Source organism: Diaphorobacter sp. B2A2W2, from assembly GCF_056730635.1.
The window spans coordinates 500242-556024 of sequence record NZ_JBWZOR010000002.1 but is presented as its reverse complement, the minus strand read 5'-3'; the positions used below and the strand labels follow the sequence as shown (position 1 = coordinate 556024).

At 68.5% G+C, this 55783-nt stretch carries 54 protein-coding genes (2 of these 54 running past the window's edge); 31 read left to right on the top strand and 23 right to left on the bottom strand.

Translation table 11 applies throughout. The annotated features are described in order from the left end of the window. From nirB to cobA, 5 genes are all read left to right on the top strand, one after another. Window positions 1-1995, top strand: partial view of a nitrite reductase large subunit NirB gene (gene nirB, locus AC1PPL_RS05895; protein WP_479972885.1) — the 3' portion only. The gene continues 471 nt to the left of window position 1, outside the view; only the last 1995 of its 2466 coding nucleotides appear in the window; its start codon lies beyond the left edge, outside the window; its stop codon occupies window positions 1993-1995. Between the two features lie 76 nt (window positions 1996-2071). Then, a complete protein-coding gene (gene nirD, locus AC1PPL_RS05890; RefSeq protein ID WP_135148577.1) occupies window positions 2072-2458 on the top strand; it encodes a nitrite reductase small subunit NirD in 387 nt (128 codons plus the stop codon). A 346-nt stretch (window positions 2459-2804) separates the two neighbouring features. Further along, entirely contained in the window at window positions 2805-5663 is a 2859-nt protein-coding gene (locus tag AC1PPL_RS05885; protein ID WP_479972884.1) for a nitrate reductase, read from the top strand. Window positions 5664-5756: 93 nt separating this feature from the next. Then, window positions 5757-6686, top strand: coding sequence for a DNA-binding protein YbiB (gene ybiB / locus AC1PPL_RS05880; RefSeq protein WP_123676047.1), 930 nt, complete (start codon window positions 5757-5759; stop codon window positions 6684-6686). Then, window positions 6683-7495 carry a uroporphyrinogen-III C-methyltransferase gene (gene cobA, locus AC1PPL_RS05875; RefSeq protein WP_287952640.1) on the top strand — a complete coding sequence of 271 codons (813 nt, stop codon included), beginning with the start codon at window positions 6683-6685 and terminating at the stop codon, window positions 7493-7495. Before ybiB ends, cobA begins: the two co-directional genes overlap by 4 nt. Window positions 7496-7499: 4 nt before the next feature. Here cobA and AC1PPL_RS05870 read toward each other — a convergent pair whose 3' ends face one another. Beyond that, window positions 7500-8000 (bottom strand): acyl-CoA thioesterase, encoded by a 501-nt coding sequence (locus tag AC1PPL_RS05870; RefSeq protein WP_011806000.1) that lies wholly within the window; start codon window positions 7998-8000, stop codon window positions 7500-7502. 194 nt (window positions 8001-8194) lie between these two features. Here AC1PPL_RS05870 and AC1PPL_RS05865 point away from each other — a divergent pair, with 194 nt between their 5' ends. The 4 genes from AC1PPL_RS05865 (at window position 8195) to AC1PPL_RS05850 (ending at window position 12346) form a co-directional block, all read left to right on the top strand. Next, window positions 8195-9361 (top strand): ABC transporter substrate-binding protein, encoded by a 1167-nt coding sequence (locus tag AC1PPL_RS05865; protein WP_123676045.1) that lies wholly within the window; start codon window positions 8195-8197, stop codon window positions 9359-9361. A 70-nt stretch (window positions 9362-9431) separates the two neighbouring features. Next, a complete protein-coding gene (locus AC1PPL_RS05860; RefSeq protein WP_479972883.1) occupies window positions 9432-10673 on the top strand; it encodes a BaiN/RdsA family NAD(P)/FAD-dependent oxidoreductase in 1242 nt (413 codons plus the stop codon). Window positions 10674-10775: 102 nt separating this feature from the next. Further along, a complete protein-coding gene (locus AC1PPL_RS05855) occupies window positions 10776-11981 on the top strand; it encodes an NnrS family protein (protein ID WP_479972882.1) in 1206 nt (401 codons plus the stop codon). A gap of 65 nt (window positions 11982-12046) precedes the next feature. Further along, window positions 12047-12346: a DUF2249 domain-containing protein gene (locus AC1PPL_RS05850; protein ID WP_011806004.1), complete on the top strand. Its 300-nt coding sequence runs from the start codon at window positions 12047-12049 to the stop codon at window positions 12344-12346. A gap of 67 nt (window positions 12347-12413) precedes the next feature. On the opposite strand, the gene sufT is transcribed toward AC1PPL_RS05850, so the two are convergent. The 7 genes from sufT to AC1PPL_RS05815 all read right to left on the bottom strand — a co-directional run bounded on the left by sufT (window position 12414) and on the right by AC1PPL_RS05815 (window position 19168). Beyond that, entirely contained in the window at window positions 12414-12971 is a 558-nt protein-coding gene (sufT, locus tag AC1PPL_RS05845) for a putative Fe-S cluster assembly protein SufT (RefSeq protein WP_088886400.1), read from the bottom strand. After that, entirely contained in the window at window positions 12968-13447 is a 480-nt protein-coding gene (sufU, locus tag AC1PPL_RS05840) for a Fe-S cluster assembly sulfur transfer protein SufU (RefSeq protein ID WP_312131018.1), read from the bottom strand. Before sufU ends, sufT begins: the two co-directional genes overlap by 4 nt. Further along, complete coding sequence (locus AC1PPL_RS05835; RefSeq protein ID WP_479972881.1) at window positions 13444-14709, bottom strand: aminotransferase class V-fold PLP-dependent enzyme; 1266 nt, start codon at window positions 14707-14709, stop codon at window positions 13444-13446. Before AC1PPL_RS05835 ends, sufU begins: the two co-directional genes overlap by 4 nt. After that, the gene (locus tag AC1PPL_RS05830; RefSeq protein WP_479972880.1) at window positions 14702-15949 is read right to left on the bottom strand and encodes a SufD family Fe-S cluster assembly protein; all 1248 of its coding nucleotides are present in this window, start codon (window positions 15947-15949) and stop codon (window positions 14702-14704) included. The genes AC1PPL_RS05835 and AC1PPL_RS05830 overlap by 8 nt, the downstream gene beginning before the upstream one ends. A gap of 4 nt (window positions 15950-15953) precedes the next feature. Next, complete coding sequence (gene sufC / locus AC1PPL_RS05825; protein WP_312792121.1) at window positions 15954-16724, bottom strand: Fe-S cluster assembly ATPase SufC; 771 nt, start codon at window positions 16722-16724, stop codon at window positions 15954-15956. Between the two features lie 80 nt (window positions 16725-16804). Further along, on the bottom strand, window positions 16805-18298 hold the full coding sequence (sufB, locus tag AC1PPL_RS05820) for a Fe-S cluster assembly protein SufB (RefSeq protein WP_123676040.1): 1494 nt from the start codon (window positions 18296-18298) through the stop codon (window positions 16805-16807). A gap of 150 nt (window positions 18299-18448) precedes the next feature. Next, the gene (locus AC1PPL_RS05815) at window positions 18449-19168 is read right to left on the bottom strand and encodes an ArsR/SmtB family transcription factor (protein WP_374606628.1); all 720 of its coding nucleotides are present in this window, start codon (window positions 19166-19168) and stop codon (window positions 18449-18451) included. 108 nt (window positions 19169-19276) lie between these two features. Between AC1PPL_RS05815 and AC1PPL_RS05810 the strand changes: the two genes are divergently transcribed. The 10 genes from AC1PPL_RS05810 to murI all read left to right on the top strand — a co-directional run bounded on the left by AC1PPL_RS05810 (window position 19277) and on the right by murI (window position 25908). Further along, window positions 19277-19630, top strand: a complete 354-nt coding sequence (locus AC1PPL_RS05810; RefSeq protein WP_479972879.1) for an NIPSNAP family protein — start codon at window positions 19277-19279, stop codon at window positions 19628-19630. Further along, a complete protein-coding gene (locus tag AC1PPL_RS05805; protein WP_312131694.1) occupies window positions 19627-20031 on the top strand; it encodes an antibiotic biosynthesis monooxygenase family protein in 405 nt (134 codons plus the stop codon). Before AC1PPL_RS05810 ends, AC1PPL_RS05805 begins: the two co-directional genes overlap by 4 nt. 129 nt (window positions 20032-20160) lie before the next feature. Beyond that, window positions 20161-20373 carry a 30S ribosomal protein S21 gene (rpsU, locus tag AC1PPL_RS05800; protein WP_007833691.1) on the top strand — a complete coding sequence of 71 codons (213 nt, stop codon included), beginning with the start codon at window positions 20161-20163 and terminating at the stop codon, window positions 20371-20373. Between the two features lie 97 nt (window positions 20374-20470). Beyond that, window positions 20471-20932: a GatB/YqeY domain-containing protein gene (locus tag AC1PPL_RS05795; RefSeq protein WP_479972878.1), complete on the top strand. Its 462-nt coding sequence runs from the start codon at window positions 20471-20473 to the stop codon at window positions 20930-20932. Window positions 20933-21267: 335 nt separating this feature from the next. Next, window positions 21268-22362, top strand: coding sequence for a tartrate dehydrogenase (locus AC1PPL_RS05790; protein WP_479972877.1), 1095 nt, complete (start codon window positions 21268-21270; stop codon window positions 22360-22362). Between the two features lie 202 nt (window positions 22363-22564). Beyond that, window positions 22565-22837 (top strand): metal/formaldehyde-sensitive transcriptional repressor, encoded by a 273-nt coding sequence (locus tag AC1PPL_RS05785; RefSeq protein ID WP_015913751.1) that lies wholly within the window; start codon window positions 22565-22567, stop codon window positions 22835-22837. After that, window positions 22834-23817: a CDF family Co(II)/Ni(II) efflux transporter DmeF gene (gene dmeF, locus AC1PPL_RS05780; RefSeq protein ID WP_479972876.1), complete on the top strand. Its 984-nt coding sequence runs from the start codon at window positions 22834-22836 to the stop codon at window positions 23815-23817. The genes AC1PPL_RS05785 and dmeF overlap by 4 nt, the downstream gene beginning before the upstream one ends. Window positions 23818-23828: 11 nt before the next feature. Next, window positions 23829-24473, top strand: a complete 645-nt coding sequence (locus tag AC1PPL_RS05775) for a DUF938 domain-containing protein (protein WP_479972875.1) — start codon at window positions 23829-23831, stop codon at window positions 24471-24473. A 25-nt stretch (window positions 24474-24498) separates the two neighbouring features. Further along, window positions 24499-24930 (top strand): GFA family protein, encoded by a 432-nt coding sequence (locus AC1PPL_RS05770; protein ID WP_479972874.1) that lies wholly within the window; start codon window positions 24499-24501, stop codon window positions 24928-24930. Window positions 24931-25032: 102 nt separating this feature from the next. After that, window positions 25033-25908, top strand: a complete 876-nt coding sequence (gene murI, locus AC1PPL_RS05765) for a glutamate racemase (RefSeq protein WP_011806020.1) — start codon at window positions 25033-25035, stop codon at window positions 25906-25908. A gap of 67 nt (window positions 25909-25975) precedes the next feature. Here murI and AC1PPL_RS05760 read toward each other — a convergent pair whose 3' ends face one another. The 5 genes from AC1PPL_RS05760 to AC1PPL_RS05740 form a co-directional block, all read right to left on the bottom strand. Continuing rightward, window positions 25976-26491 (bottom strand): M48 metallopeptidase family protein, encoded by a 516-nt coding sequence (locus tag AC1PPL_RS05760; RefSeq protein ID WP_479972873.1) that lies wholly within the window; start codon window positions 26489-26491, stop codon window positions 25976-25978. Between the two features lie 64 nt (window positions 26492-26555). Next, entirely contained in the window at window positions 26556-27542 is a 987-nt protein-coding gene (locus AC1PPL_RS05755; RefSeq protein WP_041836343.1) for a Bug family tripartite tricarboxylate transporter substrate binding protein, read from the bottom strand. A gap of 50 nt (window positions 27543-27592) precedes the next feature. Continuing rightward, on the bottom strand, window positions 27593-28594 hold the full coding sequence (locus AC1PPL_RS05750; protein WP_479972872.1) for a Bug family tripartite tricarboxylate transporter substrate binding protein: 1002 nt from the start codon (window positions 28592-28594) through the stop codon (window positions 27593-27595). Between the two features lie 37 nt (window positions 28595-28631). Beyond that, window positions 28632-29606 carry a hydroxymethylglutaryl-CoA lyase gene (locus AC1PPL_RS05745; protein WP_479972871.1) on the bottom strand — a complete coding sequence of 325 codons (975 nt, stop codon included), beginning with the start codon at window positions 29604-29606 and terminating at the stop codon, window positions 28632-28634. Continuing rightward, on the bottom strand, window positions 29603-30823 hold the full coding sequence (locus AC1PPL_RS05740) for a CaiB/BaiF CoA transferase family protein (protein WP_479972870.1): 1221 nt from the start codon (window positions 30821-30823) through the stop codon (window positions 29603-29605). Before AC1PPL_RS05740 ends, AC1PPL_RS05745 begins: the two co-directional genes overlap by 4 nt. 120 nt (window positions 30824-30943) lie before the next feature. Between AC1PPL_RS05740 and AC1PPL_RS05735 the strand changes: the two genes are divergently transcribed. The 3 genes from AC1PPL_RS05735 (at window position 30944) to efp (ending at window position 33673) form a co-directional block, all read left to right on the top strand. Then, window positions 30944-31843, top strand: coding sequence for a LysR family transcriptional regulator (locus AC1PPL_RS05735; protein WP_479972869.1), 900 nt, complete (start codon window positions 30944-30946; stop codon window positions 31841-31843). Next, entirely contained in the window at window positions 31840-32952 is a 1113-nt protein-coding gene (earP, locus tag AC1PPL_RS05730) for an elongation factor P maturation arginine rhamnosyltransferase EarP (protein ID WP_479972868.1), read from the top strand. The genes AC1PPL_RS05735 and earP overlap by 4 nt, the downstream gene beginning before the upstream one ends. Window positions 32953-33118: 166 nt before the next feature. Beyond that, on the top strand, window positions 33119-33673 hold the full coding sequence (efp, locus tag AC1PPL_RS05725) for an elongation factor P (RefSeq protein ID WP_011806028.1): 555 nt from the start codon (window positions 33119-33121) through the stop codon (window positions 33671-33673). A 115-nt stretch (window positions 33674-33788) separates the two neighbouring features. Here the strand turns inward: efp and AC1PPL_RS05720 are convergent, their stop codons facing one another. The 4 genes from AC1PPL_RS05720 to ppsA form a co-directional block, all read right to left on the bottom strand. Next, on the bottom strand, window positions 33789-34256 hold the full coding sequence (locus AC1PPL_RS05720; RefSeq protein WP_047350521.1) for a hypothetical protein: 468 nt from the start codon (window positions 34254-34256) through the stop codon (window positions 33789-33791). A gap of 138 nt (window positions 34257-34394) precedes the next feature. Further along, window positions 34395-36482, bottom strand: a complete 2088-nt coding sequence (locus AC1PPL_RS05715) for a VC_2705 family sodium/solute symporter (RefSeq protein ID WP_479972867.1) — start codon at window positions 36480-36482, stop codon at window positions 34395-34397. After that, complete coding sequence (locus AC1PPL_RS05710; protein WP_479972866.1) at window positions 36475-36792, bottom strand: DUF4212 domain-containing protein; 318 nt, start codon at window positions 36790-36792, stop codon at window positions 36475-36477. Before AC1PPL_RS05710 ends, AC1PPL_RS05715 begins: the two co-directional genes overlap by 8 nt. Window positions 36793-36812: 20 nt before the next feature. Further along, the gene (ppsA, locus tag AC1PPL_RS05705) at window positions 36813-39203 is read right to left on the bottom strand and encodes a phosphoenolpyruvate synthase (RefSeq protein ID WP_479972865.1); all 2391 of its coding nucleotides are present in this window, start codon (window positions 39201-39203) and stop codon (window positions 36813-36815) included. Between the two features lie 223 nt (window positions 39204-39426). Between ppsA and ppsR the strand changes: the two genes are divergently transcribed. Continuing rightward, the gene (gene ppsR / locus AC1PPL_RS05700) at window positions 39427-40257 is read left to right on the top strand and encodes a posphoenolpyruvate synthetase regulatory kinase/phosphorylase PpsR (RefSeq protein ID WP_011806033.1); all 831 of its coding nucleotides are present in this window, start codon (window positions 39427-39429) and stop codon (window positions 40255-40257) included. 100 nt (window positions 40258-40357) lie between these two features. Here ppsR and ahpF read toward each other — a convergent pair whose 3' ends face one another. Both ahpF and ahpC read right to left on the bottom strand, forming a co-directional pair. Beyond that, window positions 40358-41914 carry an alkyl hydroperoxide reductase subunit F gene (gene ahpF, locus AC1PPL_RS05695; RefSeq protein WP_252102365.1) on the bottom strand — a complete coding sequence of 519 codons (1557 nt, stop codon included), beginning with the start codon at window positions 41912-41914 and terminating at the stop codon, window positions 40358-40360. Window positions 41915-42019: 105 nt separating this feature from the next. Then, window positions 42020-42583 (bottom strand): alkyl hydroperoxide reductase subunit C, encoded by a 564-nt coding sequence (gene ahpC, locus AC1PPL_RS05690; protein WP_015913767.1) that lies wholly within the window; start codon window positions 42581-42583, stop codon window positions 42020-42022. A gap of 237 nt (window positions 42584-42820) precedes the next feature. On the opposite strand from ahpC, the gene bfr reads away from it, so the two are divergent. The 3 genes from bfr (at window position 42821) to flhC (ending at window position 44511) form a co-directional block, all read left to right on the top strand. Continuing rightward, entirely contained in the window at window positions 42821-43297 is a 477-nt protein-coding gene (bfr, locus tag AC1PPL_RS05685; RefSeq protein WP_011806036.1) for a bacterioferritin, read from the top strand. Window positions 43298-43600: 303 nt separating this feature from the next. Further along, window positions 43601-43930 (top strand): flagellar transcriptional regulator FlhD, encoded by a 330-nt coding sequence (gene flhD, locus AC1PPL_RS05680; protein WP_011806037.1) that lies wholly within the window; start codon window positions 43601-43603, stop codon window positions 43928-43930. Between the two features lie 41 nt (window positions 43931-43971). Then, window positions 43972-44511, top strand: a complete 540-nt coding sequence (flhC, locus tag AC1PPL_RS05675; RefSeq protein ID WP_015913769.1) for a flagellar transcriptional regulator FlhC — start codon at window positions 43972-43974, stop codon at window positions 44509-44511. 81 nt (window positions 44512-44592) lie between these two features. Here the strand turns inward: flhC and AC1PPL_RS05670 are convergent, their stop codons facing one another. From AC1PPL_RS05670 to ppc, 4 genes are all read right to left on the bottom strand, one after another. Further along, window positions 44593-45147: a FlgO family outer membrane protein gene (locus AC1PPL_RS05670; RefSeq protein WP_246867486.1), complete on the bottom strand. Its 555-nt coding sequence runs from the start codon at window positions 45145-45147 to the stop codon at window positions 44593-44595. 14 nt (window positions 45148-45161) lie between these two features. After that, a complete protein-coding gene (locus tag AC1PPL_RS05665; RefSeq protein WP_479972864.1) occupies window positions 45162-45776 on the bottom strand; it encodes a hypothetical protein in 615 nt (204 codons plus the stop codon). A 97-nt stretch (window positions 45777-45873) separates the two neighbouring features. After that, window positions 45874-48057: a YccS family putative transporter gene (gene yccS, locus AC1PPL_RS05660; RefSeq protein WP_172207450.1), complete on the bottom strand. Its 2184-nt coding sequence runs from the start codon at window positions 48055-48057 to the stop codon at window positions 45874-45876. A gap of 9 nt (window positions 48058-48066) precedes the next feature. Continuing rightward, on the bottom strand, window positions 48067-50916 hold the full coding sequence (ppc, locus tag AC1PPL_RS05655; RefSeq protein WP_479972863.1) for a phosphoenolpyruvate carboxylase: 2850 nt from the start codon (window positions 50914-50916) through the stop codon (window positions 48067-48069). A 124-nt stretch (window positions 50917-51040) separates the two neighbouring features. Between ppc and hemC the strand changes: the two genes are divergently transcribed. The 5 genes from hemC to AC1PPL_RS05630 form a co-directional block, all read left to right on the top strand. Further along, window positions 51041-51973: a hydroxymethylbilane synthase gene (hemC, locus tag AC1PPL_RS05650; RefSeq protein ID WP_479972862.1), complete on the top strand. Its 933-nt coding sequence runs from the start codon at window positions 51041-51043 to the stop codon at window positions 51971-51973. Between the two features lie 2 nt (window positions 51974-51975). Then, on the top strand, window positions 51976-52794 hold the full coding sequence (locus AC1PPL_RS05645) for a uroporphyrinogen-III synthase (protein WP_479972861.1): 819 nt from the start codon (window positions 51976-51978) through the stop codon (window positions 52792-52794). Beyond that, window positions 52784-53860, top strand: coding sequence for a uroporphyrinogen-III C-methyltransferase (locus tag AC1PPL_RS05640; protein ID WP_479972860.1), 1077 nt, complete (start codon window positions 52784-52786; stop codon window positions 53858-53860). Before AC1PPL_RS05645 ends, AC1PPL_RS05640 begins: the two co-directional genes overlap by 11 nt. Before the next feature lie 23 nt (window positions 53861-53883). Continuing rightward, a complete protein-coding gene (locus AC1PPL_RS05635; RefSeq protein ID WP_479972859.1) occupies window positions 53884-55167 on the top strand; it encodes a heme biosynthesis HemY N-terminal domain-containing protein in 1284 nt (427 codons plus the stop codon). A 178-nt stretch (window positions 55168-55345) separates the two neighbouring features. Next, window positions 55346-55783, top strand: the 5' portion of a protein-coding gene (locus tag AC1PPL_RS05630; protein ID WP_479972858.1) for a VOC family protein. It continues 183 nt past the right edge of the window; 438 of the gene's 621 nt are visible here — the first part of the coding sequence; it begins with the start codon at window positions 55346-55348; its stop codon lies off the right edge, out of view.

Here is a 55783-nt window from a genome sequence, read left to right as displayed (position 1 = left end):
GGCGGCCTGCTGGGCCTGGAGGCGGCCAACGGCCTCATGAAGCGCGGCATGCAGGTCACCGTGGTGCATGCGGGCGAGTGGCTCATGGAGCGCCAGCTTGACGACGTGGCGGGCAAGCTGCTGCAGCAGTCGCTGGCCGAGCGCGGCATGCAGTTCCTCATGCAGGCCCAAACGCAGGAACTGGTGGCCGGCGGCGACGGCCGCGTGGCCGCGGTACGCTTCAAGGACGGCAGCGAGGTGCCCGCCCAGCTCGTGGTGATGGCCGTGGGCATCCGCCCCAACACGGCCCTGGCCGAGCAGATGCACCTGCACGTCAACCGCGGCATCGTCGTCAGCGACACGCTGCAGACCGTGACCGACCCGCGCATCTACGCCGTGGGCGAATGCGCGGCGCACCGCGGCATCGCCTACGGGCTGGTGGCGCCGTTGTTCGAGCAGGGCAAGGTGCTGGCCAACCACCTGGCGGAATGGGGTATCGGGCGCTACCAGGGCTCGCTCACCTCCACCAAGCTCAAGGTCACGGGCATCGACCTGTTTTCCGCCGGCGACTTCCAGGGCGGCGAGGGCACGGAGGAGATCGTGCTCAGCGACCCGCATGCCGAGGGCGGCGGTGTGTACAAGAAGCTGGTGCTCAAGGACGACCGGCTCGTGGGCGCCTGCCTCTATGGCGACACGGTGGATGGCAGCTGGTACTTCAAGCTGCTGCGTGACGGCCGCAGCGTGGCCGACATCCGCGACCGGCTCATGTTCGGCGAATCGCACCTGGGCGACGCGGGCCATCAGGGCCAGAACAAGGCCGCCGCCATGGCCGACAGCGACGAGGTGTGCGGCTGCAACGGCGTGACCAAGGGCCAGATCTGCAAGGCCATCAAGGACAAGGGCCTGTTCACGCTGGACGAGGTGCGCAAGCACACCAAGGCCAGCGCCAGCTGCGGCTCGTGCACCGGGCTGGTGGAGCAGATCCTCATGGCCACCGCGGGCGGCGACTATTCCGCCACGCCCAAGACCAAGCCCGTGTGCGCCTGCACCGACCACGGCCACCAGGCCGTGCGCGAAGCCATCCGCACACACCGGCTGCTGACCGTAGACAGCGTGTTTCGCTTCCTGGAGTGGAAGACGCCCAATGGCTGCGCCACCTGCCGCCCGGCCGTGAACTACTACCTCATCAGCACTTGGCCCAAGGAGGCGCGGGACGATCCGCAAAGCCGCTTCATCAACGAGCGCAGCCACGCCAACATCCAGAAAGATGGCACCTACAGCGTGGTGCCGCGCATGTGGGGCGGCGAGACCAGTGCCGCCGAACTGCGCCGCATCGCCGACGTGGTGGACAAGTACCAGATCCCCACGGTGAAGGTCACGGGCGGCCAGCGCATCGACCTGCTGGGCGTGAAGAAGGAAGACCTGGTCAACGTCTGGCGCGACATCGGCATGCCCTGCGGCCACGCCTACGCCAAGGCACTGCGCACCGTGAAGACCTGCGTGGGCAGCGAGTGGTGCCGCATGGGCACGCAGGACAGCACGCAGCTCGGCAAGGACCTGGAGCACGCCTTCGTGGGCATGTACGCGCCGCACAAGGTCAAGTTCGCCGTCAGCGGCTGCCCGCGCAACTGCGCCGAGAGCGGGATCAAGGACGTGGGGATCATCGGCGTGGACTCGGGCTGGGAGATGTACGTGGCCGGCAACGGCGGCATCAAGACCGAGGTGGCGCAGTTCTTCACCAAGCTCAAGACCGCCGAGGAGGTGCTGGAGTACACGGGCGCCTTCATGCAGCTGTACCGCCTGGAGGGCTGGTACCTGGAGCGCACGGTGCATTTCGTCGCCCGCGTGGGACTGGACTACGTCAAGCGCCGCGTACTCCAAGATGCCCCCGGCCGCCAGGCGCTGTGGCGCGAGCTGCAGGACGCGCTGGCGGGCGAGCCCGACCCGTGGTTCGAGTTCGAGCCGGCTGCGGTGGACCGGCGCCAGTTCATCCCGATCACGCCGATCCCCGCATGAACGTTGGCATGAGTTTCAGTCAAAAGTGCCTGTCACGCCCTGCCAGCAAGCGCCAACAGCTCCTAAAGGAATAGCTATGACCACCTGGACCCCGATCTGCTCCCTGGACGACATCCCCGTGCTCGGCGCGCGCCGTGTGGCCCGCCCGCACGGCATGGACGTGGCCGTCTTCCGCAACGACGCCGGCGGCGTGTTCGCCCTGCTCGACCGCTGCCCCCACAAGGGCGGCCCCTTGAGCCAGGGCATCGTCTTCGGCAACAGCGTGGCCTGCCCGCTGCACAACTGGACCATCGGCCTGTGCGACGGCCAGGCCGCCGCCCCCGACGAAGGCTGCACGCCGCGCTTTCAGGTCAAGGTGGAAGCGGGCACCGTCTACCTGGACGCCCAGGAGCTGGCCCACCACGCCCTGGACCTGCAACGCCCGGTGGCCGGCCCCGCGCTGCGCTGCAAGGCTACCGCATAGCCCCAGGCCGAGCGCAGCGATGGCCCGAGTGGCTGCCCGGTTTGCGGGTTCCCTTCTGGCCGTGTCGAGAAGCGCAGGTGTGGGCGGATCAGGGCTCGCGATGGTCTGAGCGCCGCAGGCGTGAGTTCGAGCAAGACCCCGCCCGCGCCGAGCATCACAGGTTGCCCGTAGCGCAGCGAAGGGTCACGGACAGCAGGGTCGCCTTTCTTTTGGGTCCTTTTCTTTGGCGAAGCCAAGAAAGGTACCTCGCCCGCCGGGGCGAGTCCCGGCCAGCGGCATCAAAAAATACAGCTACCCGCACCCATCCACCAAGCCCTAGAGCCCCCAAACCCCAAGAAATCACGCCATGAAAGAAACCCCCTCCACCTGCCCCTACTGCGGCGTAGGCTGCGGCGTGATCATCCAGTCCGACGGCGACACCATCACCGGCGTGCGCGGCGACCCCCACCACCCCGCCAACTTCGGCCGCCTGTGCACCAAGGGCAGCACCCTGCACCTCACCGCCAGCCGGCCCGTCACACTGCAGACCCGGCTGCTGCAACCCCAGCTGCGCCCGCAGCGCGGCCAGGCAGCGCACCCCATCGACTGGGACGCGGCTCTCGACACCGCGGCGCAGCGCTTCGCCGCCACCATCGACCGCCACGGCCCCGACGCGGTGGGCTTCTATCTGAGCGGCCAGTTGCTCACCGAGGACTACTACGTCTTCAACAAGCTGGCCAAGGGCCTGATCGGCACCAACAACATCGACACCAACTCGCGCCTGTGCATGAGCAGCGCCGTGGCCGGCTACAAGGCCACGCTGGGCGCCGACGCGCCGCCCGCCTGCTACGACGACCTGGCCCACGCGCAGTGCCTGTTCATCGCCGGCAGCAACACGGCCTGGGCGCACCCCATCGTGTTTCGCCGCATCGAGGACGCGCGCGCCGCCAACCCGGCCATGAAGATCATCGTGGCCGATCCGCGCCGCACCGACACCGCGGCCATGGCCGATCTGTTCCTGCCCCTGCTGCCGGGAAGCGACGTGATGCTGTTCAACGCCATGCTGCACGTGATGCTGCGCGAGGGCTGGGTGGACCAGGGCTACATCGCGCGGCACACCAGCGGCTTCGCCGATCTGCAGGCCGTGGTGCAGGACTGCACGCCCGAGCGCGCCGCTGCCGTCTGCGGCCTGCCGCCGCAGGACATTGCCACCGCAGCGCGCTGGTTCGCCGGCGTGGAGGGCATAGCGGAGGGTGGGCCGCGCCTGCCCACGCTGAGCCTGTACTGCCAGGGCCTGAACCAGAGCACCAGCGGCACGGCCAAGAACGCCGCGCTGATCCACCTGCACCTGGCCTGCGGGCAGATCGGCCAACCGGGCGCCGGCCCCTTCAGCCTGACGGGCCAGCCCAACGCCATGGGCGGACGCGAGGTGGGGGGCCTGGCCAACCTGCTGCCCGCGCACCGCGACATGGCTAACCCCGACCACCGCGCCGAAGTGGCCCGGCTGTGGGGCGTGGAGTCGGTGCCCGCGCGGCCCGGCAAGACGGCGGTGGAGATGTTCCAGGCCGCGGCCGACGGCGAGATCAAGGCGCTGTGGATCGCCTGCACCAACCCCGCGCAGAGCCTGCCCGACCAGACCACCGTGCGCCGCGCCCTGCAGCGCGCCGAGTTTGTGGTGGTGCAAGAGGCCTTCGCCACCACCGCCACCGCGCAGTACGCCGACTTGCTGCTGCCCGCCACCACCTGGGGCGAAAAGACCGGCACCGTCACCAACAGCGAGCGCCGCATCAGCCGCGTGCGCGCGGCAGTGGCCGCACCCGGCGGTGCGCGGCACGACTGGCAGATCGCGCTGGCGCTGGCGCAGCGGCTGGAGAGGCACCTGCGCCCCGGCCAGCCCACGCTATTCCCCTACACCGGCGACACCGCCCAGGCCTGCGCCGAGGCCATTTGGAACGAACACCGCGAGACCACGCGCGGGCGCGACCTGGACATCACCGGCCTGACCTGGGCCGCGCTGGAGGCCGACGGGCCGCAGCAGTGGCCCTACCCGAGCGGCGCCCGCACGGGCCGCGCGCGCCTGTATGCGGACGGCGTCTTTCCCACACCCGACGGGCGTGCGCGCTTCGTCCCCACGGCCTGGCAGCCCCTGGCCGAGCCGTCCAGCGCGCGCTACCCGTTCAGCCTGACCACGGGACGCCTGCGCGACCAGTGGCACGGCATGAGCCGCACCGGCACGCTGGGGCGGCTGTTCGGCCACGCGTCCGAGCCCGCGCTGCAGATGCACCCGCAGGACCTCCAGCGCCTGCAGCTGGTCGCTGGCGACCTGGCGCATGTGACCAGCGCGCGCGGCTCCATCATCGCGCCCGTGCAGGCCGACGACACACTGGCACCGGGGCAGGTTTTCATGGCCATGCACTGGGGCGGCGAATACCTGGGCGGGCGCTCCAGCACGGGCCGGCCGCTGGCGGGCGTGAACGCGCTCACCACGCCGGCCTTCTGCCCTGGCTCCAAACAGCCGGAGCTCAAGCACGCGGCGGTGAAGGTGCTCAAGGCCGAGCTGCCCTGGACGCTGCTGGCCATGGCCTGGCTGCCCGAAGATGAAGCCCTGGCCGCGCGCGAGGCGCTGGCCGCGCTGATGCCCGAACTACCCTTCGCCCACTGCGTGCCCTTCAGCGGCGCCGCGCCGACGGCAGGTCCCGCGCGCACGGGCGTTCTGCTGCGCGGTGCCGCGCACGAGGCGCCGCCACCGGCCCTGCTCGCGCGCATCGAGCACCTGCTGCACCTGGACGGGCCTGGCACGCTGCGCTATGCCGACCGCCGCCGCGCCCAGCACCGCGCCGCGCGCCTGCAGCGCCAGGCCGATGGCCGCACCACTTTGGACGCACTGCTGCTGGCCGGCAATGGCAGCGCTGGCGGCTGGCTGCGCACGCTGCTGCAGGAAGAACTGCCCGTGCAGACCTATGGCCGGTTGCTGCTGCTGCCCACCCAACAGCCGCCCGTGGCCGTGGCCGCACGCGGCAAGCGGGTGTGCGTCTGCCTGAACGTGACCGATACCGACATCACCGAGCGCCTGGGCCAGTGCCAGGGCAGCCCGGCCGAGCGCCTGGCGCAGTTGCAGGGCGCGCTGCGCTGCGGCACGCAATGCGGCTCCTGCGTACCCGAGCTCAAGCGCATGGTGCAGGCGGCGGTCGCGGGCATAGGCACCACTGCGGTGCAGGCAGCGTGACGCGGCACGCAATCCGCCGCACGCATATAACAGGCGGTTATCAGACATGCCGCAGAATGGACACCACTCGTCCCACCCGCCAGCCAATACCCCATGGGCATCAGCCACTACATCAAGGAAATCGGCCGCGGCGCACGCGGCGCCAAGGCACTGGACCGCGCGCAAGCCGCCGACCTGTTCGGGCAAGTGCTCGACGGCCAGGTGACCGATCTGGAGATCGGCGCCTTCTGCGTGGCCATGCGCATCAAGGGCGAGACCGCCGAGGAAATGTGCGGCCTGCTGGACGCGGTGCATGCGCGCATCGCCGCCATACCGGCCTGTGCGAACGGGCAGCCGCTCATCGTGCTGCCCAGCTACAACGGCGCGCGCAAGCTGCCCGTGCTCACGCCGCTGCTGGCGCTGCTGCTGGCGCGCGAAGGCCTGCCCGTGCTGCTGCACGGCATGCGCACCGAGGCGCGCCGCGTTCTGGCATCAGATGTGCTTGAAGCGCTGGATATACCTGCGCTAACAGCTCCTCAATCCATAGCACCCGGCAGCGTGGCGCACATCGGCACCGCGGTGCTGCTGCCCGGGCTGGCGCGCCTGCTGGCGGTGCGCGAGGTGATCGGCCTGCGCACACCGGGGCACAGCGTGGCCAAGCTGATGAACCCCTGCGCCGGCCCGGCGCTGGTGGTGAGCAGCTTCACCCACCCCGAATATTTCGACATCCTGAGCGGCACCTTTGCCACGCTGGGCGCGCACGCGTTGCTGTCGCGCGGGCTGGAGGGCGAGGTGGCGGCCGACCCGCGCCGCACGCCGCGCTACGACGCCTTCATTGGCGGCACGCACCAACTGCTGCAAGACCAGCAGCCCGGCACGGCCGCCGAAGTGCCCGGTCTGCCGACCGAGATCGACGTGGCCACCACCGCCGCCTATACCCGGCGCGTGCTGGCGGGCGACGCGCCCGTGCCCCCTGCCCTGCGCCAGCAGGTGGAACATATCTTGCACTTGAGCCGTCAAATCACTGCACAGGCCTCGTCATGACCACACCTTCTCTTCCAGCCCATGCAGGCAGCTGCACCCTGGTGGGCGCCGGCCCCGGCGACCCCGAGCTGCTCACCCTCAAGGCGGTGAAGGCCATCCAGGCCGCCACCGTGCTGCTGGTGGACGACCTGGTGAGCGACGCCATCGTCGCCCTGGCCCGCCCCGGCGCCCGCGTCGTGCATGTGGGCAAGCGCGGCGGCTGCAAGAGCACGCCCCAGGCGTTCATCGAAAAGCTCATGCTCACCGCCGTGCAGGAGGGCGAGACCGTGGTGCGCCTGAAGGGCGGCGATCCGTTCATCTTTGGGCGGGGCGGCGAAGAAGTGGAGCACCTGCGCGCGGCGGGCGTGCCGGTGCAGGTGGTCAATGGCATCACCGCCGGCCTGGCGGGCATGACGCAGCTGGGCGCGCCGCTCACCCACCGCGAACATGCGCACGGCGTGGTCTTCATCACGGGCCACAACAAGCCTGGGAACCAAGGCACCGACTGGCGCCAGCTGGCCGCCACCGCGCGCGATGCACGCCTGACCCTGGTGATCTACATGGGTGTGACCGGCTGCGCCCACATCCAGGAAGAACTGCTCACCGGCCTGCCTGCGCACACGCCGGCGGTGGTGATCCAGCATGTGAGCCTGCCGCAGCAGCGCCACGCGGTGACCACGCTGGGCCAGTTGCAGTCCACCATCACCCGCGAGGGGCTGGCCAGCCCCTCGGTGATCGTGATCGGCGACGTGGTACGCGGCATCCAGGCCGTGGCGCACGGCGAAGATGCAGCCGCCCCGGTAGCAGGCACGCGCAGCCGGGCGGTGTGACGGCTCAGCCGGCGGCGCTGGCCTGCGCCGCCTGGCGGATCTGCGCGAAGCGCTCGGCCTGTTCCTTGCGCAGGGCCTTGCGCAGCAGCGCGGCCTCCCAGCGGCGGCGCTCGTCGTAGCTGGTGGGGGCCAGCGGCGGCACGGGGGTGGGTTTGCCCGCATCGTCCACTGCCACCATCGAGAAGAAACAGCTGTTCACATGCCGCACCACCTGGGTGCGGATGTTCTCGGCCACCACCTTGATGCCGATCTCCATGGACGACGTGCCCGTGTGGTTGACGCTGGCCAGGAAGGTCACCAGTTCGCCCACGTGGATGGGCTGCAGGAACATCACCTGGTCCACGCTCAGCGTGACCACGTAGCTGCCCGAATAGCGGCTGGCGCAGGCATAGGCCACCTGGTCCAGCAGCTTGAGGATGGCGCCGCCGTGGACGTTGCCGGAGAAGTTGGCCATGTCGGGCGACATGAGCACGGTCATGCTGAGTTGGTGCGCGGGAAGGTGCATGGCGGTATTAGAGCGTGTTTACGCCGACCGTGCGGGGCCGGAGCACGTGCCTTCACCCGCCACGCCCCGTGTCACACCCGCGTCACGGTTTCTTGGTTTCCCCCAGTGGGCGCGTGCGCCGGCGTTCCTAGCATGGCCCCTGCGCTGCCCATGGCGGTGCAGCGCCAGCCCAATACAAAAAGCAGGGAGCTCTCATGACCACGCCGTTCATCGTCCACCCTTGTGCGCCGCGCAGGCGGCTGCTGCAGTCGCTGTGCGCGAGTGCCTGTGCGCTCGCGTGGCCGGCGCTGGCCCAGCAGCGCTCGGCAGACGCCAAGGCAGCCATCCTCATCGGGCGCTCCTCGGCCCTGTCGGGCCCCATGGCGCCGTTCCTCACGCCGGTGCACGAGGGGCAGGAGGCCGCCCTGGCGGACTTCAACGAGGCCGGCGGCGTCGCAGGGCGCAAGGTGCAGCTCGTGTCCCTGGACGACAAGTTCGACGCCGCGCTCGCCCTGGACAACGCCCGCAGACTCGTGCAGGACAGCGGCGTGGTCGCGCTGTTCGGCCAGGCCGGCACCTCGCAGGTGCTGGCGCTGCTGCCCTACCTGGCGCAGGCGCGCACGCCGCTGGTGGCCGTCTACACCGGCAGCCCCGCGGTGCACGGCGCGCGCAGCCCCTACCTGTTCACCACCAGCGCCAGCTACGCGGACGAGCTGGTGAAGATCGTGCGCAACCTCGTGGCCATTCAGACCACGCGCATCGGCGTCGCCTACGAGAACAACGACTTCGGCAAGCTCGCGCTGCCCTTGGTCGAGAAGGCCATCACGGCCGAGGGCGGCACCTTCGTGGGCGCCCATGCCATGCACAGCAGCGGCCAGGACGCCGAGGCCGCCGCCAAGGCCCTGGCGGCCCTGCGGCCGCAAGCCGTGGTGATGATTGCCGCGGGCCCACCCGTGGTGGCCTACGTGCGCGCCAACAAGGCGCACCTCGGCGTGCCGGTGTACACGCTGTCGCTGGGCGCGGGTGCGCAGGTCATCCGCGCGCTGGGCAGTGACGCGCGCGGGCTGGCCGTGGCGCGCACCACGCCGCCGCCCACGCGGCTGACCACCGCCGTGGCGCGCGAGTTCCAGGCGTCCATGAAGCGCCACGGCCACCCCGTGGACTACGACCGTTTCAGGGGCTACCTGGACGCGCGCATCCTCATTGAAGGCCTGCGCGCCGCGGGCCCTTCGGTGACGGGGGCGTCGCTGGCCGCGACCCTGGAAGGGCTGCACAAGGTGGACCTGGGCGGCTACACCTACCAGTACAGTGCGCAGAATCGCAATGGCTCCAGCTATGTGGACATTGCCGTGATTGGGCCCGACGGCAACTACATGCACTGAACTGCCTGCACTGCACGGCCTCGGAGCCCGTACGCGACAATCGGCGGCTTTGCCCGCCAGGTTGCTGCCCGTGTCCACACCCTTCTTTGATGCCGTCATCATCGGCGCCGGCGCCGCCGGCCTGTTCTGCGCCGCCCAGGCGGGCCAGCGCGGGCTCAAGGTGCTGCTCGTCGACCATGCGGACAAGGTGGCCGAGAAGGTCCGCATCTCGGGCGGTGGGCGCTGCAACTTCACCAACCGCGACCTGGACGTGCGCGCGCCGCACAAGCACTTCGTGGGGCAGAACGCGCAGTTCTGCCGCTCCGCGCTGTCGCGCTACACGCCGGCGGACTTCATCGCGCTGGTGGAGCGCCACGGCATCGCCTACCACGAGAAGCACAAGGGCCAGCTGTTTGCCGACCGCTCGGCCGAGGACATCATCGCCATGCTGCTGGCCGAATGCGCCCAGGGGCGCGTGGAGCGCTGGCAGCCCTGCGGCGTCAAGAATGTGGTCTTTTTGGCCGATGAGGCAGGCGGCACAAGCGCTGGCAGCTATCAAATCGATACCGATCGCGGTCCGGTGCAAGCGCGCAGCCTGGTGGTGGCGACGGGCGGGCTGTCCATCCCCAAGATCGGTGCCACGGACTTCGGCTACCGGCTGGCGCAGCAGTTCGGACTGCCGCTGGCGGCGCAGCGCCCCGGCCTGGTGCCGCTGACCTTCGACGGCCAGGCCTGGGCGCCCTACGCGCAGCTCGCCGGGCTGGCACTGGCGGTGGAGATCAGCACCGGCGCCAAGAAGGAACGCATGGCCTTCGTGGAAGACCTGCTGTTCACGCACCGCGGGCTGTCGGGCCCGGCCGTGCTGCAGATCTCCAGCTACTGGCAGCCGGGCACGCCGCTGACCATCAACCTCGCCCCGGGCGTGGACCTGCCGGCCGCACTGGCCCAGGCCAAGGTGCGCTCGCGCAAGCTGATCGCCAACGAACTGGCCGCGCTCGTGCCCAGCCGTCTGGCCGACGCCTGGGCCAGCCAGAGCGCGGACTGGCAGCGCCCCATCAACGAAGCCGCGGACAAGGCCCTGGCGCGGTTGGCCGAGCGGCTGGCGCGCTGGGAGCTCACCCCCACGGGCACCGAAGGCTACAAGAAGGCCGAGGTGACGCTGGGCGGCGTGGACACGCGCGCCCTGTCGCAGCAGACCATGGAATGCAAGGCCCAGCCGGGCCTGTACTTTATCGGCGAGGTGGTAGACATCACCGGCTGGCTGGGCGGCTACAACTTCCAATGGGCCTGGGCCAGCGCCCACGCCTGCGCCCAGGCTCTGCCGCTCCACTGAACGCCCTCCGTCTCTAGGGGCCGTCTGCGCGCGAACTTCTGGCCGATTTTTAATATTCATGTAAAATGAATCTTAAGAAAACCGCCCTGCCAAAGGCCCGCCATGTCCCTGCCCCCGCTCGTCTCCGCCTCCCGCCCGGCCCAGTCCGCCGCTCCGCTGCAAGGCTGGCCTTTGCTGCGACTGGGGTTTCGGCCCTTCTACCTGGGCACGGCCCTGCTGGCCTGTCTGGCGGTGCCGCTGTGGATAGCGATCTTTCTGGGCCGCATCCAGGTGCCGTTGCCGATGTCACCTTTGCTGTGGCACGCGCACGAGATGCTGTTCGGCTTCGCCGCAGGCGTGGTGGTGGGCTTTCTGCTCACCGCCGTCAAGGCCTGGACCGGCCTGGAGACGGCCCGTGGTCCGCTGCTGGGCGCGCTGGCCCTGCTGTGGCTGGCCGCGCGGCTGGCTTCGCTGGTGGCGCCCTACGCCGTCTATGCCACGCTGGACATGCTGCTGCTGCCGGCCGTGGCCGCCGTGCTGCTGCGCGTGCTGATCAAGGCCGGCAACAACCGCAACATTCCGCTGATCTGCCTGTTGCTGCTGATGGCTGCGGCCAACCTGGTGTTCCATCTTTCGGTGCTGGGCATCGTGGCGGTGCCAGCCGTGAGCGCGCTGTATGCCGAGCTGGCGCTGATCCTCATGGTGGTGAGCGTGATCACCGGCCGCGTGGTGCCCATGTTCACGCGCAACGTGACGCCCGGCCTGGTCATCAACATGCCGCGCAAGTTCGAGCTGTCGCTGCTGGCCGTCACGGCCGTGGCGCTGGCGCTGTGGGTGTTCGCAGCGCCCGCGCCGGTGGTGCTGGTGGCCAGCCTCGCGGCGGGCGTGATGCATGCGGTGCGGCTGTGGAAGTGGCATCCGCAGGTCACGTTCAAGCGCCCCATCCTCTGGATCCTGCACGCTTCGTACGCATGGCTGCCCCTGGGCTTCGTGCTGCTGGCGCTGGCGCAACTGGGCTGGGTCGTACCGTCGCTGGCCGTGCATGCCTTTGCCGTGGGCGTGATCGGCGGGCTGATCATCGGCATGGTCACGCGCACCGCGCGCGGCCATACGGGCCGGCCGCTGCAGCCCTCGCGCGGCGAGGTGGTGGCCTATGCCCTGGTGATGCTGGCCGCCGTGCTGCGCGTGCTGGTGCCCGCCGTGCAACCCGCGTGGTACGCCTATGCGCTGGAAGGCGCCGCCTGCCTGTGGGCCATCGCCTTCGCGATCTACCTCGTGATCTACACACCCTGGCTGATGCGCACCCGTCTGGACGGCAAGGACGGCTGATGCCGGCCCATGCCTCACAACTGCTCCCTCCCCCCTTTTTTTACACACACCCGAAAGGTTGAACCATGAGCAACACCGTTTCCGTGATCGACGTACGCACCATCGCTCCTTATGAGCGCCATGCGCAAATCTTTGGCCGCCTGGACGCGCTGGGCGCGGGCGAGTCGCTGCAGATCGTGAACGACCACGACCCCGTGCCGCTGCGCATGCAACTGGAAGGCCGTGCACCCGGCCAGTTCCAGTGGGCGTACCTGGAGGCAGGCCCCCGCCAGTGGCAGATCGAAATCACCAAACTGGCATCCAAGACCCAGGCCGCCGCAGAGGCTGAAGACTCCTGCTGCTCGGGCGGTGCTTGCTGCGGCTGATCGGCAAAGCCACTCAACCAAAGCAAAAGGGGCAGGTATCACCTGCCCCTTTTTGATCGTCCCTGCTTCACAGCCCCAGCGCCAACTGCGCCTCCTCGCTCATCATGGAGCGGTCCCAGGGCGGGTCAAACACCAGATTCACCGTGATCTCGCCCACGCGCGGCAGGGCCAGCAGCTTGTCGCACACCTCGTCGGCAATCGCTTCGCCCATGCCGCAGCCGGGGGCGGTGAGCGTCATGTCCACCAGCGCGCGCACCTTGTGGGCATCGTCGGGCAAGGGCTCGAAAGCCAGCCGGTACACCAGGCCCAGGTCCACGATGTTCACCGGGATCTCCGGGTCGTAGCAGGTGCGCAGCGTCTCCCACACCAGCGGCTCCAGTTCCTCGATGGGCAGGTCCGCGGGCGCAGTGATGGTCTCGGGCGGCGTCTTGCCGATGGCGTCGGCATCCACGCCCTTCAGCCGCATGAGCTGGCCTTCGACCAGCAGCGTGAAGGACGAACCCAGCGCCTGCGTGATCTGCGCCAGTTGCCCGGCCTCCAGTTCGATCGGCTCACCGCTGGGAATTGCCTCCACGGTCACGCTGCGGCGCACCAGCACATCCTCGCGATGGCGGCGGTAGGTCATGCTCTTTCCTCCTCGGTACTCACACTCTGGCCGTTGCCGTTGTCGGCAATCGCATGCATCAGCGCATGCCAGCCCAGCAGGGCGCACTTGATGCGGCTGGGGTACTGGCGCACGCCGGCCAGGCTGACCAGCTTGCCCAGCGGGGCATCCTCAGGCGCCTCCTCTCCCGTCAGCACCGCACGAAAGTGCTGCTGCAGCGCCTGCGCGGCGGCAACCTCCTTGCCCTTCACGGCCTCGGTCATCATCGAGGTAGAGGCCATGCAGATCGCGCACCCCTGGCCGGTGAAGCGGATGTCCTGCACGCGCCCTTGCTGCAGCTGCAGCTCCACGGCAATGCGGTCGCCACACGACGGGTTGGTGCCCTGCGCCTGGTGCGTGGGCTGCGGCAGATGGCCGAAGTTGCGCGGTGCGCGCTTGTGCTCCAGCACCACTTCCTGGTACAGCTCGTTCTCGGCGTTGCCGGTAAATCCAGTCATCGCATGACCTCCAGCGCCTGGGCCACGCCGGCGATCAAGCGCTCGACCTCCTCATGGCTGTTGTACAGCGCGAACGATGCGCGCGTGGTCGGCCCCAGCCCCAGGTGCTCCTGCAGCGGCTGGGCGCAGTGGTGGCCCGTGCGCACGGCGATGCCGCGCTCGTCCAGCAGCGTGCCGATGTCGTGCGGGTGCACGTCGCGCGCCACGAACGACACCAGCGACGCCTGCGTGGCATGCGGGGCGAGCACCGTCACCCCCTCCAACGCCGACAAGCCCGCCAGCGCCTGCGCGCGCAGGGCCTGCACGTGCAGGTCAATGGCCTCTCGGCCGATACCATCGATGAAGCGCGCCGCCGCCGCCAGGCCAACGGCCCCGGCCACGTTGGGCGTGCCGCCTTCCAGCCGCGCGGGCAGCGCCGCATAGCCCGCAGCGGTGTAGCTCACCCACTCCACCATGTCACCCCCCAGGCGCAGCGGGTACAACCACTCCAGCGCGTCGCGCCGGCCGGCCAATGCCCCGGTGCCCATGGGCCCGTACATCTTGTGGCCGGAGAAGGCCATGAAGTCCGCCTCCAGTTCCGCCAGCGCGGGCATGGCATGGCCCACCGCCTGCGCGGCATCCAGCACCGTGAGGGCGCCGGCCGCGCGTGCCATGGCCAGCAGTGCCTCATACGGAGGACGCTCGCCCGTGGCATTGGCGCACGCCGTGAGTGCCAGCACACGGGTGTTGGGTGTGAGCAATGGCGTCAGATCGGCCTCATGCACGCGCCCCTGAGCGTCGGGCTGGAGAACGACCAGTTCCGACCCGCTCATGCGCGCGGCCTGCTGCCAGGGCACCAGGTTGGCATGGTGCTCCAGCCCGCTCACGATGATGCGGTCGCCGGGGCGCAGCCAGGCCTTGCCCGGCCCCGCTGCCCACAACCCTTGGGCGACGAGGTTCAGCGCCTCGGTCGTGCCGCTGGTGAAGACCAGTTCATGCTGCGTGCCCGCGCCGATGAAGCGCTTGAGCGTGGCACGCGCCTCTTCAAAAGCGTCGGTGGCGCGCTGGCTCAGCGTGTGCACGCCGCGGTGAATGTTGGCGCGGTCCTGGCGTTCGAAGCGCTGCATGGCTTCCTGCACCGCCAGCGGCATCTGCGTGGTGGCGGCGTTGTCCAGATAGGCCAGGGGCTGGCCGTGGATGCGCTGCGCCAGCACCGGAAACTGCGCGCGCAGTGCCTGCACCGGCAGGCCGCCGGTGTGCAACAAAGGATGTGGTTTACCCATGGTGTGCCTCCTCGGCTGTGGGCTGCAGCCGGGCGATCGCACCGGCCAGCCAGCCGCTCTGCAGCCACTGCGCCAGCATGCCGTCCCCCTCGGCCCCCAGGCATCGATCAAGCAACGCTTGGGCCATGCCTTCGATGATGAGCGCGCGCGCAGCCGCGTCATCCAACCCGCGCTGGCGGGCGTAGAACAGCGCATCCTCGGGCAACGCGCCCCAGGTAGCGCCGTGCGCGGCCTGCACGTTGTCGTGCAGGATCTCCAGGTGCGGGCGCAGGATCAAACGTGGCTGGCCCGCCAGCGGCACCCCGGCCAGGCGCTGGCGCACATCGGCCCCGTCACTGCCGGGCGCGATGCGCGTATAGGCATTCGCCACCGCGTGGGCGCGGCCCTGGGCCAGGGCCAGGGTCTCGACCTGGCTCACGGCCTGAGCAGCTTGCAGGTCGGTGTACGTCTGCTGGTCCAGCTTGCCGTCCGCCAACAGCAGCAACGCGGCCTGCCGCGCGCTGGCGCCCGCGCCCTGCAGCGTGATGTGGCTGCGTTGCAGGTGGTAGCTGGCGCCCGTGGCAACCAGCGCCTGGGCATAAGCGGCACCTGCCGCCACATGGACCTGCAGGTGGTGCGCCACGCGGTCGTCGGCCAACGGCGCAGCGACGCGCAGGTGTTGCAGCTGTGCCCCCTGCGCCAGACGGATGTGGGCGTGCAGGTTTTGCGCCACGGTCGACAGACCGTCTGCGGCAGGCCGCTCATGGGTTTCGATCAGAACGCACTGCACGCCGGCTTCCACGTCCAGCACCAGCAAGGGCGCCTCGGCCGCGGCGCCGGGCTGGTGGTGCAGCTCCAGGCACACAGGCTCGCGCTCACGGCCCGGCGTGGCGGCCACGCGCAGGCGCAGGCCCCGGCGGCACAGGGCGCGGTGCGCCCAGGCGAAGGGGGCGGCGGCCCCATCCCCACTGCCGGACTCTGGCGACGGCAGGCCTGCCATCAACTCGGCGCGCTGCGCCGGGTCCAGGGCGTCCAGCCAACGCGCGTGGACGCTGGTGGCCGCCTGTGCGTGGGGCAGGCGCAGCGTCCAGCCCGCACCCGCGGGCAACGAGGGCTCATCGACGACCCCGGCCTGCGTTCCCAGCCAGTCCTGCAGCGCGGGTGGGGGCAGGTGGTGAAAGGCTTCGCTGCGCCGGGCAATCCAGCCCTGCGTCTGCAGGCGCTCGCGCGCGGCGTGCATGTCGGCTTGTGCGCTGTTCATGGTGTCATGCCTCCGCCGTGGCAGGTTGGCGCGCAAAGCCCGTGCGGGCGATGCGCCGCGCCAGCTCCACGTCGCCCGTCTCGGCGATACGGCCCTGGTCCAGGCGCAGCACGGTGTCGGGCTGCAGCTGCTCGATCAGGTGCAGGTAGTGCGATACGACGATGAAGGCCGTGCCCTGTTCGCGCAGTTTCTGCACCAACGCGACCACGGCGCGCACGCCGTCCACGTCCATGCCCGAGTCGATTTCGTCCAGCAGCGCCAGGCGCGGTTGCAGCAGGGCCAGCTGCAGCAGTTCATTGCGCTTGCGCTCGCCGCCGGAAAAACCTTCGTTCACCGGGCGGCCCAGCATGGCCTGGGGCAACCCCAGTTCGTGGGCGGCCTGCTTGGCGCTGGCCAGGAAGTCGAACGCGTCCAGTGGCTGCTGGCCGCGCGCCTCGTGCACGGCATTCAGCGCGGTGCGGATGAACAGATTGTTCTTCACGCCGGGCACATCGGGCGGCGACTGGAAGGACACGAACAGCCCCGCGCGGGCGCGCTCATGCGCGGGCAGCTGCAGCAGGTCCTGCCCGTCCAGCAGCGCCTGGCCGTCCTGCACCTGGTAACTCGGGTGGCCGGCCAGCGCCATGCCCAGCGTGCTCTTGCCGCTGCCGTTGGCGCCCATCAGCACGACGAGCGCGCCGGCGGGCACGTCCAGCGAGACCGATTGCAGCACGGTGCGCTCGCCAACGCGCACACGCAGGTCGCGCACTTGCAGCAAAGGAGTGGTGGAGGTCATGTGGGTTTCCTATTAATTTGATAGCTATTCGCGCTGGATGGATAAGGGCTGGATGCCGTTTTTATTCAAATCTTGTGATCTCAGCCCACCGCGCCTTCCAGCGACACGGCAAGCAGCGCCTTGGCTTCCAGCGCGAATTCCATGGGCAACTCTTCCAGCACCGCCTGGCAAAAGCCGCCGACGATGAGGGCCGTGGCCTCCTGCGGGTCGATGCCACGCTGCTGGCAATAGAACAGGCGCTCCTCCGAGATGCGCGTGGTGGTGGCCTCGTGCTCCACCACGGCATCGCTGCGCGCGGTGTCCACGTAAGGGAAGGTGTGGGCGCCGCAGTCGGGCCCGATGAGCAGCGAGTCGCACTGCGTGTGGTTGCGCGCGCCGGCGGCGCCGGGGTTCACGCGCACCAGGCCGCGGTAGCTGTTGTGCGCGTGGCCCGCGCTGATGCCCTTGGAGACGATGCGGCTGGTGGTGTTCTTGCCCAGGTGGATCATTTTGGTGCCGGTGTCCGCCTGCTGGAAGTGGTTGGACACGGCGATGGAGTGGAACTCGCCGTTCGATTCGTCGCCGCGCAGCACCACGCTGGGGTACTTCCAGGTGATGGCCGAGCCAGTCTCGATCTGCGTCCAGGCGATGCGCGAGCGCCTGCCGGCCGCCAGGCCGCGCTTGGTCACGAAGTTGTAGATGCCGCCCACGCCGTTCTCGTCGCCGGGGTACCAGTTCTGCACCGTGGAGTACTTGATGAACGCGTCGTCGTGGGCGATCAACTCCACCACGGCGGCGTGCAACTGGTTCTCGTCGCGCTGCGGGGCGGTGCAGCCTTCCAGATAGCTGACCGAACTGCCCTCTTCGGCAATGATCAGCGTGCGCTCGAACTGCCCCGTGTTCTGCGCGTTGATGCGGAAGTAGGACGACAGCTCCATGGGGCACTTCACGCCCTTGGGAATGTAGACAAAGGAGCCATCGGAAAACACCGCCGAGTTCAGCGCGGCATAGAAGTTGTCGCCCTGCGGCACCACGGTCCCCAAGTATTTCTCGACCAGCTCCGGGTGGTTCTGCACCGCATGCGAGAACGAGCAGAAGATCACGCCCACTTCGGCCAACTGCTCGCGGAAGGTGGTGCCCACCGAGACCGAGTCGAACACTGCGTCCACCGCCACGCCGGCCAGGCGGGCGCGCTCGTGCAGCGGCACGTTGAGCTTCTCGTAGGTCTCCAGCAGCTTGGGGTCCACCTCGTCCAGGCTCTTGGGTGCGTTCTTGAGCGACTTGGGTGCCGAGTAGTAGCTCAGCGCCTGAAAATCGATGGGCTCGATCTTCAGGTGCGCCCAGTCGGGCAGCTCCATCGCACGCCAGCGCTCAAACGCCGCCAGCCGCCAGTCCAGCAAAAACTGCGGCTCGCGCTTCTTGCGCGAGATGGCGCGGATGGTGTCCTCGTCCAGGCCCGGCGGCAGGGAATCGGACTCGACGTCGGTGACGAAACCGTGCTGGTACGGGCGCTGCAGCGCCTGCTCCAGTGCGGGCGCCTGCGACGCCTCGCGACCGGCGACGGGCGCGTCGAGGATGGCGGGTTGTGAGGACATGACCGTGGGGCGGAGTTTTTAATATTCATATGTTATGAATCTTTTAAAAATCCGCCAAACCCGCATGCGGTCCCTGCACCCGCATCAGGGGTTTACCGGCTCGCCGCTTCGGGCGGGCAGCGGCTTGCCGTCAGGCCAGCGCATCCCCAGTCAGCCGGTCACCTCGCCCCAGCGCACCACGCCCAGCCAGTTGCGCAGCGCCACCACGCCGGGCGGCGTGATCTCCAGCGCGCGCGATGCCTGCGCGCGCCGCAACCAGCCGCGCTCCAGGCAATGCACGCACAGCAGCGCCCCCAGGCGCCCGGCCATGTGGGGGCGGCGCTCACTCCAGTCCAGACAGGGCCGGCATGGCGGGCGCCGCGCGGCGCCCGCGGCCAGTGCGTCCTGCGCGGCCAGCCCCAGCGGTGCCAGCACAGCCTGCGCCCGGCCGGTCACCCGCCCACCCGCATCGTCATCGAAGACGATGGCGCCCTCCTCCAACAGGTGCGCGGCGATGGCCACGCCCAGGCGGCCGGCAATATGGTCATAGCAGGTACGCGCCTGGCGCAGCGCCGCGTCGCGCGGGCCCACGACCACGGGCCGCGACGCCGTCGCCTGCCGCACGGCCAGCTGCATCAGCCCTTCCAGCAAATGCGCCACCTCGGGCGAAGCCAGGCGGTGGTACCGATGGCGCCCCTGGCGTTCCAGCACCAGCAGCCCCGCCTCCACCAACAGGCCCAGGTGGCGGCTGGCCGTGGCGGCAGACACGCGCCCGGCCTCGGCCAATTCACGTGCCGTGAGGGCGCGTCCGTCCATCAGCGCGACCAGCATGGCGGTGCGTGCCGGCTCGCCCACCAGGGCCGCGACATGCGCAATCTGGTTGGTGTTCATGCGCGCAGTGTGCCGCAGCCAGCCCGGCGCACGCTTCGCTCCAGGACGAAACATCGGCCGTGCGACGGCCGGCACCATGGACGCATCCACCCACCACAGGAGCACGCCATGCCCATCACCTGTTTCATCCGCTACGAGATCGACCCTTTTCAGCGCGAGGCCTTCCGCGCCTATGCCGAAGCCTGGGGGCGCATCATCCCGCGCTGCGGCGGCCACCTGCTGGGCTACTTTCTGCCCAGCGAGGGCACCAATTACGAGGCCTGGGGCCTGATCGCCTTCGCCAGCCTGGCCGACTACGAGGCCTACCGCGCCCGGCTCAAGGCCGACCCCGAGGGCCGCGCCAACTTCGAGCTGGCGCAGCGCCAGCGCTTCATCCTGCGCGAGGAACGCAGCTTCACCGAGGCAGTGGCGGGCACCCTCGTGCGCCCCGCATCGCCCATCAACACGCAGGCCCAGCCATGATCGCCGTCATCTTTGAAGTGCAGCCGAGCAGCGACGGCCGCCAGGCCTACCTGGACCTGGCGGCGGACCTGCGCGCCGCGCTGCAGGCCATCGACGGCTTCATCTCCGTGGAGCGCTTCGAGAGCCTGTCCACGCCCGGCAAGCTGCTGTCGCTGAGCTTCTGGCGCGACGAAGAGGCCGTGGCCCGCTGGCGCGCGTTGCCGCAGCACCGCCAGGCCCAGGCGGCGGGCCGCGCAGGCGTGTTTGCCGACTACCGGCTGCGCGTGGCCACCGTGCAGCGCGACTACGGCCTGCATGCACGTGACCAGGCACCCGCCGACTCGCGTGCCTGCCATGCGCCGCGGACTGTGCCCAACCCCGCGCCGGGCAGCCGCTTGCCCGGCAGCGCAGAGCCGTTATAATGCTCGGCTCTGCTGGCATGACCCCGTCGGCCGGATACTAGTTACAGACGGGGAAAACCGCCGTATATGGCTTTTGGGCCCGATCTTCCCGAAAACCCGCTAGCGGCACCTATTGGAAAACATTAGCTAATGACGACCATTCGTGTAAAAGAAAACGAACCCTTTGACGTGGCCCTGCGCCGCTTCAAGCGCACCATCGAAAAGCTGGGTCTGCTGACCGACCTGCGCGCCCGTGAGTTCTACGAGAAGCCCACCGCCGAGCGCAAGCGCAAGAAGGCTGCCGCCGTGAAGCGCCACTACAAGCGCGTGCGCAGCATGCAGCTGCCCAAGAAGCTGTACTAAGCACAGCCCGGCGTTGATACCAGACGCCACAAAACCCGCGCTAGGGACGCCAAGCGCGGGTTTTTTGTTTTCTACACCGTTTGACTGGAGAAACACCATGAGCCTCAAGGACCAGATCACCGAAGACATGAAAACCGCCATGCGCGCCAAGGACAGCGAGCGCCTGGGCACCATCCGCCTGCTGCAGGCCGCCATGAAGCAAAAGGAAGTGGACGAGCGCATCACGCTGGATGACGCGGCCATCGTGGCCATCGTGGACAAGCTGATCAAGCAGCGCAAGGACAGCATCACCGCCTTCGAGGGCGCGGGCCGCCAGGACCTGGCCGACAAGGAAAAGGCCGAAATGGCCGTGCTGCAGGCCTACCTGCCCGAACGCATGTCGGCCGACGAAGTGGCTGCCGCCGTGAAGGCCATCGTGGCCGAAGTCGGCGCAGAACTGGGCAAGACGGTGGGCCCCGGCGACATGGGCAAGGTGATGGGCGTGGTCAAGACCCGCCTGTCCGGCAAGGCCGACATGGGCCAGGTGTCGGCCGCCGTGAAGGCCGCACTGGCCAGTTAATTTCGCTATGCTATTCATAGCTTCTTGCGCTTGATCCGTAACGGTTCAATGCCAATTTGGCATTGAATCCATTCGCTGGCAAGCGCTGGCAGCTATCGTTTCTGCTGCGCCGCACACACCCCGCTCAACAGCCGCTTGGACACCCACAGACCTGACTGCTGGCAGACCGCTGGGCTGCGCGGGGCATGGCCCCGTGTTGGGCTTCCCCCGCCATTCCGTGCGCAGCGGCGGCAAACGTCCTGTCAACGTCACGAAAGACGCAGACACGGATGCGCATTGAACAGACGCTCTCCTCGGTGAACAATGGCGGGCTTACATCGTTTGAAAAGCCACCCATGCAGCAGCAACGCACCCACAAGATCGCCGTGATCGCCGGAGACGGCATCGGCAAGGAAGTCATGCCCGAAGGCCTGCGCGCCGTGCAGGCCGCCGCCCGGCGCTTCGGCCTGAACCTGGAACTGCACACCTTCGACTGGGCGCATTGCGACTATTACGCCCAGCACGGCCAGATGATGCCTGCCGACTGGAAGGCGCAGCTGTCGGGCATGGATGCGATCTTCTTCGGCGCCGTGGGCTGGCCGGCGACCGTACCCGATCACATCTCGCTGTGGGGTTCGCTGCTGAAGTTCCGCCGCGAGTTCGACCAGTACATCAACCTGCGCCCCGTGCGTCTGTTCGAGGGCGTGCCCTGCCCGCTGGCCGGCCGCAAGCCCGGCGATATCGACTACTACGTGGTGCGCGAGAACACCGAGGGTGAATACACGTCGCTGGGCGGCATCATGTACGAGGGCACGGACCGCGAGATCGTGATCCAGGAGTCGGTCTACTCGCGCCACGGCGCCAACCGCCTGCTGAAGTTCGCTTTCGACCTGGCGCAAAGCCGCCCGCGCAAGCACGTGACGCTGGCCACCAAAAGCAACGGCATCGCCATCAGCATGCCCTGGTGGGACCAGCGCGCCGACGATGTCGCCAAGGGCTACCCCGAAGTCACGCTGGACAAGCAGCACATCGACATCCTCACCGCGCGCTTCGTGCTGCAGCCGGGGCGCTTCGACGTGGTGGCCGCCACCAACCTGTTCGGCGACATCCTCTCCGACCTGGGGCCCGCCACCACCGGCACCATCGGCCTGGCGCCATCGGCCAACCTGAACCCCGAGCGCACCTTCCCCAGCCTGTTCGAGCCCGTGCACGGCTCGGCGCCCGACATCTACGGCCAGAACATCGCCAACCCGATCGCGATGATCTGGTCTGGCGCGCTGATGCTGGACTTCCTGACCCACGGCCAAGGCGCGGGGCGGCAGGCCCACGATGCCATCGTTGCGGCCATCGAAGAGATCATCAAAAGCGGCCCGCGCACGCCAGACCTGGGCGGTGCGGCAAGCACCACGCAAGTGGGCGAGGCCATCGCCGCGCGCATCGCGCACGGGTAACCACTGCCCGCAGGGCGCGGCATGTTTCCGTCAACGGACTTACGCTATTGATTAAATAGCATACAGCGCTTGTCCATCAAGCGCTGCGGCCCATTTCTGCAACATATTGCGCAAGCGCCCGCTGCGCGCAATGGCCGCGTTCCCGCCGCGGTCCGTGCGGCCGGGTTAGCATAGCCCCCCACACTATTTTTTGAATCACCCCATGTCCCACACCCACGGGCAAAAAGACAAGCTGATCGCACGCGTGCGGCGCATCAAGGGCCAGATGGAGGGCATCGAGCGCGCCCTGGAGGGTGACGCCGCGTGCGCAGAAGTGCTGCGGCAGCTCGCTTCGGCACGCGGCGCCATGAATGGTCTGACCACCGAAGTCATGCTGGGCCACCTGCAGGCTCATGTGGTGGACGCCGGCACCGATGCCGAGCGCCGCACCGGCGGCGAAGAAATGATGGACATCCTGCGCTCGTACCTGAAATGACTTCCTCCACCCTGCACACCGCGGGCGCGGCGCCCGCACCCTTCCCCGCCGACCATCACCACGTCTTCCTGGGCGCGGAGCACCAGCGCAACGAGCGGCGCGTGTGGCTCGTGATCGCGCTAACGGCCGGCATGATGGTCGCCGAGATCCTGGCGGGCAAGCTGTACGGTTCGATGGCCCTGGTGGCCGACGGCTGGCACATGTCCACGCACGCCGGTGCCATGCTGATCACGGCGCTGGCCTATCGGTATGCACGCCGCCATGCGGCCAACCCACGCTTCTCGTTCGGCACCGGCAAGATGGGCGACCTGGCCGGCTTCGCCAGCGCCGTGGTGCTGGCCATCGTGGCGCTGCTCATCGCGTGGGAGAGCTTCCTGCGGCTGACCGACCCCGTGCCCATCCGCTTCGAGCAGGCAATCGCCGTGGCGGTGATCGGCCTCGTGGTGAACCTGGTGTCCGCCCGGCTGCTGCATGGCGGACATGGGCACCACCACCATGGCCACGATCACGTGCACGACCATCACCACGCCGACCACGACCACGACCACGGCCGCCATGGCCACGACAACAACCTGCGCGCGGCGTACCTGCATGTGCTGGCCGACGCGCTGACCTCCGTGCTGGCCATCGCGGCGCTGCTCGTGGGGCGCAGCTACGGCTGGCTCTGGGCCGACCCGGCCATGGGCGTGGTGGGCGCGCTGGTGATCGCCCGCTGGTCCTGGGGGTTGATCCGTGACGCCGGCAGCGTGCTGCTGGATGCGCCAGCCGAAGGGCCGCAGGTCCGCCAGGAGATCGAGGACATCCTCGCCGCCACGGGCGACACGCTGAAAGACCTGCACGTCTGGCAGGTCGGCCCGGGCCATTTTGCTGCCATCATCTCCGTCGCCTCGGCCACGCCGCAGCCCGCGCAACACTACAAGGCCCTGCTGCTGCCGGTGCACGAGCTGTCGCACGTCACCGTGGAAGTACAGGCGCTTTGAGCACACATGCCATGAGTCACCCTCCCCTGCCGTTTTCCCAGGCCTGCGAAAACAACCAGGCGCCCATCTTCGCCGTGCTGCAGCAGGCCTTCGCCGACCGGCGCCATGTGCTGGAAATCGGCTCGGGCACGGGCCAGCACAGCGTGTATTTCGCGCCGCGCCTGCCCCACTTGGTGTGGCAGACCAGCGACCTGGCGGACAACCACGCAGGCATACGCGCCTGGCATGGGCAGCACCCGGCGCCCAACCTGCGCCCGCCGCTGCTGCTGGACCTGGCGCACAGCGATTGGCCGCAGGGCGAACCTGACAGCGGGCCGTTCGATGCGGTATTCAGCAGCAACACCGCGCACATCGTGGCCTGGCCGCTGGTGCAGCGGCTGTTCGCGCTGGCCGGTGCCCACCTGCCTGGCGGCGGCGTGCTGGCGCTGTACGGCCCCTTCAACTACGGCGGAACCTACACCAGTGACAGCAACCGCGCCTTTGATGCCTGGCTGCGCCAGCGCGACCCGCACAGCGGCATCCGCCACTTCGAGGACATCGTGGCGCTGGCGGCACAGCACGGCCTCGCGCTCGCGCACGACCACGCCATGCCTGCGAACAACCGGCTGCTGGTGTTTTACCGCACCGCCGCCCCGGCGGAGCCTGCCGTAGAGTGACGCCAACACACCTTCGCCGTCTGCCATGAACCCATCCGAGCCGCAGCACCACGGCGCCTGCCTCTGCCAGGGCGTGCGCTTCACGATCCGCGGGCCGCTGGCCCCGATCCAGATCTGCCACTGCGCGCAGTGTCGCCGCGCGCAGGGCAGCGCGTTTGCCGCCAACCTGCCGGTGGACGTGGAGCGGCTGCAGTTCCAGGCCGGCCAGGACCTGCTGCGGCGCTTCGAGTCCTCCCCCGGCAAGCGGCGCGTGTTCTGCGACATCTGCGGTTCGCCGGTATTCAGCGAGCGCGACAGCCTGCCCGGTGTGGTGCGCATCCGCGCAGGCCTGCTGGACGAGCCCGTGGCCGCGGCGCCGGCATTCCACATGCATGTGGCCTCGCGCTGCAGCTGGTGGCCCCTCCAGGACGATCTACCCCAGCACCCGCAGGGGTACGTGCCGCCCGGCGCGGCCTAGAGCGCGCCCCTGCAGCCCGGCCGCCGCACGGGCATACTGGAGGCCCGTGCGCCGCCGCCCCTCCTGGCGGTGCCCTTCCCCCGATTTCTTGCCACGCCTTCCATGACATCGCCCCTTGCCGCCCGTCCCATTGGTGTGTTCGACAGCGGCATTGGCGGCCTGAGCGTGCTGCAGGCGCTGCGCCACGAACTGCCGCACGAGCATTTCGTCTACCTGGCCGACAGCGGCAACGCTCCCTATGGGGACGCCAAGGGTGACGCCTTCGTGCAGCAGCGCACGCTGGCCATCGCCCGCTGGCTGCGCGAACACCACGGCATCAAGGCGCTGGTGGTCGCCTGCAACACGGCCACCGCCGCCGCGGTGGAACAACTGCGCGCCGCCCTGCCCGACCTGCCCGCCATCGGGGTGGAGCCGGCGCTCAAGCCCGCCGCCGCCAGCAGCCAGACGCACCACGTGGGCGTGCTGGCCACGCGCGGCACGGTGGGCAGCGCGCGCTTTCAGCGCCTGCGCGATGGGCATTCGGCCGGCACGCGCTTTTCGGTGCAGCCTTGCGACGGCCTGGCGCGCGCCATCGAGCAAAGCACCGAGGAGCCGCTGCCCGCCGCCGCATCCATGGCAAAAATAGAAGCGCTTTGCGTCCAGTACACGGGCGCGCTGGGCACTTTTGGCTTGAAAACGGGCGAGATCGACACGCTGGTGCTGGGCTGCACCCACTACGTGTTCGCCAAGGACATGCTGCGCGCCCTGGTGGGGCCGGATGTGCAGATCATCGACACAGGTGCGCCCGTGGCGCGCCAGACCCGGCGCATCCTCGACCAGGCCGGCGCCCTCGCACCCGAGCACGCGGCGGATGGCGCGCCCGCCGCGCCGGGGCACATCCAGCTCTACACCACCGGCCAGTTGGCCGCGCTGCAGTCGGCAGCCGAACGCTGGCTACAGTTGCCCGCGCAGTACTGCGCGGCGCTGCAGATCGACTGAGATTTAAGCCAAAACGGGCCGTAGCGCTTACCTATCAAGCGCTGGCAGCTATTTTTTCAATAGCATTTCACCACAGCAGCTCACCGCCCGCGTCCAGGTGCGTGAGGTACAGGCGCAGGTCGAACTCGAACTGGTGGTACTGCGGCTCCATGTGGGTGCACAGCTGGTAGAAGGCCTTGCCATGGTCTTTCTCGCGCAGGTGGGCCAGCTCATGCACGACGATCATGCGCAAGAACTCGTCGGGCGTCTGCTTGAACAGCGCGGCCACGCGGATCTCATGCCGCGCCGCCAGCCGCCCGCCCTGCACCTGCGTGCGGTGGGTGTGCAGCCCCAGCGCATGGCGCACTACGTGGATCTTGCTGTCGAACAGCACCTTGTTCACCGTGCCCGCGTTGCGCAGGTGGCGCGCCTTGAATTCCTGGGCGTAGTCGTACAGCGCCTTGTCGCTGCGCACCGCGTGGCCCTCGGGGTACTTGCGCTGCAGCAGTGCGCCCAGCTGGCCCTGCGCCAGCAGCGCATGGGCCTGGGCCTGCAGCGCGGGCGCGTAGGCCCGCAGGTAGGGCAGATCAGTGGGAGCGGTCATGGGGGCGCCGGGCGACAGCACGCGCGGGCTGCCGGTTGCAAAGGGCGCCCAGTGTAGGGCGGATTTATTCCGCCTCGATCTTGGAGCTCTTGATCACGCCCGCCCAGTTGGCGAAGTCGCTCTTCACGCGCTCGCCCAGCTGCTGCGGGCCCTGGTAGTCGGCCGCGGCACCCTGTTCCTGCGCCTTCTTGCGGAAGGCCGGGTCTTCCACCACCTTCTTCATGTCGGCGGCCAGCTTGTCGATGACCGGCTTGGGCACCCCTGCGGGCGCAAACAGCGCGAACCACGAGGTGGCGTTCACGCCCGGGTAGCCGGCCTCGGCCGTGGTGGGGGCGTCGGGCAGGCTGGCCAGGCGCTCCTTACCCGTGACGGCCAGCACGCGCAGCTTGCCGGACTGGATGTGAGGCATGAACGGCGGAGCGGTGCCGAAGGTCAGGTCCACCTGGCCGCCCAGCAGGTCCTGCAGCGCGGGGCCCGTGCCCTTGTAGGGCACGTGCACCATCTTGATGCCGCCCTGCTGCTCCAGCATGGCGCCGGTCACGTGCTGCAGCGAGCCGTTGCCCGACGAGGCGTAGTTGAGCTTGCCGGGGTTGGCCTTGGCGTAGGCCACCAGCTCGGCCAGGGTCTTCACCGGCAGGCCGTCGCGCACCACGATGATCTGCGGCGCCGAGATCACATTAGCGATGGGCTGGAAGTCCTTCTGATCCCACTGCGGTGCCTTGGTGAGATGGGGCGAGATCACGTGGTAGCCCGAGTACTGCATGAGCAGCGTGTAGCCATCGGGCTCGGCGCGCTTGACGATGTTGGCCGCGATGGCGCCGTTGCCGCCACCCTTGTTGTCCACCACCACCGACTGGCCCAGCACCGGTGCCAGCGCCTGCGCGGCCATGCGGGCCGAGATGTCGGTGGTGCCGCCGGCGGCGGCCGGCACGACGAAGGTCACCGTGCGCGATGGGTAGCCGCCCTGCGCCCAGGCCGTGGACAGCGCCAGCGGCGCCAAAGCGGCCAGCGCCAGTGCGCCGAAATGTTTGCGTGTGATGCGCGTGGTCATCATGGGTTGTGTCTCCTTGTTGAAAGTTGTGCGAAATCGGGATGGAAGAATCAGTCCACGGTGGCGCCGGTGTCCTTGACCACGCGCGCCCACTTGGGCAGGTCGGACTGCACCAGCGCACCCAGCTGGGCAGACGAGCCCTTGAACGGCTCGCAGCCCACGACGGCGAGCTTGTCCACCACATCCTTGTGGTCCAGCGCGCGTGCCACTTCGGCCTGCAGCCGCTCGACGATGGGCGCGGGCGTGCCCGCCGGGGCGAACATGGCGTACCACGGTGCCTGCGCGAAGCCCTTGAGCGTCTCGCCGATGGTGGGCACGTCGGGCAGCGCGGCGACGCGCTTTTCGTTCACCACGCCCAACACCTTGAGCTTGCCCGCCTTGATGAAGGCGATCGACGAGGGCAGGCTCTGCACGGACAGCGGCACCTGCCCGCCCGCCACGTCGGTGGCGGCCGCCGCCGAGCCCTTGTAGGGAATGTGCTGCAGCTGGATGCCCGCGGCCTTTTGCAGCAGCTCACCGATCAGGTGGTTGAGCGTGCCGTTGCCAGCCGAGGCGATGGCGTACTTGCCGGGGCTGGCCTTGGCCAGCCGGATCAGGTCCGCCACGTTGTTGCCCGGAAACGAAGGATGCGCCACCAGCACATAGCCGGCGGTGGCGACGGGCGCCACGGGCTCGAAATCCTTGACGGCGTCGAACCCCGGGTTCTTGTAGAGCGCCGGGCCGATCACGTGCGCGCTGTCGGCCGTGACCAGCAGCGTGTAGCCATCGTGCTTGGAGCGCGCCAGGGCCGCCGTGGCCAGCGTGCCGCCCGCGCCGGGGCGGTTGTCCACCACCACGCTCTGGCCCATCTGCTCGCCCAGGCGCTGCGCCAGCACGCGCGCAATCGCGTCGTTGGCGCCGCCCGCGGCCTGCGGCACCACCAGGGTGATGGGCTTGGAGGGGTACTTGTCCTGCGCGGCGGCGCCCAGGGGCGCGGTGCACAGCAGTGCGCCCACAGCGGCCCCAAAGGCCAGCGCGGCCCTGCGGCCGTGGAATGCAGTGGTCAAAGGCATGGTGTTGTCTCCTGTCGTTATGGACGTGCGGTGAAAGCTACCGCGCCAGTGCGCGCTCGCGGATCGCGTCAAAGCCCGCAGGCACCGGATGCAGGTCCAGCCGGCACCCCGCCTTCACGATCTGGCTGGGCACCTCGTGGCCGATCAGCGCGGGCAGGCGGGCCGCAGTGGCGATCAGCGCCGGCAGATCAATGCCCGTGTCGTAACCCATGAGCTGCAGCGCATGCACCACTTCTTCGGTGCATACATTGCCCGTGGCACCCGGCGCATAGGGACAGCCGCCCAGGCCGCCCAGCGATGCGTCAAAGCGCTGCGCCCCCGCATCGATGGCCGCCAGCACATTGGCCAGGCCCATGCCGCGCGTGTTGTGGAAGTGCAGCGTGAAGGCCATGCCCGGCCAGCGCGCGCGCGCAGCAGCCACCACCTGCCCCACCTGCGTGGGAAAGGCCATGCCCGTGGTGTCGCACAACGTGATGCCCGCAACGCCCAGGTCGGCGAAGCGCTGCACATGGTCCCATACGGCGTCCAGCGCCACGTCGCCCTCCATGGGGCAACCGAACACGCACGACAGCGACACGTTCACCGGCACCTGCGCCGCCTGCGCCATGGTGATCACCTGTGCCAGTGCCGCGAACGATTGCGCGCGCGTCATGCGCAGGTTGGCGAGGTTGTGCGTCTCGCTGACGGACATGACCAGGTTCAGCTCGTCGGTGCGCGACTCGATGGCGCGCTCCGCGCCACGCGCGTTGGGCACCAGCGCGGTGTAGGTCACGCCGGGGCGGCGCTCGATCTCACACATCACCACCTCGGCGTCGCGCAGCGCGGGGATGGCCGTGGGCGAGGTGAACGAGGTCACCTCGATCTTGGACAGGCCCGCGTGGGACAGTGCATTCACGAGCGCGATCTTGTCCTCGGTCGGCACGAACTGCGCCTCCATCTGCAGGCCGTCGCGCAGGCCCACGTCGCACAGCTCGATGCGCCGCCCGGCGCCGTTCCACACGCTGGTCGTCATTGGATCACTCCCTTGCTTCGCAGCAGCGCGATCTGCTCGGCCGTCAGCCCCGCCTCGGCCAGCACGGCATCGGTGTCGTCCCCCAGGCGCGGCGCGCTGGTGCGGATGGTGCCCGGCGTGACCGAGAGCTTGGGCACGATGCCCGGCACCTGCAGCTCGTAGCCGTCGCGCGTGCGCTGCGTGAGCAACATGTCTCGCGCCTGGTAGTGCGGGTCCTCGGCGATGTCCTTGGCGGTATAGACCTTGCCCGCCGGCACGCGCGCTGCGGCCAGCAACTCCATGACTTGCGCCACGGTGCGCTCGGCGGTCCAGCGGCCAATGGCCGCGTCGATCTCGGCCACGCGCACCACGCGGCCGGCGTTGTCGGCCAGTTGCGGGTCATCGGCCAGATCCTGGCGGCCGATGGTGGCCATCAGGCGCTTGAAGATGCTGTCGCCATTGCCGGCCACCAGCACCCAGCCGTCCTGACAGGGGTAGGCGTTGCTCGGCGCAATGCCCGGCAGCGCGCTGCCCGCGGCCTCGCGCACGGCGCCAAAGGCGCTGTACTCGGGGATCAGGCTTTCCATGCAGTTGAACACCGCCTCGTGCAGGGCCACGTCGATCACCTGGCCCGCGCCGCCGTTCACCTTGCGGTGGTACAGCGCCATCATCACGCCGATGGCGCCGTGCAGCGCGGCCAGCGTGTCACCGATCGACACGCCCACGCGCACCGGCACGCGGCCCGGCTCGGCCGTGAGGTGGCGCAGGCCGCCCATGGCCTCGCCGATCACGCCAAAACCCGGCAGGTCGCGGTAGGGGCCGGTCTGCCCGTAGCCCGAGATGCGCAGGATGACCAAGCCCGGGTTGAGGGCGTGCAGCGCCTCGGGCGATAGGCCCCAGCCCTCCAGCGTGCCGGGACGGAAGTTCTCGATGAGCACGTCGGCTTCAGCAATCAGGCGGCGCGCGATGTCCTGCGCCTCGGCCTGGCGCAGGTCCAGCGCCACCGACTTCTTGTTGCGCGACTGCACCTGCCACCACACGGAGGTGCCCTCCTTGATGAGGCGCCAGTTGCGCAGGGGGTCGCCCGCGCCCACGGCCTCGATCTTCACCACATCGGCGCCGAACTCGCCCAATGTCTTGCCGCAGAACGGCCCGGCGATGAGCTGGCCCATTTCGATCACGCGCACGCCGGCCAGTGCCGCAGGCGTGGGGGCAGCGGTGTTGTACTTGGGGGTCATATGTCTCCTGCAATCCAGGCGGCATGATGCGGCGCCCCGGCTGGGCCGCAAAACGCTCAAGCGCGAAGCTGCCATCGCAAACCGGCATGGCCCGCCGCCGCCGCAGTACCATCGCCGCCCATGAAGCTCGACCCGGTCTCCCTGCGCCTGTTCGTCGCGGTGATGGAGGAAAACGCCATCGCCCGCGCCGCCGCGCGCGAACACATCGCGCCCTCCGCCGCCAGCCGCCGCCTGGCCGAGCTGGAGGACGCGCTGCGCGTGGAGCTGTTCACGCGCAGCAACCGCGGCACCGAGCCCACGGCTGCGGCCTACGCCCTGCTGCACCTGGCGCGCGGCGTGCTCAACGACCTGGACGGCATCGCCACGCAGATGCAGGACTTTCGCGCCGGCGTGCGCGGCCACGTGCGCGTGGTGGCCAACATCTCGGCCATCACGCAGTTCCTCCCGGGCGAACTGCAGCGCTTCATGGCCGCGCACCCGCAGGTCGATGTGCGGCTGCAGGAGCAGATCAGCACCGCCGTAGCGCAATCGGTGGCCGAGAACGCAGCCGACGTGGGCATCCTCAACCACGGCAGTTATGGCGAGCGCGTGAGCCTGCTGCCCTACCGCGAGGACGAGCTGGTCCTCATCGTCCCCGCAGGCCATGCGCTGGCGCGCCGCCGCAGCGTGCGCCTGAGCGATGCCCTGGCCTGCGACTTCGTGGGTATGCATCCGGGCAGCGCCATCAACAACCTGCTCACACGCGCCGCGGCCGAGCAGGAGATGCCGCTCAAGCTGCGCATTCAGGTCACGAGCTACGACGCCCTGTGCCTGATGGTGTCCGCCGGCCTGGGCGTGGCCGTGCTGCCGCGCGGCAGCGCCCAGATCTACCGCGGCACACTGGCCCTGCGCGCCATCACGCTGGATGAGCCCTGGGCACGGCGGCGGCTGTCGCTGTGCGTGCGCTCGGAGGAGTCGCTGTCCAGCGTCGCACGCTTGCTGGTGGACCACCTGCGCGCCGGCGCCCAGGAGGCGCCATGACGAAGGCCACGGGCCACCTGCGCTGGGACATCTTTTGCCAGGTGATCGACAACTTTGGCGACATCGGCGTGTGCTGGCGCCTGGCGGCCGATCTGGGCAGCCGCGGCCACCGCGTGCGCCTGTGGGTGGATGACGCCAGCGCTCTGGCCTGGATGGCGCCGCAGGGCGCACCTGGCGTACAGGTGCTGCCTTGGCCCACGCAGGCGCCCGTAGACGGGCCCGGCGACGTGGTGGTGGAGGCCTTCGGCTGCGAAATTGCTCCGCAATTCATAGCTGCCATCGCTCACCACACAAACGCTACAGGCCCAAAACCCTTATGGATCAACCTGGAGTATCTGTCGGCCGAGGCCTATGTGGAACGCTGCCACCGGCTGCCGTCTCCGCTCATGAGCGGCCCGGGGGCAGGCCTGACACGCTGGTTCTACTACCCCGGCTTCACCGAGCGCACGGGCGGCCTGCTGCGTGAGCCAGACCTGCTGGCGCGCCAGGCCGCGTTCGACCGCTCCGCCTGGCGCGCCGGCCACGGCATCGGGGCAGACGAAGTCGCCATCTCGCTGTTCTGCTACGAGCCACCCGCCCTGCCCCAGCTGCTGGCGCAATGGCAGCCGCGCAGCGACGTGCGGCTGCTGGTCACGCCCGGACGTGCCACGGCGGCCGTGCGCCAATGGCAGCAGCAGTTTGAGAGTCAAAACAGCCTCCAAGGCTCATACAGCAAGCGCGAGCAGCTATCAATTTCATATCTGCCACTCTGCCCTCAGCCGGCCTTTGACGAAATGCTCTGGGCCTGCGACCTGAACTTCGTGCGCGGCGAGGACTCGCTGGTGCGCGCCCTGTGGGCGGGCCAGCCGTTCGTGTGGCAGATCTATCCGCAGCACGACGATGCGCACCACGCCAAGCTACTGGCCTTCCTGGACTGGCTGCACGCACCAGCGTCGCTGCGGCGCTGGTCGGCCCTCTGGAACGGTCTGGAGACCCGCAGCGAGTTGCCGCCGCTGGACGCGGCCACCCTGGGCGAATGGCGCGCATGTATACAGTCCGCGCGTGCGCGGCTGCTGGCACAGCAGGATTTATTGACCTTACTACTAGGGTTTGTGGCGGAGAAAAGCTAGAATCCCTGGTTTTGCGCCATTCGAAGGCGGCACTCGCGTGCCCAGCCGGCGCCCCCGCCGCGGAACATGCGCCGGGGTGGAAGGCGGCCCAGTTCACGCAAACGCCTGGGCCACGCCCGCCCGCCCCGACTTGTGGAGCGGTCAACCTTTCCTTCCCAAGCAAGCCATGAAAATCGCTCAAGAAATCCGCGCCGGCAACGTGATCATGCAGGGCAAAGACCCCATGATCGTGCTGAAGACCGAATACGCCCGCGGCGGCCGCGGCGCCGCTACCGTGCGCATGAAGCTGAAGGCGCTCCTGTCCAACATGGGCACCGAAGTCGTCTTCAAGGCCGACGACAAGATCGACAACGTGATCCTGGACAAGAAGGAGTGCACCTACTCCTACTTCGCCGATCCGATGTACGTGTGGATGGACGCCGAGTACAACCAGTACGAAGTGGAAGCCTCCAACATGGGCGATGCCATCAGCTACCTCGAAGACGGCATGGCCGCCGAAGTGGTGTTCTACGACGGCAAGGCCATCTCCGTGGAACTGCCCACCAGCGTGGAGCGCGAGATCACCTGGACCGAACCCGCCGTGAAGGGCGATACGTCCGGCAAGGTGCTCAAGCCCGCGAAGATCGCCACCGGCTTCGAAGTGGCCGTGCCGCTGTTCGTGGACCAGGGCGACAAGATCGAGATCGACACGCGCACGGGCGAATACCGCAAGCGCGTCTAAGAACACCTTGCGTCCGGCTGCGGACGCTGTTCATGCAAGGGGAGCGTGTCATGCACGCTCCTCTTTTTTATTGAGGACTGGGTGGGTCCGGCAGGGACCACGCCCAGCGCCGCATTCACGCGAACAACGCCCTCTCCAGCCTGGTGTACTTGGCGTCTCCCACGGCCTCGCGGATCTTGGGAGCCAGCGCCGCCAGATCCTCATACCCCGCAGCCCCCTCGACCGCCAGATTCAGGCGGAAGCCCTTCAGCCCCAGGCTGGCGGTAAGTTCGGTGGCGATCGGGTAGGCGGCTTGATAGCGCTCGCGCTGCGTGCGCCCCGTGCCATCGACCTGCACCTCGGCGCCGTCCGCCGGCGCTGCGGCCGCGGGTGCCGGCGCTCCCGGTCCGCTCTCCAGCAACCCCTGGTCGATCATGAGCTGCACGTCCTCGCGCGAGATGCCCATGGCCGCCGTGGCCGTCAGCACCTGGTCCAGGGTGCGCTTGCCGTCGAACAGGATGAAGGCTGAGCGCTGGCGCGGCGACAGCGCACCCTGGCGATCCTTCAGCGCCAGTTGCCCAGCCGGTGTCTTCACGAGAATCATGCCCACCTCTTCGCTTGGTACGTGATGGAAAAGCGGCATGGAACGCCGCACGAGCCCAGCGTCGCACGAATGTGACCATTTGTGAATGAGGTCAAACCGCAGGTCGCCCGTGGGCGCTCAGCCGCGGGGCGCGGCGCGCTACAGCCCGTCCGCGGGCACCGACCGCACGTGGCCCGGCCGCGTGGCCAGGCTGACGCTCCACGCCACAGCCAGGCCCACCGGCACGCCGAAGACCCCGGCCGAAATCGGATGGATGCCGAACCACAGGCCATCGACGAGCAGCGCGGAAGGCACCCATTCGCGCACGCTGTCCACCTGCGCCAACAGGTAATACACCGTGACGGACAGGCCGGCGAGCATGCCGGCCACCGCGCCCTGGCGCGTAGTACCGCGCCAGAAGATGCCCAGTACCATCGCGGGCACGAAGGCCGATGCGGCGATGGAAAACGACGCCGACACCATGGGCAGGATTTCGGACGGCTTGAGCGCCGCCACGAACGCCGCGGACAGCGCCACGGAGAGCAGCGTGAACTTGGTCAGGATCACCCGCTGCTCGGGCGACGCCTTGCGGCGCGTTTCCTGGTGGTACAGGTCGCGCACCAGCGCGTTGCTGATGGTGAGCAGCAGGCCATCGGCAGTGGACAGCGCAGCGGCCAGCCCGCCCGCGGCCACCAGGCCGGAGATCACGTAGGGGAGCCCGCCGATCTCGGGCGTGGCCAGCATGATGAGGTCGGCCCCGAAGCGGATTTCGCCGAACTGCACGATGCCGTCGCCGTTCACGTCCTCCACGGACAGCAGCGAGGCATCCACACGGGCCCATTGCGCCATCCAGTTGGGCAGTTGGTCGAAGCTGCTGCCCACGAGGTTGTTCATGACCTCGAACTTCACCAGCACGGCGAGCGCCGGCGCACTCAGGTACAGCAGTGCGATGAAGAACAGCGACCACGCGACCGACGCGCGCGCGCCCGCCACCGAGGGCACCGTGTAGTAGCGCGTCAGCAGGTGCGGCAGGCCGGCCGTTCCCACCATCAGGCAGAACATCAGCGCCAGGAAGTTGCGGCGCGCATCGTCGAAGGTCTGGCGCTCCTGCGGGGTGCCCTGCGGATCGCCCGCAAACGCCTGGCTGTGGCGCGGCAGGCCGCCCATGGCGCGGGCACGCTCATAGTTGTCGCGCATCTCGCGCGTCCAGCGATCGCGCGCGGCAGCCTCGTCGCGCGGCATGGAGGCCAAATCCCGGCTGGCGGCCACGATCAGCCCCACGTCGGCGTTCTGGGCGCGCAGGCGCTGGATGCGCTCGCGTGCCGCCTCGCGCTCCCGCGCGAGTGCGGCGGGCACGTCGGCCAGCCGCGCCTTGTAATCCTCGGCGCGCTGCAGGTAGGCCGCGACCACGTCTTGCTCGACCTCCGAGGCCAGCAGCCCGCCCTCCAGCGTGGTGATCTTGCCGATCTGTGCTCCCGCCACCACCGGTGCAACGGGGTTGCCGAGCTGCTTATACGCCAGCCACGACACCGGGATCAGGAACGCCAGCAGGATGACGATGTACTGCGCCACCTGCGTCCAGGTGATGGCGCGCATCCCCCCCAGGAACGAGCACAGCAGCACGCCGCCCAGGCCGAGCATGATGCCGATCTCGAACTGCACGCCGGTCAGGCGCGAGGCGATCAGCCCCACGCCGTAGATCTGCGCCACCACGTAGGTGAAAGAGCACAGCACGGCCGACAGGGCCGCGATGATGCGTGGCCAGCGCCCGCCAAAACGCACCTGGAAGAAGTCCGGAACGGTGTAGAGGTTCATCGCCCGCAGGTGCGGCGCGATGAGCATGGCCACAAGCACGAAGCCGCCCGTCCAGCCCAACAGATAGGCCAGCCCGCCCGGCTGCTCCGGCGTGCCCGAGAAGCCCTGCAGATACAGCGCGCCCGACAGGCTGATGAACGAGGCCGCACTCATCCAGTCCGCGGCGGCGGCCATGCCGTTGTAGAACGGCGGAATGCGGCGGCCCGCCACGTAGTATTCGTCCGCATCCGTGGTGCGGCCGTACACGCCGATGGCGGCGTAGGCCATCACGGTGAGAAACAGGAAGATGGGGCCAATCCACTGGCGCGACAGCCCGCGCTGCTCGGCCCAGGCCATCAGGGCCACAAACCCCAGCAGCCCCGCGATGTACAGCGCCACGATGCGGTTCAGGCGCGCCATGTAGCTGCGCCCCTCGCCGCCGCGTTCAATCATGGGGTGGGACTGTGGCAGCGTCGCGCTGCGCCGCCATGTCCTGCCGTTCGAAGTAGCTCATGGCGGCACAGTAAACGCAGACGATGCCAATGAACATCAGGACTGCCCCCTGGGAGGCAATCCAGTAGCTCAACGGCCATGGACCCACCAGGAATTGCAGGTCGCGCGCGAAGTAGCCGGTGCCGAACGACACCAGCACCCACACGAGCAGCAGGCCCGCCTTCAGCCACAGGTGGCGTGCATCGTGCAGGTCGGGGGCAAAAGGCGCCCCCTCGATCTCTTCCTGTGTGAGCGACCGGCGATGGGGCATGGCCTGCGGCTGCGGCGCGGTCAGCGCGCCAGTTGCTGCCAGGTATCGATCACGCTGTCAGGGTTCAGCGAGATCGACGTGATGCCCTCGCGCGCCAACCACTGGGCAAAGTCGGGATGGTCGCTGGGGCCCTGCCCGCAGATACCGATGTACTTGCCCTGCGCGCGGCAGGCCTTGATGGCCAGGTGGATCAGCGCCTCGACGGCCGGGTCGCGCTCGTCGAAGTCCTGCGCCAGCAGCTCCAGGCCCGAGTCGCGGTCCAGTCCCAGCGTGAGCTGGGTCAGGTCGTTGGAGCCGATGGAGAAGCCGTCGAAGTACTCCAGGAAGCGCTCGGCCAATATCGCGTTGCTCGGGATCTCGCACATCATGATGAGCTTGAGCTCGTTCTCGCCGCGCTGCAGGCCGTGCTGTGCCAACAGCTTAGTGACGCGCTCGGCCTGGCCCAGCGTACGCACGAAGGGCACCATGACCTGCACGTTGGTCAGGCCCATGTCGTTGCGCACGCGCTTGATAGCCTCGCACTCCATGGCGAAGGCCTCGCCGAAGTCCTGGCTCACGTAGCGCGCTGCGCCACGGAAGCCCAGCATGGGGTTCTCTTCCTCGGGCTCGTAGCGGCTGCCGCCGATGAGCTTGCGGTACTCGTTGGACTTGAAATCCGACAGGCGCACGATGACGGGCTTGGGCCAGAACGCGGCGGCGATGGTCGCCACGCCCTCGGCCACCTTGTCCACGTAGAACGCGCGCGGGCTGGCATGGCCGCGCGCCACGCTCTCCACGGCCTTCTTCAGGTCGGCATCCACGGCGGGGTAGTCCAGGATGGCCTTCGGGTGCACGCCAATGTTGTTGTTGATGATGAACTCCAGGCGCGCCAAGCCCACGCCTTCGTTGGGCAACTGGGCGAAGTCGAAGGCCAGTTGCGGATTGCCCACGTTCATCATGATCTTGGTGGAGATGGGCGGCATCTCGCCGCGCTGCACCTCGGTCACCTCGGTCTCGAGCAGGCCGTCGTAGATACGGCCGGTGTCGCCCTCAGCGCAGCTCACGGTGACCAGCGTGCCGTCCTTGAGCACGTCGGTGGCGTGGCCGCAGCCCACCACGGCCGGAATGCCCAGTTCGCGCGCAATGATGGCCGCGTGGCAGGTGCGCCCGCCCCGGTTGGTCACGATGGCGCTGGCGCGCTTCATCACCGGCTCCCAGTTGGGGTCGGTCATGTCGGTGACCAGCACGTCGCCGGGCTGCACCTTGTCCATCTCGGCGATGTCGTTGACCAGTCGCACCGGGCCGGTGCCGATCTTCTGTCCGATGGCGCGGCCTTCGGCCAGCACCGGGCCGTGGCCCTTGAGCTTGAAGCGCTGCTCGGCCTGGCCCTTGGCCTGGCTCTTCACCGTCTCAGGGCGCGCCTGGAGGATGTAGAGCTGGCCATCAGTGCCGTCCTTGCCCCACTCGATGTCCATGGGGCGGCCGTAGTGCTGCTCAATCACCAGCGCGTAGTGGGCCAACTGCTCGATCTCGGCGTCGGTCAGCGAGTAGCGATTGCGCAGCTCGGTTGCCACCTCGGTGGTCTTCACCAGCTTGCCGCTGGCGGCCTTTTCCTGCGCCGTGGAAAACACCATCTGGATCAGCTTGGAGCCCAGGTTGCGGCGGATCACGGCCTGCTTGCCGGCCTGGAGCATGGGCTTGTGCACGTAGAACTCGTCGGGGTTCACGGCGCCCTGCACCACGGTTTCGCCCAGGCCGTAGCTCGAGGTGATGAACACCACGTCCTCAAAGCCGCTTTCCGTGTCGATGGTGAACATCACCCCGGCCGCGCCCAGGTCGGAGCGCACCATGCGCTGCACGCCCGCCGACAGGGCTACCACGTCATGGGCAAAACCCTTGTGCACGCGGTAGGAGATGGCGCGGTCGTTGTACAGCGACGCGAACACTTCCTTCATCTTGTGCAGCACGGCTTCGATGCCCACCACGTTCAGGAAGGTCTCCTGCTGACCGGCAAAGGAGGCATCGGGCAAGTCCTCGGCCGTGGCGGAGGAGCGCACGGCGAAGCTGGCCTGGTCGTTACCCGCCGACAGCGCGGCAAATGCCTCGCGCACGGCCTTTTCCAGGTCGGCAGGGAACGGCTGGTTTTCCACCCAACCGCGGATCTCGGCGCCGGCCTCGGCCAGCGCGCGCACGTCGTCCACGTCCAGCGCGGCCAGGCGCTGGCTGATGCGGTCGTGCAGGCCTTCGTACTTGAGGAACTCGCGGAACGCATGCGCGGTGGTGGCGAAGCCCGTGGGCACGCGCACCCCCTGGGGCAGTTGGGAGATCATCTCGCCGAGGGAGGCGTTCTTGCCGCCAACGACCTCGACGTCGCTCATTCTCAGGTTCTCAAACGGTACGACCAGGGCGGTCGCCTCGAAACGTGCAGACATGGGAAAGCTCCAGAGTTTAAAAACCGGTCTGCGCCCACCGTCGCGTCAAGGGAAGGCGGGCAGTCGTCGCTCATGCAGCGGCCACGGCTTTGCTGTTGTGGTTGTGGGCCGGCGCGGTGCATGGGGAGAAATTGGGAATAATGGGCGCCATTGTAGGCGGGCTGCCCGCCGCAGCGCACGCGCCATCGCTTCACCACGCTCTCCTTCCCGCTCTTCCTTTCCCATGCTTGCCACGCACACGCGCACCGTGTTCTATATCTCCGACGGCACCGGCATCACGGCCGAGACCTTCGGCAATGCCATCCTGGCGCAGTTCGACATCCGCCCGCGCCACGTGCGCCTGCCCTTCATCGATACCGAGGACAAGGCGCACCAGGTGGTGCGCCAGATCAACCACACGGCCGAGCTGGAGGGCAAGAAGCCCATCGTGTTCACCACGCTGGTGAACATGAGCGTGCTCAAGATCATCGAGGACGGCTGCAGAGGCATGCTGCTGGACATGTTCGGCACCTTCATCCGCCCGCTGGAGTCCGAGCTGGGCGTGAAGTCACACCACCGCGTGGGGCGTTTCTCGGACATCAGCGTGTCCAAGGAATACAGCGACCGCATCGAAGCCATCAACTTCAGCCTGGACCACGACGACGGCCAGAGCCACCGCGACCTGTCGGGTGCGGACGTGATCCTGATCGGCGTGTCGCGCAGCGGCAAGACGCCCACGAGCCTGTACCTGGCCATGCAGTGCGGCCTGAAAGTGGCCAACTATCCACTGATCCCCGAGGACTTCGAGCGCCGCCAACTGCCGCCCGCACTGGTGCCGCACCGCAAGAAGATCTTCGGCCTGACGATCGACCCGCAACGGCTGTCGCAGATCCGCAATGAGCGGCGCCCCGGCTCCCGGTACGCCGATCTGGTGAACTGCCGCAACGAGGTGGCCGAGGCCGAGGCGATGATGCGCCGCTCGGGCATTCGCTGGCTATCCACCACCACCAAGAGCATCGAGGAGATCGCGACCACCATCCTGCAGGAGGTGCGGCCGGAACGGCTGCAGTACTGACCGCCCCTGCATCAAAACAAAAGCGCCCCGAAAGGCGCTTTGTTTTTGATAGCTATCAGCGCTTGACCGGTAAGCGCTAAAGGCCAATTTGGCTTAGATGTCAGTGGCGAATCAGGTGGTCGAAGGCCGACAAGGCCGCCGTCGCGCCCGCCCCTGCGGCGATGATGATCTGCTTGTACGGCACGTTGGTGCAGTCTCCCGCGGCGAACACGCCCGGCACGTTGGTGTGGCCCCGGGCGTCGATGATGATCTCGCCAAAGCGCGTCAGGTCCACCGTGCCCTTGAGCCAGTCGGTGTTGGGCAGCAGACCGATCTGCACGAAGATGCCCTCGACCGCCACGGTCTTGGCCTCGTCCGTCGTGCGGTCCTTGTAGGTCAGGCCGGTGACCTTGCTGCCGTCGCCATTTACTTCCGTGGTCTGGGCGTTCAGGATGACCGTCACGTTGGGCAGGCTGCGCAGCTTTTTCTGCAGCACGCCATCGGCCTTCAACTCGCTGGCGAACTCCAGCACCGTCACGCTCTTGACGATGCCGGCCAGGTCGATCGCGGCCTCTACGCCCGAGTTGCCGCCGCCGATGACCGCCACGTCCTTGCCCTTGAACAGCGGGCCGTCGCAGTGCGGGCAGTACGTCACGCCCTTGGTGCGGTACTGCTCCTCGCCCGGCACGTTCATGTTGCGCCAGCGCGCGCCGGTCGACAGGATCACGGTCTTGCTCTTGAGCGTCGCGCCGTTGTCGAGTTCGATTTCCACCAGGCCGCCTTCGGTTGCGGCGGGCTTGAGGGCCTTGGCGCGCTGCAGGTTCATCACCTCGACGTCGTAGTCATTGACGTGCTGCTCCAGCGCGATGGCGAACTTCGGGCCCTCGGTCTTGCTGACCGAGATGTAGTTCTCGATGTCCACCGTATCCAGCACCTGGCCGCCGAAACGCTCGGCCACCACGCCGGTACGAATGCCCTTGCGCGCCGCATACACGGCGGCCGCGGCACCAGCGGGGCCACCGCCGACCACCAGCACATCAAACGGATCCATGGCATTGATCTTGGCCGCCACGCGGGCATGGGCGCCGCTGTCGATCTTGGCCACGATCTCGGCCAGCTCCATGCGGCCCTGGCCGAAGTTCTTGCCGTTCAGGAACACGGTGGGCACGCCCATGATCTGGCGTTCCTTGATCTCGTCCTGGAACACGGCACCGTCGATGGCCGTGTGCGTGATGCGCGGGTTGAGCACGCTCATCAGGTTCAGCGCCTGGACCACGTCGGGACAGTTGTGGCAGGACAGCGAGTAGTACGTCTCGAAATGGAAGTCGCCGTCCAGGCCCTTGACCTGCTCCAGCAGGTCCGCCGATTCCTTGGAGGGATGGCCGCCCACCTGCAGCAGCGCCAGCACCAGCGAGGTGAACTCATGGCCCAGGGGGACGCCCGCGAAACGCACGCCGGTGTCCACCCCGGGGTTGGTGATCAGGAAGGACGGCTTGCGCACGGGCGCGTCGTTCTTCTCGACCACAGTGATCTTGTCGGAGAGGGAGCGGATCTCCTGGAGCAGTTCCCGCAGCTCTTGGGAAGTGGCGCCATCGTCCAGCGTGGCGACCAGCTCCACCGGGCGCTGCAGGCGCTCCAGATAGGCTTTCAATTGGGCTTGGAGGTTGGCGTCGAGCATAGGGTTACTCCTAATCAATCTAGTTATGGGCAAAAAAAACCCGGGCGCCTGGCACCCGGGCGTCTTGGTCAGCCGCCGCGGCGGCTGAACGCGGCTGGTGCCAGCTTAGATCTTGCCGACCAGGTCCAGCGAAGGAGCCAGCGTCTTGGCGCCCTCTTCCCACTTGGCGGGGCACACTTCACCGGGGTGGCTGGCGACGTACTGGGCAGCCTTGACCTTGCGCAGCAGATCGGCGGCGTTGCGGCCGATGCCTTCGGCGGTGATTTCCATCGCTTGGATCACGCCCTGCGGGTCCACGATGAACGTGGCGCGGTCTGCCAGGCCCTGGCCTTCGCGCAGGCAGTCGAAGTTCTGGCTGATTTGCCAGGTGGGGTCGCCCAGCATGGTGTACTTGATCTTGCGGATCGTGTCGGAGGCGTCATGCCATGCCTTGTGCACGAAGTGCGTGTCGGTGGACACGGAGTACACCTCAACACCCAGCTTCTGCAGCTCGTCGTAGTGGTCGGCCACGTCGCCCAGCTCGGTGGGGCACACGAAGGTGAAGTCGGCCGGGTAGAAGAAGAACACGGCCCACTTGCCCAGGACGTCCTTCTCGGTCACTTCGACAAACTTGCCGTTCTTGAAGGCTTGCGTCTTGAAAGGCTTGATAGTGGTGTTAAGCACGGACATTGCTGTTTCCTCTTACTTAGGTTGATGGGCTAGAACAAGACTGAAGTCTAGGCCGGATCGAATGATAAATCCAATAAATTGAACACATCAATTGGATTGACATTGACTATCAGTTCATTCCATTCGAGAACACGACTCAGCATCACACGCAGGCAAAGCCTGCATGCAGGGGCATTGTCTTGCCCCCTGGTGCCAGGGTCATGACAATGCCCCTTTCTGACTGAAAGGAGAAGCCCCATGAAAGGCGACGCGCAAGTCATCGCACACCTGCAGGCCCAGCTGAAGAATGAGCTCACGGCCATCAACCAGTACTTCCTGCACTACCGCATGCTCAAGCACTGGGGCTTCGACAAGCTGGCCAAGAAAGAATACGACGAGTCCATCGGCGAGATGAAGCACGCCGACCGGCTGATGGACCGCATCTTCATGCTGGACGGCCTGCCCAACCTGCAGGACCTGGCCAAGCTGCAGGTGGGCGAAGACGTACCCGAGATCCTGGAATGCGATTTGCGCGCCGAGCGCGGAGCGCAGGCCACCATCAAGGAAGGCATTGCCTACTGCGAGTCGGTACGCGACTATGTCTCGCGCGAACTGCTGGAAGACATCCTCGAAGACACCGAAGAGCACATCGATTTTCTGGAAACCCAGATCGAACTGGTTGCCAAGGTCGGGCTGCAGAACTACCTGCAGTCCCAGATGGGCGACGCCGACTGAGCCAGGCGCCAGGCGCCTGACACGGTGCCTTTCCCCTGCGCACGACCGCGCGCACTCCATCCAACGGGCTGCGGCCCGTTTTTTCATGCCTGTACCGGCGAAACCGCTACCGCAAACACGCGCCACACGCCGACGCCGCTGTAAGGCAAATTCCTACAAAGGCTGCTCATCCGCCAGACGCCACGCAGCGCCGAACCCCGACTTAATTTCTTTTTGCCCCGGTTTCACAATCCATTTCATCGGATCACGCAACACATGCAACGTTATGCAACGCAGTGATCCCCTCTTGGAAAGGATTGCCCCATGACCTCCGAACAACTGCTCGCCGAAATCCGCGAAGCCAACCTCACTTACCTGATGCTGGCGCAGACCCTGATCCGCCAGGACAAGGCCGAAGCCGTTTTCCGTCTGGGGCTGAACGAAGAAGCGGCCGACATTCTGGCATCGCTGTCCGCCGCACAGGTGCTCAAGCTGGCCTCGCGCAACACGCTGCTGTGCAGCTTCCGCGTGGACGACGAACTGGTGTGGAGCCTGCTGACCAGCCACAACACGCCGCGCAAAGCCGCCAGCGAAGCCACCAACACGCTGCACGCCAACATCCTGATGGCCAGCCGCGTCTCCGAAGTGCTCTGAAGTCCCACGCCAGCGTTCCCCCCTTATTCCGAAAGCCCGCCATGTCCGCACCCGCCAAGAGCGTTCTCAACGAATCCAAGCAAATCGAACGCGCCGCCATGCTGATCGAGATGGGGGCCCGCATGCAGGTGCTGGAGTCCGAGACCACGCTGTCGTACGAGCGCCTGATCCGCCTGTACAAGGAGATCGCGGGCAAGTCGCCGTCCAAGGGACAGCTGCCCTTCTCCACGGACTGGTTCCTAACCTGGCAGGAGAACATCCACAGCTCGCTGTTCCTGAACATCTACGAATATCTGTCCAAGGGCGTGAGCCTGGACGCGGTGGAGCTGCTCACCAAGGCCTATCGCCTCTACAACGAGCAGGTGGCCGCGGCGCAGATCGACCCGCTGCTGTCCTTCACGCGCGCCTGGCGGCTGGTGAAGTTCGTGGATGCCGGCATGCTCACGCGCACCAAGTGCTCGCAGTGCAGCGGCCAGTTCGTCACCGAGTTGTACGAGAACCGCCACTACACCTGCGGCCTGTGCAACCCGCCCGCACGTGCGGGCAAGAGCAAGAGCGCCGGCGCACTCACGCTGCACTAATTCAAGTCAAAATAACTTCTAGCGCTTACCCATCAAGCGCTAACAGCTATTAAATAAATAGCATAACGGCGCGGCAATGGGCTACCGGCCCGCCAGCAGACCGCGCACGTTGGCATCCATGGGCAGTGCATAGTCGTGCGCCGCCAGCACCGCGTTGCCCGCGCCCACCAGCTTCAGGCTCACGTAAACCGCCTGCGGCGCCACCGCGTAGGTGCCCACCAGCACGGCCTGGGCCGCCTGGGCGCGCGCCACCTCCTGTGCGTGCCGCGACAGCAGCAGCTCGCCCTGGCCGGGGCGCATCGCCAGGGTCTCGCGCATGCGCAACTCGGTCACGCGCAGCCCGCGCTGGGCCAGCCGGCCCGCCAGTTGCTCGGCCACCAAGCGCCCCAGGCGCGAAGATTCATCCAACCGGTCCAACTGCACCACCGTTGCCACCAGCACAGGGGTATCGGGATCCAGCGGCACTTGCAGCAACAGCGCATCCGCGGCGCCGTGGTTGCTGGCCATCAGGTCCACGGGGTCGCTGCTGGCCGCAGCGCCGTAGTAGTAGCGTGCGCAGCCCGGCAGGGCCAATGCGCTGGCGGTCAGCACCGCTGCCAGCAGCACGCGCCGCTGTATTCCAATGCGTTGCGTCATGCGGTCTCCCTCCTTCATGGCACGACCCGCCAGGCCGTGAGGGGCCCCGGCGCCGCAGCGGGGCGCTGGTACAGCGGTGCGTCCGGCTGCGCGATCGTGTACACGTCAGATGTGCGCACCAGCACCCGGCCCTCGCTTTCCAGCGACGTGACGACCAGCACCTCGGTGCGCATCGGCACACTCGCGTCCGCATGCGTTGCATTGCGCCGCACGTACACACCTTCGGCCAGGCGCTGCAACGGCGCCGCGGACGCCGCACCCGCGTGGTGCTGCACCAGCTGGGTGCTGGCCCGCAACCGCAGGGCTGCGGGTTCGGTGGTCACGGCGATGCCCCGCTCCACCAAATGCGTGACCAGCAGCTCGCGAAAGCCGCGCTGAAAGTCGGAGGCCTGGGGGGCCATCTCCACATGGATCGGGTGCTGCCCCGCGGGCCACGCACGCAGCCGGTCGGCCACATGCGCCGCCACGTCGGCAGCCAGCACGTCCCATTGGCGGACTGCGTTCACCGCCTGTTGCTCCGTGGGCGCGTGCGCCCCCTCCGGCGTCGCGCCGTGCGGCGCCGTTGGCAGGGGCGCGCAGCCGGCCGCCAGCCCGGCCAGGACGCAGAAGGCCAAAACCCGGTTTCTCATGATCGAAGAATATGTGTTGCGTGACGACCGGCCATGCTAGCCGGTGCGCCTGCGCCCCAAGGGTGGAACAAGACGGGCTTTGCGGGCCAGATCAGCCTCAGGCCGCCGCGCCCTGCCCGGCAAGCGAGCGCACCGCGGCCCGCAGCGGCGCCACCTGCCGGCACACCAGCGCCAACTGGGCCTGCACGAGCGACAGGCCGTCGCCGGAGGCATCGGCCGCCTGCTCCAGCGCCAGCGCCAACCCCTCGGCAGCGCCATCCTCCTGCGCCAGCGCATGCCGCCCGCGCAGCGCCTGGGCCATCTGCTCGATCTGGTTCGCGGCCTCACGGGCGGCGCGCTCTGCCAACGAATCGGCCGCCACGTCGGCCGGCAGACCGCGGTGCGCACCCAAGGCCGACAGATAGCTCAACAGCGTGTGCGAGAGCACCAGCAACTGCAGGCCCACGCGCGCGTGGCGGCGCACCCAGCGCGGTTCCAGCAGCATGTGCGACAGGGCGGCGGACAGGGCCGCATCGGCGTTGTGCGCCACGCGGCGCGCCAGGCGGTAGTCCAGGTCGTCGTCCTTGCCCGTGGCGTACTGCGACATGATCTCGCGCAGGTACAGCGCATGGGCCTCCAGCGCCTCGGCCGCCACGGCCCCCAGGCGCTTGCCCTGCCAGTCAGGCAATACCAGAAACATGGCGGCCGCCGCGATGAGACTGCCGATCACCGTGTCCAGCAGGCGCGGCAGGATGAGCGTGTAGCCTTCGCCCGTGGTCTGGTTGAAGCACAGCAGCACCATCAGCGTGATGGCCGCCGTGGCCAGCAGGTAGCGCTGGGTGCGCGTAAGGAAGAACAGCACCCCCGCCGCAACGGCCAAGAGCGCCTGCAGGGTCGGGCTGGGGAACAGCTCCAGCAACGCCCAGCCCGCCACCAGCCCCAGCGCGGTGCCCAGCACGCGCCGCGCCACGCGGGACACGGTGGCCCCATAGGTCGGCTGGCAGACGAACAGCGTGGTCAGCAGGATCCAGTAGCCATGCCGCGGGTCCGTGAGCTGCATGGCGGCATACCCCGCGGCCAACGCCAGCGTGAGGCGCACCGCATGCCGAAACAGCACCGAGCGCGCATGCAGCTGCGCACGCACGCGGCCCCACGCATCGGCCAGCGAGCGCGGTGTGCGGTCGAACAATGCGATGTCCCCCAGCACCGCGTTTTGCATGGGCAGCGTGGCGGTGGTGAGTTGCGCGTCCAGCGTGCTGAGGTTGCGCGCCAGCGCGCGCAGCGAGCGCAGCGGGCGCTGCCAGGCGCTCTGGCCCTGGCGCTCCAGGTAGGTGATGGAATCATGCAGGTCTGCCAGCGCCTGCGCATGCCCCGCATCGCGTACCAGCGGGCGGCGCCGGCGCAGTGCTTCACCCAGCTGCGTGCAGGCCATGCCCTGCAGCGTGAGGACGCGCTGGCAGCGGTACAGCACATCGCTGTGAAAGAGCACGTCCGCCCATTCGTTGTAGTGGTAGTGCGAGGAGCTCGCGCGCTCGTGAATATCCTGGGCGATGAAATACAGGTTGAGCAGCTGCAGCAGCCGGCCCTGGGGCGGCTGCGCGTCCATGCGGCTGAACAGGCTTTCCTTGGCGCTGTTGAGCGCCGCCACCACGCGCGCATTGGTCTGTGCCAGCGCCAGCCGCCTCTGCTGCACATCCACGCCGCGCACGGGCTCGAAGACGCTGGCCTTGAGCCGCAGGTAGGCGCCCAGTTCCTCGTACAGCGCAGCCATGCCATGCCGCAGGGGCAACAACGGCGTGAGCACACACCACGCCAGCGACAGCAGCCCGTACCACCCCGCGCCCGCCAGCAGCAGCGCAGGCATGCGCCACCAGGGCTGCGTGTCGCCCGCACCCTGGGGCACGCTGAGGGCCGCATACAGCGCCAGGATCACCGTGGCCGAAGCGATCGCGCGGTAGCGCCCGCCGACCGCGCCCAGCAATGTGAAGACGAAGCTGCACACCAGCAGCACCAGCAGGAACCACAGCGGCTGGTCCACGAGCGCCGCCACCGGGAAGGCCACCAGCGCGAAGCACGCCAGTGTGACCAGCAGCGCCTTCAGGCGGCCGCGCCAGCTGTCATCCGTCTCGGCCAGCGCAGACGCGAGCACGCCCAGGAACAGCGGCACCACCAGCTCCACCTGGTGCGTGCCCCAGCTCCAGGCCATGGCGCCGCCCAGCGCGAGCAGTACGCGCAGGCCGTAAGCCCAGGCGACCTGCGCACCCAGGCGTTGCAGCCACTGCGCCGTGATGCCGTCTACCACGCCCGTACCTCAGCCCGTGTTGCGCAGCCCCGCGGCAATGCCATTGATGGAGATGTGAATGCCGGTCTGCACGCGCTCGTCGCCCTGGCCCGCGCGCCAGCGGCGCACCAGCTCCACCTGCAGGTGGTGCAGGGGGTCGATGTAGGGGAAGCGGTGCCGTATGGAGCGCGCCAGCGCCGTGTTGGCCGCCAGGCGCTGCTTTTCCCCCGTGATGCGCGTGAGCGCGTCGGCCGTGCGCTGCCATTCGGCCTCGATCACACCGAACACCTTTTTGCGCAGGCGCGCATCGGCCACCAGTTCGCTGTAGCGCGAGGCCAGCGCCAGGTCGCTCTTGGCCAGCACCATGTCCATGTTGGACAGCAGCGTGCGAAAAAACGGCCACTGCCGGTACATCTTCTGCAACAGCGCCAGCTGGGCCTTGGGGTCCTTGCCCGGCGCATGCGTGAAGGCATCCACCGCAGCGCCGAAGCCAAACCATCCCGGCAGCGTGAGGCGGCACTGGCCCCAGCTGAAGCCCCAGGGAATGGCGCGCAGATCCTCGATCTGCTGGCTGGCCTTGCGGCTGGCCGGGCGCGAGCCGATGTTGAGCTCGGCAATCTCGCGGATCGGCGTGGAATTGAAGAAGTAATCGGTGAAGCCCGGTGTCTCGTACACCAGCGCGCGGTAAGCCTCCATGCTGGCCTGCGAGAGCTGCTCGGCCGCTTCCAGGAACGCCTTGGTGGCGGACTTGGTGGGTTGCAGCAGCGTGGCTTCCAGCGTGGCGGCCACCAGGGTCTCCAGATTGCGCCGGCCGATCTCGGGGTTGGCGTACTTGGAGGCGATCACCTCGCCCTGCTCGGTCAGGCGGATCTGCCCGCGCACGGTGCCGGGCGGTTGCGCCAGGATGGCCTGGTAGCTGGGCCCGCCGCCACGCCCCACCGTGCCGCCACGGCCGTGGAACATGCGCAGTTGGATGGGCGCGCCCGCCTGGGAGGCGTTCATCTCGTCGAACAGCGCCACCAGCGCGATCTCGGCGCGGTACAGCTCCCAGTTGCTGGTGAAAATGCCTCCGTCCTTGTTGCTGTCGCTGTAGCCGAGCATGATGTCCTGCTCGGCCCCGCTGGCGCGCACCAACTGCGCGATGCCAGGGATCGCGTAGAACTCGCGCATGATGGGCGCGGCATTGCGCAGGTCCTCGATCGTCTCGAACAGCGGCACCACGATCAGGTCCGCCCTGGCGCCCGTGTCCAGCGTGCCTTGCAGCAGACCCACCTCCTTTTGCAGCAGCAGCACCTCCAGCAGGTCGCTCACCGTCTCGGTGTGGCTGATGATGTAGTGGCGGATGGCGTCGTCGCCATAGCGCTCGCGCATCTGGCGCGCGGTCTCGAAGATGGCGACCTCGCCCGTCGTGTGCTCGGAATACGGCGCCCCCACCACGCGCAGGGGCCGTGCGTCGCATAGCAGGCGCAGTAGCAGCGCGCGGCGCGCGGGCTCGGGCAGGGCCTCGTAGTCGGACTCCACCCGGGCGGTGGCCAGCAGTTCGGCCACCACGCGCTCGTGCTGGTCGGAGCTTTGGCGCAGATCCACCGTGGCCAGGTGGAAACCGAACACTTCCACTGCGCGCATCAGCGGGCGCAGGCGTTCGCCCACCAGGGCCCCACCGCGGTGCGAGCGCAGCGAAGCCTCGATCACGCGCAGATCGGCCAGGAAGTCGCCCGCGCTGGCGTACGCATTCTGTGGGGCTACGGCATGGCGTGCAGCCTCGCCGCCCGTCAAATCCCTGAGCGTGGCGGCCAGGCGCGCGTACACGCCCGTGAGTGCGCGGCGGTAGGGTTCGTCGCGGCGGTGCTCGCTGGTGTCGGGCGAGCGTGCGGCGAGCTGCAGCATCTCGGCCGAGACCTGCACCAGGTTGCTGGAGAGCGACAGCTCGCGCCCCAGGTGATGCACCTCGGTCAGGTAGTGGCGCAGCGCCACCTCGGCCTGGCGGCGCAGGGCCAGGGCCAGCGTGTCGGCGCTCACGTTGGGGTTGCCGTCGCGGTCGCCACCGATCCACTGGCCCATGCGCAGGAAGCTCGCCACGGGGTGGCTGCCGCCCAGCTCGCGCTCCAGCTCGGCATAGATCTTGGGGATCTCGTGCAGGAAGGTGTATTCGTAGTACGAAAGGGCGTTCTCGATCTCGTCGGCCACGGTGAGCTTGGAGTAGCGCAGCAGCCGCGTCTGCCACAGCTGGGCCACGCGCGCGCGCAGCTGCGCCTCGTTGGCGGCCAGCTCGCGCGGGGTGAGCGTGTCCTTCGCGCTGTTGTAGAGCTGGGCGCGCGCCTGGATATCGTCGCGCTGGGTGAGCAGCAGGGCGATCTCGCGCTCCGCGTCCAGGATGCTCTTGCGCTGCACCTCGGTCGGGTGGGCCGTGAGCACCGGCGCCACATAGCTGGTGGCCAGCGTCTGCGCCACGGTGCGCGGCGCGATGCCGGCCCAGCGCAGGCGCGCCAGCGCAACCTCGATGCTGCCCTCCTGCGCGCTGCCCGCGCGCTCGTGCACGGCGCGGCGGCGGATGTGGTGGCGGTCCTCGGCCAGGTTGGCCAGGTGGCTGAAGTACGTGAAGGCGCGGATCACGCTCACCGTCTGGTCGCCCGTCAGGCCCTTGAGCAGCTTCTTCAGCGCCTTGTCGGCCTCGTGGTCCGCGTCGCGCCGGAAGGCCACTGACAGTTTGCGGACCTGCTCCACCAGGTCATAGGCCGCCACGCCCTCCTGTTCGCGGATCACGTCGCCCAGGATGCGCCCCAGCAGGCGGATGTCCTGGATCAGCGGCAGGTCCTTGTCGGTCTTGCGGGCGGGCGCCGGCGCCGCGGCGGCGTCGGTCTTGCGGGCGGGGGCGGTCATGCGCAAAGGTCTCCTGGCGCGCCGATGGGATGGTTGATGGAATGGCGCGGCTGTTGCAGCGCAGCATGCTAGCATTCCCCGCTGCCCCGCCGCCGTGCCTGCGGGGGCCGAGACAGACGCCGCAATGACCACTCCCTCCCCCTCGCTTCCTTCCATCGTGATCGCCACGCGCGAAAGCCAACTCGCGCTCTGGCAGGCCGAGCATGTGCAGTCCTTGCTGCGCGTGCGCGGCCATGCCGTGGCGCTGCTGGGCATGACCACGCGCGGCGACCAGATCCTGGACCGCACGCTGTCCAAGGTGGGCGGCAAGGGCCTGTTCGTGAAGGAGCTGGAAGTGGCGCTGGAGGAAGGCCGCGCCGACATCGCGGTGCATTCGCTCAAGGACGTTCCCATGGAGCTGCCCCAGGGCTTCGCCCTGGCCTGTGTGATGGAGCGCGAGGACCCGCGCGACGCCTTCGTGTCGCCCGGCTACGCATCGCTGGACGAGCTGCCCCACGGGGCGGTGGTGGGCACGTCCAGCCTGCGCCGCCAGGTGCTGCTGCAAGCGCTGCGCCCCGACCTGCAGATCGAGCCGCTGCGCGGCAACGTGCAGACGCGCTTGCGCAAGCTGGACGAGGGCCAGTACGCGGCCATCGTGCTCGCGGCCGCAGGCCTGAAGCGCCTGGGCCTGCACGAGCGCATCCGCGCCGTGTTCACGCCCGAGCAGATGCTGCCCGCCGCAGGCCAGGGCGCGTTGGGCATCGAGATCCGCGGCGACCGCCACGACCTGCGCGAGGCGCTGGCGCCGCTGGCCCATGAGCGCACCTGGCTCACGGTGACGGCCGAGCGTGCCGTAAGCCGCGCCATGGGGGGGAGCTGTTCCATGCCGCTGGCCGCACATGGCCAGTGGGACGGCGACACGCTCTCGCTGCGCGCCGCCTGGGGCGACGTCGCGGCCCGGGTGCCGCTGGTACGCGCCGAGGGCGCGGCCCCCGTGCATACGCTGGAGCAGGCCGACGCGCTGGGACTGGCCGTCGCCGCACAGCTGCGCACTGCGGGCGCGGTGGGAGCGCTCTGACCTTGCCCGTGCAGCCGCCCCGGGCCATCGTCACGCGCCCCGCGCGCGAGGCCACGCAGTGGGCCGCCGATCTGCAGGCGCGCGGCATCGCCGCGCTGGCGCTGCCACTCATCGCCATCGGCCCGGTGACCAACCCGGCTCTGCGCGAGGAACTGCAACAGGCCCGGGCATGCGTGGACCGCTACTGCGCGGTGATGTTCGTGAGCGGCAACGCGGCGCAGTATTTCTTTGACTCAAATATGCCTCTAGCGCTTTCTAGACAAGCGTTAGCAGCTACCAAAACGAGAGTATGGGCTCCCGGCCCCGGTACCGTGGCGGCACTCGTGCAGGCCGGGGTTGCGCCCGAGCGCATTGACGCTCCCGGCGCCGACGCCGCGCAGTTTGACTCCGAAGCCCTGTGGCAGGTGGTCGCGCCACAGATCGGCCCGGGCGACCGCGTGCTCATCGTGCGTGGAGCCAACGCCCCCACGGCCGAAGGCGGCAACGGGCGCGAATGGCTGGCCCGGCAGATTGCCGCTGCCGGTGGCGCGGTGGACTTCGTCGCCGCGTACGAGCGCGGCGCACCCTGCCTCGACGCCCAGCAACTGGCGCTGGCGCAAGCAGCCGCCAGCGACGGCTCGGTCTGGCTGCTGAGCAGTTCCGAGGCCATCGCCAACCTGCGTGCTGTCTTGCCCGCGCAACACTGGGGCATGGCCCGCGCCCTGACCACCCACCCGCGTATCGCGCAGGCCGCACGTGCGGCCGGCTTTGGCAGCGTGCACGAATGCCGTCCGGCGTTCGATGAAGTGGCAGCCTCGATAGAATCGCTTCATGAGCAATGAGTCCTCATTCGGGCTGCCCGCACCGGCGCCCGCCGCTCCCCGGCCCGCCGCGGCCCACGGCGGCCGCGCGACCCTGTTCGCGCTGAGCGCCATCGCCATTGCCGCGCTGGCCAGTTCGGTGATGCTGTGGCAGCGGCTGTCGTCCATCCAGGAGCAGTTGGCACGCCAGTCGGCCGACTCCGGCGCCCAGGCCATCGAGGCGCGCACCATGGCCCAGCAAGCGCAGGAGCTGGCGCGCGAGACCTCCACGCGCCTGGCCGTGGCCGAAGCCCGCGTGAGCGAAGTCGCGCTGCAGCGCAGCCAGCTGGAAGAACTCATGCAAAGCCTCTCGCGCACGCGCGACGAGAACCTGGTGGTGGACGTGGAAGCCGCCATCCGCCTGGCGCAGCAGCAGGCCCAACTCACGGGCAGCCTGCAGCCCCTGGTGGCCGCGCTCAAGAGCGCGAGCCAGCGCGTGGAGCGCGCATCGCAGCCGCGCCTGGCGCCCGTGCTGCGCGCCATGGGCCATGACCTGGAGCGCCTGGAGCGCGCCAACGTCATCGACACTGCGGGTCTGCTCGGTCGCCTGGACGACCTGGTGCGCCAGGTGGACGAGCTGCCCCTGCTGGGCAGCGTGGCCCAGGCAGCCAGCATGCGCCGCCCGGCGGGCGAGGTGACGGCGCCCGCCCCCGCCGCGAGCACCGCCAGCCAGCCGCGCTGGCAAGCCGCGCTGCACCGCACCTGGGAAGGCGTGCGCGACGAGGTGCGCGGCCTGGTGCGTGTGAGCCGCATCGACCATCCCGACGCCATCCTGCTCGCCCCCGACCAGGCCTTCTTCCTGCGCGAGAACCTCAAGCTCAAGCTGCTCAATGCACGGCTGGGCCTGCTGGCGCGTCGCATGGACTCGGCGCGCGCCGACCTGGCCGGCGCCTACAGCGCGCTGGGCAAGTACTTCGATCCTGCCTCGCGCCGCACGCAGAACGCCACCGCGGCCCTGCAGCAGCTGCAGGCGCACATGAAGACCGTCGAAATGCCCGCGCTGGAGGACACCTTCGCCGCGCTGGCCACGGCCGCGGCCGGCCGTTGACCCGCCCCTAGGACACTCTGCCCATGCGCGCAGCACTCTGGTTCCTGGCCCTGTTCGGTGTGGCCGTTGCCGTCGCCCTGTTTGCGGGCAACAACCAGGGCACGGTCACGCTGTTCTGGCCGCCCTACCGCATCGATCTGTCCCTCAACATGGTGCTGATGCTGCTGTTCGGCGGCTTCACGCTGCTGTACGCGGCGCTGCGCGCCCTGGCGGCGCTGCTGGAGCTACCCATGCAGGCGCGCCGCTGGCGCCTGCTGCAAAAGGAGCGTGCCATGCACGGTGCGCTGCTGGATGCGCTGTCGCAGATGCTGGGAGGGCGCTTCCTGCGCGCCCGCAAATCCGCGGAATCTGCGATCGCGCAGGAGCGCGCCCTCGAAGACGCCAAGGAAGCCCTGCCCCATGGCCGTCGGCTGCGCACGCTGGCCCACATGGTGGCCGCGGAAAGCTCGCATGCGCTGCAGGACCGTGCCACGCGGGAAGCACACTTGCAGCAGGCGCTGGACAACATTCCCGATCGTGCGGCCGCCATCGAGCAGGAATTGCGCGAGGGCGCGCAGCTGCGGGCAGCACGCTGGTCGCTGGACGAGCGCGACGCCACCACCGCGCTGGAGCGCCTTTCCGTCCTGCCGGCCGGCACGGCGCGCCGCACGCTGGCACTGCGCGCCAAACTCAAGGCATCGCGCCTGTCGCACCAGACCGAGCAGGCGCTGGAAACCGCCCGTCTGCTGGGCAAGCACCACGCTTTTTCGCCGGCCGCCGCCGAGAGCATCGTGCGCGGCCTGGCAATGGAACTGATCAACGGCGCCTACGACCCGGCCCAACTGCAGCGCATCTGGCTGGGGCTGGAGCCCCATGAGCGCGCCATGCCCGAGATCGCCGTGCATGCGGCGCAGCGCCTGGGCCAGTTGGGCGGCGATGCGATGCAGGTGCGCGCATGGCTTCTGCCGGTGTGGGAACGCATGACGGACCCCGCTCAGCCCCCGCTGCCCGATGCCCACGTGCTCAAGCTGGTGCGCGCGCTTGAGGGCAGCCTGCAGGCGCTGGATGCCAACTGGCTGGCGCGCATCGAGTCCGCCCAGCAGGCGGCTCCGCGCAACGCGCGTCTGCAATACCTGTCGGCCAAGGCCTGCCTGCAGCGCAACCTGTGGGGCAAGGCCCAGCAACTCTTCACCCAGGCCGCTCAGCAGCTTCCCGATGCGTCGCTGCGCGCCAGCGCTTGGCGCCATCTTGCCGAGCTGGCCGAGCAGCGCGGCGACGCTGAGGCCGCCGCGGATGCCTGGAAGAAAGCCGCCCAGGCGAACGCCTGAGCACCACTCCCTCTTTCCCGTTTGAGGCCACCGGCCGCCTTTGCCGCGGCGGCTGCGCCATGCCTGCTGGACAGCGGTTTTTCAAATTCACTTAACGCAAATCAATTACGAATAGTAGAATTTCAGGCACTTCTTCATACCAGCATGCGCCCTGGCGCCCTATCCCGGAGACAACGCCATGACTGCTCCCCACGACAGCCTCCCGCCCCCCGCCGCCATCCAGCAGCTGCACCACTACGCCTACAAGGCGCGCGACGCGGAGGAGACGCGCCACTTCTACGAGGACATCCTGGGCCTGCCGCTGTACCACATCATCCAGAGCGACTACGTGCCCAGCACGGGCGAGTACTGCCCCTACACCCACTTCTTCTTCCGGCTGCAGGACGGCTCGTTCATCGCGTTCTTCGACCTGGGCGACGACGTGAAGCCCGAGCCCTCGCCCAACACCCCCCCGTGGGTCAACCACATCGCCTTCCGCGTGAACACCGTGCAAGAGCTGGAGGACACCAAAACCCGTCTGCAGGCACACGGTGTGCAGGTGCTCGGAGTGACCGACCACCACATCTTCAAGAGCATCTACTTCTTCGACCCCAACGGCATCCGGCTGGAGCTGTCG

Bases quoted from the DNA above. Each gene is read 5' to 3' on its own strand.
- AC1PPL_RS05735 (WP_479972869.1), top strand. From the start codon at position 30,944: ATGAAGCTCGACCCGGTCTCCCTGCGCCTGTTCGTCGCGGTGATGGAG.
- earP (WP_479972868.1), top strand. From the start codon at position 31,840: ATGACGAAGGCCACGGGCCACCTGCGCTGGGACATCTTTTGCCAGGTG.
- AC1PPL_RS05665 (WP_479972864.1), bottom strand. From the start codon at position 45,776: ATGAGAAACCGGGTTTTGGCCTTCTGCGTCCTGGCCGGGCTGGCGGCC.
- ahpC (WP_015913767.1), bottom strand. From the start codon at position 42,583: ATGTCCGTGCTTAACACCACTATCAAGCCTTTCAAGACGCAAGCCTTC.
- ppsA (WP_479972865.1), bottom strand. From the start codon at position 39,203: ATGTCTGCACGTTTCGAGGCGACCGCCCTGGTCGTACCGTTTGAGAAC.
- sufB (WP_123676040.1), bottom strand. From the start codon at position 18,298: ATGTCCTCACAACCCGCCATCCTCGACGCGCCCGTCGCCGGTCGCGAG.
- hemC (WP_479972862.1), top strand. From the start codon at position 51,041: ATGACCACTCCCTCCCCCTCGCTTCCTTCCATCGTGATCGCCACGCGC.
- AC1PPL_RS05760 (WP_479972873.1), bottom strand. From the start codon at position 26,491: ATGACCGCTCCCACTGATCTGCCCTACCTGCGGGCCTACGCGCCCGCG.
- murI (WP_011806020.1), top strand. From the start codon at position 25,033: ATGACATCGCCCCTTGCCGCCCGTCCCATTGGTGTGTTCGACAGCGGC.
- dmeF (WP_479972876.1), top strand. From the start codon at position 22,834: ATGACTTCCTCCACCCTGCACACCGCGGGCGCGGCGCCCGCACCCTTC.
- cobA (WP_287952640.1), top strand. From the start codon at position 6,683: ATGACCACACCTTCTCTTCCAGCCCATGCAGGCAGCTGCACCCTGGTG.
- efp (WP_011806028.1), top strand. From the start codon at position 33,119: ATGAAAATCGCTCAAGAAATCCGCGCCGGCAACGTGATCATGCAGGGC.
- AC1PPL_RS05720 (WP_047350521.1), bottom strand. From the start codon at position 34,256: ATGATTCTCGTGAAGACACCGGCTGGGCAACTGGCGCTGAAGGATCGC.
- flhD (WP_011806037.1), top strand. From the start codon at position 43,601: ATGACCTCCGAACAACTGCTCGCCGAAATCCGCGAAGCCAACCTCACT.
- AC1PPL_RS05785 (WP_015913751.1), top strand. From the start codon at position 22,565: ATGTCCCACACCCACGGGCAAAAAGACAAGCTGATCGCACGCGTGCGG.
- AC1PPL_RS05810 (WP_479972879.1), top strand. From the start codon at position 19,277: ATGCCCATCACCTGTTTCATCCGCTACGAGATCGACCCTTTTCAGCGC.
- nirD (WP_135148577.1), top strand. From the start codon at position 2,072: ATGACCACCTGGACCCCGATCTGCTCCCTGGACGACATCCCCGTGCTC.
- AC1PPL_RS05885 (WP_479972884.1), top strand. From the start codon at position 2,805: ATGAAAGAAACCCCCTCCACCTGCCCCTACTGCGGCGTAGGCTGCGGC.
- sufC (WP_312792121.1), bottom strand. From the start codon at position 16,724: ATGACCTCCACCACTCCTTTGCTGCAAGTGCGCGACCTGCGTGTGCGC.
- AC1PPL_RS05795 (WP_479972878.1), top strand. From the start codon at position 20,471: ATGAGCCTCAAGGACCAGATCACCGAAGACATGAAAACCGCCATGCGC.
- AC1PPL_RS05755 (WP_041836343.1), bottom strand. From the start codon at position 27,542: ATGACCACGCGCATCACACGCAAACATTTCGGCGCACTGGCGCTGGCC.
- AC1PPL_RS05670 (WP_246867486.1), bottom strand. From the start codon at position 45,147: ATGACGCAACGCATTGGAATACAGCGGCGCGTGCTGCTGGCAGCGGTG.
- AC1PPL_RS05715 (WP_479972867.1), bottom strand. From the start codon at position 36,482: ATGATTGAACGCGGCGGCGAGGGGCGCAGCTACATGGCGCGCCTGAAC.
- ppc (WP_479972863.1), bottom strand. From the start codon at position 50,916: ATGACCGCCCCCGCCCGCAAGACCGACGCCGCCGCGGCGCCGGCGCCC.
- flhC (WP_015913769.1), top strand. From the start codon at position 43,972: ATGTCCGCACCCGCCAAGAGCGTTCTCAACGAATCCAAGCAAATCGAA.
- AC1PPL_RS05835 (WP_479972881.1), bottom strand. From the start codon at position 14,709: ATGGGTAAACCACATCCTTTGTTGCACACCGGCGGCCTGCCGGTGCAG.
- ppsR (WP_011806033.1), top strand. From the start codon at position 39,427: ATGCTTGCCACGCACACGCGCACCGTGTTCTATATCTCCGACGGCACC.
- sufT (WP_088886400.1), bottom strand. From the start codon at position 12,971: ATGACCTACCGCCGCCATCGCGAGGATGTGCTGGTGCGCCGCAGCGTG.
- AC1PPL_RS05855 (WP_479972882.1), top strand. From the start codon at position 10,776: ATGTCCCTGCCCCCGCTCGTCTCCGCCTCCCGCCCGGCCCAGTCCGCC.
- AC1PPL_RS05775 (WP_479972875.1), top strand. From the start codon at position 23,829: ATGAGTCACCCTCCCCTGCCGTTTTCCCAGGCCTGCGAAAACAACCAG.
- AC1PPL_RS05790 (WP_479972877.1), top strand. From the start codon at position 21,268: ATGCAGCAGCAACGCACCCACAAGATCGCCGTGATCGCCGGAGACGGC.
- AC1PPL_RS05635 (WP_479972859.1), top strand. From the start codon at position 53,884: ATGCGCGCAGCACTCTGGTTCCTGGCCCTGTTCGGTGTGGCCGTTGCC.
- bfr (WP_011806036.1), top strand. From the start codon at position 42,821: ATGAAAGGCGACGCGCAAGTCATCGCACACCTGCAGGCCCAGCTGAAG.
- AC1PPL_RS05740 (WP_479972870.1), bottom strand. From the start codon at position 30,823: ATGACCCCCAAGTACAACACCGCTGCCCCCACGCCTGCGGCACTGGCC.
- rpsU (WP_007833691.1), top strand. From the start codon at position 20,161: ATGACGACCATTCGTGTAAAAGAAAACGAACCCTTTGACGTGGCCCTG.
- AC1PPL_RS05850 (WP_011806004.1), top strand. From the start codon at position 12,047: ATGAGCAACACCGTTTCCGTGATCGACGTACGCACCATCGCTCCTTAT.
- AC1PPL_RS05830 (WP_479972880.1), bottom strand. From the start codon at position 15,949: ATGAACAGCGCACAAGCCGACATGCACGCCGCGCGCGAGCGCCTGCAG.
- sufU (WP_312131018.1), bottom strand. From the start codon at position 13,447: ATGACTGGATTTACCGGCAACGCCGAGAACGAGCTGTACCAGGAAGTG.
- AC1PPL_RS05805 (WP_312131694.1), top strand. From the start codon at position 19,627: ATGATCGCCGTCATCTTTGAAGTGCAGCCGAGCAGCGACGGCCGCCAG.
- AC1PPL_RS05770 (WP_479972874.1), top strand. From the start codon at position 24,499: ATGAACCCATCCGAGCCGCAGCACCACGGCGCCTGCCTCTGCCAGGGC.
- AC1PPL_RS05710 (WP_479972866.1), bottom strand. From the start codon at position 36,792: ATGCCCCATCGCCGGTCGCTCACACAGGAAGAGATCGAGGGGGCGCCT.
- AC1PPL_RS05640 (WP_479972860.1), top strand. From the start codon at position 52,784: ATGAGCAATGAGTCCTCATTCGGGCTGCCCGCACCGGCGCCCGCCGCT.
- AC1PPL_RS05815 (WP_374606628.1), bottom strand. From the start codon at position 19,168: ATGAACACCAACCAGATTGCGCATGTCGCGGCCCTGGTGGGCGAGCCG.
- AC1PPL_RS05745 (WP_479972871.1), bottom strand. From the start codon at position 29,606: ATGACGACCAGCGTGTGGAACGGCGCCGGGCGGCGCATCGAGCTGTGC.
- ahpF (WP_252102365.1), bottom strand. From the start codon at position 41,914: ATGCTCGACGCCAACCTCCAAGCCCAATTGAAAGCCTATCTGGAGCGC.
- AC1PPL_RS05870 (WP_011806000.1), bottom strand. From the start codon at position 8,000: ATGCACCTTCCCGCGCACCAACTCAGCATGACCGTGCTCATGTCGCCC.
- AC1PPL_RS05865 (WP_123676045.1), top strand. From the start codon at position 8,195: ATGACCACGCCGTTCATCGTCCACCCTTGTGCGCCGCGCAGGCGGCTG.
- AC1PPL_RS05750 (WP_479972872.1), bottom strand. From the start codon at position 28,594: ATGCCTTTGACCACTGCATTCCACGGCCGCAGGGCCGCGCTGGCCTTT.
- ybiB (WP_123676047.1), top strand. From the start codon at position 5,757: ATGGGCATCAGCCACTACATCAAGGAAATCGGCCGCGGCGCACGCGGC.